This is a genomic window from Streptomyces sp. NPDC053673 (assembly GCF_055585225.1).
The window spans coordinates 1-56,881 of record NZ_JBVJKN010000020.1; the positions used below are offsets into that span (position 1 = coordinate 1).

Sequence of the window (56,881 nt, forward strand, 5' to 3'; positions counted from 1 at the left end):
GTAATGCACCCCTGACCGAGACCGGCCGTCTGCGTCTTGCCCGCTGCGTGGTCGAGGACGGCTGGACTCTGCGGCGGGCCGCCGAACGCTTCCAGGTCTCACCGACCACGGCCCAGCGGTGGGCGGACCGCTACCGCAAGCTCGGCGAGGCAGGCATGAGCGACCGCTCGTCCAGGCCGCATCACAGCCCGCGCCGGACCCCGACCCGCACCGAGCGCCGGATCATCAAGGTCCGTGTCCTGCGCCGCTGGGGACCTGCCCGCATCGCCTACCTGCTGCGATTGAACCCGTCCACAGTGCACCGGGTCCTGGCCCGCTACAAGCTGGCCCGCCTGGCTCACCTCGACCGCGCCACCGGACGGGTCATACGCCGCTACGAACGGTCCCAGCCAGGCGAGTTGGTACACGTGGACATCAAGAAGCTGGGCAACATCCCCGACGGCGGCGGCCACAAGACCCTGGGCCGCCAGGCGGGCCGAAAGACCCGTTCCGGTGTCGGCTACAGCTACCTGCACAACGCCGTCGACGACCACTCCCGCCTCGCCTACAGCGAGATCCTCACCGACGAGAAGAAGGAGACCGCCACCGCCTTCTGGACCCGGGCACAGGCGTACTTCGCCCAGGCCGGGGTCACCGTCCAACGAGTGCTGACCGACAACGGGTCCTGCTACCGCTCACGCGACTGGCGGGACGCCCTGGCGGCCGCCGGGATCGCCCACAAGCGAACCCGGCCCTACCGGCCCCAGACCAACGGCAAGGTCGAACGCTTCAACCGCACCCTGCTCGACGAGTGGGCCTACGCCCGCGCCTACCGCTCAGAACAAGAACGCCGCGACGCGTTCCCCGGCTGGCTGCACACCTACAATCACCACCGCGGACACACCGCGCTCAAGGGCCAACCACCCGCCAGCCGCGTCCCCAACCTCACAGGGCAATACAACTAGGCCCACCGTCAAGCATCACCTGGGACCAGAACGTCAGGCATCAGCTGGGATCCGACAGCCCATCGGCCACTGGCCGTCATGCATTAGCTGGGATCCGACACCGCTTCTGCGATAGGCGTTCGCCGCCGTTGCCGCTGAGGTTGAAAGGGTGGGGTGACGGAGTCACGGGGTCTCCAGTCCCAGTCTCGGTGTCGGCGATGAAGCCGTCGAGGACCTCGGGGCGGCGTTGGATGTCGCGTAGGCGGTTCCTCACGAGCGGGGTGAGGTATTCGATCGCGCGGGGTGCGAGGTTGGCCAGGGACTTCTTCAGGTGGGCCCACACGCCTTCGACGGGATTGAGGTCGGGCGCGTAGGGCGGGAGCTTGACGATGGTCAGCCAGTCGTTGTTGCGGTCGCAGAACTCACGCAGGGCCTTGGCGTGATGGGTGCTGGCGTTGTCCCACACCACGATCAGTGGGACACCGCCGAGTTGCCGACGGGCGGAGGTCAACAGGTCTGCGAACTCACGGGCCCGGAAACCCTTCTTCTCGCCAGTACGGCCCCGGTACGTCTGCGTCCGGTAGATCAGTCTGGTTGCACAGCCCGGTCTGACGCATAGCATCCCGGCCATCAGAACCCGGCCGGAGCCCTTGCCCGTGACCTTGGTCACCGGGGTGCGTCCGCGTCTCGACCACGTGCGGCCCTTGCCGGGTTTCAGGTCCTGCCCGGCCTCGTCCTCGAAGACGATCCACGCTCCCAGGAGCTGTGCTGTCCTCTTACCCGTGACCACTGCTCCGTCCGCCAGGCGGCGACGGCCTGCTCGTCTCGCTCGACGGCCCGGTGCGCGGGGACTTGCGGTGACCAGCCCAGCCGGTGCAGCAGGTAGGACACCCCGCGCGGGGTGTACCCATGGCCGAAGAGCCTGTGGATCAGCTCGGCCACTCGGGCCAGGGTCCACCGCTGATCCTCCGTCCAGCCGTGCGCCGCCGGTCCGGCCTCCAACTCGGCCTGAAGCCGCTCCGCCTGGGCATCGCCGAGCCGACACGGAAAACCGCCGGCCCCCTTGGACGTCAGGGCCGCTCTGCCGCCCTCACGCCAGGCCGCGTGCCAGGTGTACGCCGACTTCCGCGACACCCGTAACCTGCGGGCCACCTCCGGCGGCCGCAGCCCCTGCCCGAACATCTCCGCGGCCTCGAAGCGCACCGCTTCACGCTTCGCCCGCCCCGCGGCGGTCAAGCCGCCGCCATCCGCGTACCTCATGACGAGGATGTAGCACCGCCAACGCCCGCTGTCACCCCACCCTTTCAACCTCAGCGTCAAGCAGTGAGAAGGCCCCGCCGAAGAAACTCCGGCGGGGCCTTCTCAATTCACTCCCAATTCTCCAGGGAATGAGATCTCCTACTCCGGAGAGAATCCCCGAATCGCTGGATTATCCGCCAGCCCAGGAGCGAACCCGGTCAGGTGGGAATATGCCTCTCGCAGGAATTCAACGAATGTGCCCACGAGCTCTTCGCGATCGACGGAAACTCGCCATTCATGCTTCGACGACGTAATCACGACGAGATCCCCCTCCCGCCGAAGCCGAATGACTTCATCGTTTTCTGTGAAGCCGATCGCCGAATCCTCTCCTGAAGAAAGGCGATTCAACGCATGACGAAGAGACAAGGCCAGATCCACAAGGGTCAGGTAGCCCTGCCCAGAGATGACCTCAACCCCATCGACCACTAGCTCTGCACGTACCCCGAAGTACTTGTAACAGAGGTCCATCTCGCTGATGGCTGCCGGGCTGACCTGGCACGCCTTGTCCCAGGTGTCGCGCCAAGGCGACCCAGGACCCGGGGGCTCAAAAGAGAAGTGAATCACGGATTCCTCGACTTTTCGCTACTCATCTAGAACGGGAACGCCGTCACGACTTTACCGTCGTTAACGATGACGCGGATGCTTGTCAACTCTCCACCGCCATTTGCCGGACCAGCCCTGCCGACAGGAACACCGAAGTCCCATTCATATATCTGCCCGGCGCGGGGCCTACCGGTCTCAGGGTCCGGAGTGTTCGGCCTTGGTGTCCCTCGATTGATGGTCTCCGCTATTCGCCCGCGAACATGCTTGGCCTTGCCTGTGAGGATTCCAGCTTTATCGTCGACCTTCGCACCGCCAGGCCGGTGCCGATCCACAATGTGCTGCCAGTCTCCATTTTCCAGCGCTGCGGTTCCGCACAGGCCATTCGAGTTGTGCACAAGGACCGGTGTCGCCCCCGCCAGCACATAGTACGTGTGGAGGTCGGCAACTGTGAGGTTGTAGGTGTTCTGGTCAGCACTGTAGGTGCGGGCGGCGCTAAGAGAGACGGTGGCGCCGTCATCGGTGCGCAGGGTCATGCCTGGGCGGAGGTCCCCTGCGTCGAGCCAGGCGCCCTCAGATTCGGACCAGAAAGGATGGTGCTCCGTGGCCGTGATGGTCGCCGAGCCGTTTTCTGTGGCGATGGTCAGGACGACGTAGTTCTTGTCGTCCTTGGTGAGGATGGTGGCTGTCACCGTCTCGGCTTCGGTCCGACCGGTCTCGGGGTCGGTAGCCAGGACCTTGTCTCCGGGTTCGAGATCCTCGATGGGCTTGCTGGAGCCGTCAGCCAGGAGCACCTGCGTACCGGCCACAAAGCTGTTGGTCGGGCAGGATCCCGCCGACCGTTTGCCCGGTCGAGCGCCGTTGACTCCCTCGCTGAGACCGAATCCGAATACGGCTGCGGCCTTTCGGCTGAATGCTACGGCTTTCCCGTCGGGGCAGACGCCGGTCTCGTGACAGGCCATCATCTGCAGACCCGCGAGGGCAGCGGTGTAGCTCGGGTCGCCGACCCAGTCGTCGCTTGGCTGCGTGTAGAAAAAGTCCCGATCGGCGGCTTCGTTCCGGATGAAGTCGGCATATTTCTGGGCGCCCGGATAGGCACGGTCGATCGACAAGCCCGGGAAGATTTCGATGTACTTCTTATTGCGTGCTGGCGCCTGCTTGACCGTCTTCCACAGCGCCAGCCCCTTCTGGTACGCCTTGTAGGGACTGGTGCCCTGGCTTGTTTCGTAGTAGTAGACGGCGCTCGTGATGTCCTGCTGTGTGGCGTTCCCACTGCTGTTGTCCATCGCGTCCATGAGCCCAGTGGGGTCGCTGCTACTGACAGGACTTCCGCTGGCGTAGGTGTACCCGTTCATCTGGAGCGGGTCGGTGATGTCAATGAGCGGGTCGGCGCTGATGAAGCGGCCGGTCGTGGCGTCGTATTCGCGGGCGCCGATGTGAGTGAGGCCCGTCGCCGGGTCGTCGATGCCAGTGCCCAGGAAAGTCTGGCGGCCGGGCCAGTTGATGGGTTCCGTGCCACGCGGGTTGCCGTAGGGGTCAAACATGCGGCGCGTAATGGCCTGACCGGCGGTCTGCTCGATGGCACTGGTGGACGTGTTGTGGTGGTCGGCCAGCAGGACCGTGAGCTTGTGGTCCGTGGTCTTGCCCCCCGTGGAGCGCACCGTGGTCGGCGCGCCCGGGTGGCCGTAGTAGCGCTGGGCGTCCAGGGCCTGCCCGGAGCTGTTCACCGTGATCTCGGCCTCGCCGAGGAAGAGCGTGCGGGTCGTCCCGTTGTCCTCGATCAGGCGGTTGCCGGAAGCGTCGTACAAGTACTTGACGTTGGCCGTGCCGTTGTTGTCCGTGTCGACCGAGCTCAGTTTGTTGCGCCGGTCCCAGGTCAGGACCTGCGTGTCACCGTCGAGGACGCGCTCGGTGGTGTTACCCGAGGCGTCATTTACGTACGTCGACGAGGACTTGATCGTTGTGGTGTCCCCCGCCTCGTACATGGCCACCTTGGTGAGGGTGTGCGGCCGGACCTTTGGCGCCGGCTGCGGGCCGCCGGTCACCTCGGTGCCGTACGTGTAGGTGTGGACGTCGTCCAGGTTCACGTTCGTGCGGTCGTGAACGGTCATCCGCGTGCGGTTGCCGATCGCGTCGAACGCGTACGACTGCCAGTAGCCGCCCCCGTCGATGCTCGGGGAGACCTCCGCCCGGTTCGGGCCCGAACCCTGGGCTCCCGAAGTGGTTGGACAGCCGTCGGTACTCGCGGTCCAGGCGTGGACGAGGCGGCCCATCGGGTCGTATGCGAAGCACTGTCGGTCGATCCGGCTGGACGACTGGGTGTCGGTGATCGAGGTGATGTTGCCGACGGTGTCGTAGCCGTACGTCAGAGCGGAGATGCGGGTCGGGTTCTCCGTCTCACGGTCGGTGACCGACTGATGGACCCGTCCGGTGTTCTCGTTGTACAGATTGGTCGTCCACACCCGCCGGGGCGCCTCACCCGACAGGGTGCGCAGGACCTCACCGAAGGAGCTGTATCGGGTGTCCGCCGTGTACCAGGCGAGACCCGACGTCGTGACCGGTGAGCCCTCACCGTTGTAGCGGGTGATCACCTTCTCCGACGCAAGCCCGCCCGGCGTGGCCGGGAGCTGCACCGACTGGAGATTGCCTGTCGCGGTGTAGGTGTTGGTGTAGGCGTACGTTCCCGCGAGGCCCGTCGTGGCCGTGTGGGTCGGGATCGTGATCTTAGTACCGGTCGGGCGGTACTCGCTGTCGTAGCCGGTGACCTCGCTCGTGAACGCAGCACCGTCGTGGTAGCGGGTGGACGCGACCGGGTACCCCTTGGCGCCCGGCAGCGTGTCGTACGTCCACTCCGACACCAGCGGGCCGGACGCGGAGTCGTCGTGCAGCTCCTTCTTGCGGCCCAGAACGTCATAATTCGTGTACTGGTAGCGCTCGCTGGAGTCCTTCGACCAGATCTGCTGGTCCAAGTCGTTGTAACCGAAGAACGCCGACCCCATGTCCGGGTCCGTCGACGCCGTCAGCCGCCCGCGCGCGTCGTACGTGTACGTCCAGTGGTTGCCGCTGTCGTCCGTGACCTGGGCCAGCTTGCCGCGCGGGTCGTACACGTACGAGGTGTCGACCTTGGTCGTGAGATCGGTGGCGGTGAAGTGCTGGACCAGCGACATACGGCCCAGGGCGTCCGTCCACGTCTTGGCTGCGCGGCTGCCCGAGAGCGGTGTCACACCGTCGGCGGACATTCCCGTACGGCTCAGTGTCCAGTCACCGGCGTACTGCGTCGTGGTCGAGTGCTGCGGATCGCCCTCGTACAGCGTGGTTGCCCGCACGGGGCGCCCGAGTCCGTCGTACGTCGTCTGCGTGGAGTTCTTGACCTCGGTGAGCGACTCCGGGACGAAGATCTCGTCCGCGTTCGGCTCGTCCTTCGCGAAGTAGCCGTTGTGCGTCTGCCAGGCAGCCCCGTTGTCGTCGTAGAACGTGTCCGTGACGATCCGGCCTCCCCCGTGCGCCTCCGTCTGAGTCTGGCGCGGGCGCAGCAGACCGTCGTAGATCGCGATCGAGTCCTCGTACGTACCGTTGTCACGCAACGTACGCGTGATGACGGCTGGGGCCTTGCTGTCCGCGATCTGGTACTTGAAGAGCGCCGATGCCTGGTCCGTGCCCTGGGTCCGCGACGCCGACCAGACGCCCGTGACGCGGCCCAGTTCGTCGTAGCTGCTGGTCACCTTGCGGCCGTTGGGGTCGGTTACAGCGAGAACCGAGCCGCGTGCCGGGTCGACCGCGGACGTGGAGGTGTGACCTGCCGCATTGGTGACCGATACCTCGAAGGCGGGGCCGGTGGTGGGTGTGTAGGCCGTGGTAGTGAAGTTGCCCGCCACGTCAGTGACTTTGGTAACCCGGCCGATGACGTCGTACGTCGTGCGCTGCGATGTGATCCAGCCCGAGCCGTCGCCGTCGACCGTGTCGACCTGGTGCGGCAGTCCCTTGACCGGGGCTGTTCCGAAGGCGTTGAGAGCGTCGTATGAGGTACGGACGTCGGAAATGACCTTGTCACCCGACGCCGAAGCCGCCTGGTCGCAGTCGCCCACGGTCGTACGGACGCGCTGGGGCAGACCGATCAGATGGTCACCGACGTTGTGCACGTACGCCGTTGTGGTGCAGGTCTGGTCTCCGGTGAACCAAACTCCTGGTGCATGCGGGGTGAGGCTGTGGGTGTACGTGGTGAGTGGCAAGCCGTAGGTGGGGTCATACGTGGTGGCCGTACGCACTATTCGCTCGCCGCCGCCACTGACCGTCTTGGCCGCATCCGTACGGATCGTCCCAGTGTGGTACGCCTCCAACGCAGGGAGCCGCATGTCAGGCTCGCCTGCCGGCGGAGGCGGCAGCCCTTCGTCCCGGGACCGGACAGCGGTCTTCTTGCTGTACGGGAAGCTCAGCTCGCGTGAGGCGACACTGCCGCCGGCCTTCGTGTACGTGATCGTCTCGGCGGCGCGGCCTTGGTGGACCGGCAGGTCCACGCCCAGCTCCTCCGTGCCCGTCGAGTCCTTGATCGTGAGCTTCGGGCGACCGGCGTCGCCGGACATGCCCTGGAAGTACCGTGTGAGGGTCTGGGACTGCTCACTCGCGCCCGGGTTTGCGGCGTTGCCCTTCTTCACCACAACACCGGCATGTCCGCGCCACTGGCTGAATGTACGCAGCTCAGGCTTGGAGAACTCATCGGTGTCCAGAGCCCAGGCCGCGCCTTCATACGCGTACGAGGTAACGACGTCGGGCTGGCGAGCGACCCTGTCCTTCTCGATGACGCTGTTGACAACGTACTTGTTGAACCACTCGACCGGCGGCTTCTCCAGGTCGGGGTCCGGCGACCACCTCACCGGAAAGCAGAGCGACGTGTTGTCTTCCGGCTTGGGATGGGTGGCCCCGACGGTGCAATGGTCCGAGTAGTCGACGTAGATTTCGCCGCCCGTTTCCGTGCGGATGGTCTCCACGCGCAGCCGGTCGAAGTCCGGAGTCTCGTCCTCGGGACCGGTCGCGACGCGGTTCGGCATGTCGAGGACATTCGCGATGAACGAGACCGACGGCAGCGAGTCGCTGAACTGACTTCCGGCCGTGTCCCTGGCGGTACTGAAGCCAGTGCGGGTGATGGACTCCAGCCACAGCGGCGGGTGGGTGTCGGTGCGCTGCCTGGGGAACGACTGGTGCAAGTTCCAGCGGTCGACCATGGACATAGAGGTCGTACCAGGTGTCCGCTGGCCGTAGGTGGTGACTTCTGTCAGCCGCATGCGGCTCCAGAACGTCGGTGACGTGACATAGCAGTTCTTGGCGGTCTCCTTGCAGTGCAGCGTGGAGGGGGTGTCCCACCAGGGCTGCTTGTCCTCGTAGTTCGCAGACTCGAACTCGGTGTTGCTGCAAGTGGCGCTGCCTTCTCTGATGCAGCGTTCGTCGACCTTGAAGACCACCTTGCCGGCCGGTGTGGCGGTCAGGCTGCCGGCGCGCAGACCGTAGAGGATCTGCTTCGGGTAGCCACCGCGGACGTAGGAGACCGTCTGCTTGAACTTGCCGTTCTTCGCGTAGCGGTTGATCTCCTTGGCCCAGTCAATGATCATCGCGTTGCCGTGGACGTCCTCGACATAGTCGAGGTTCCAGCGCCAGGCCTGGTCGCAGGAGGAGTTCGCGTAGGCCGTGGCGTGGCACGGCTCGCCGGTGTGGTTTCCGAAGACCGGAACCGTGAAGGCGGAGTTGGTGGCTGTGGAACGGCCGGGGAGGTTGTTGCGGCCGAACCAGTAGCGCGTGCCGTCTCTTGTGGTGACGACCCAGTACTCACCGTCGTACTTGTCGTCCTGCTTCGGCTTGGCACTGCCGTCCTTGGCCAAGTACTCGACCTTGGCGCCGTCGTCGTTGGCAGGCACCCACTTGCCATCGGCGTCGTTGTGGACGAGTTCGGTGGTCGAACCGCCCAGCGACATCACGAGGTTGTCGCTGGCCCAGCACAGATCGGACTTCTTCTTGTCCGTGGAGTTGTCGTTGTTCGAGCTGTTCTTGCGCTCGTCGGAACAGGAGCGGTAGCGGCGCTCGACGAAGCCCGGGTTGTAGTCCCACCCGTCGCCGATCCACGACGCTTGGCCGTTGGCCACCGAAGTCTTGCCGTCGACCGACTGGGAGGAGTACGAGAAGTCGATCACACGGGTGACGGTCGGCCGGACCTTCTGGCGACCTCGGGAACGGGGCTGTGGGCCTTCACGGGTTACTCCGGTGCGAGCTTCAGCACCGCCATACAGCTGGCGGGCGACGACTGGTCGCAGCGGGATCTCGTCCAGGTGGACAACATCGCCGGCGACACCGCCCTCGATCTCGTCTACCGCACGGACACATCCGGCAAGCTCTACCTCCGCAAGGGAAAGAAGCACGCGAGCGGCATCGGTACCAATCTGTTCTCCTTCGCTGTCCAGACGGCGTCCGCCGACGGCATCGACTTCGCCTACGGCACCTCCGGATGGCACTCGGACGACATGAAGATCGTGATCGGCACGCCTGACGTGACCGGAGACTCCGTCCCTGATGTGTGGGCCCTGCGGTCCGACGGGAACGCCGTCATCTACCCGGGAAGCGCCACTACGGCACTCAGCTCCACGACCATGTTCAACATCATCAACAGCAGCGTCGGAACCAGCTGGACCGGGCACACCGCCATCGGGTGACCCACGAATACCGAAAGGCGGCCCCGCGCATCGCGCGTGGGCCGCCTTTTCGTGTGCCCAGGTACAAGCAGTGGGGCTCAGCTGAAGATGATCATCGAGCCCTGCCCCAGGCTCCGCGTCGCCGCCGCGTGCAGACCCAGCCAGACGTGGCGTTCGCGGGCGAAGGGGCTGTCGTCGTAGGGGATCGGGCCCGCCGGCTCCTCCAGGGAGGTGGGGCGGGACGGAGGGGCCGGGGCGGCAGGGGGGTTCGCGGGGTCGATGCCGATGGAGGGGGCCACGAGTTCGAGTTCGCGGAGGAGGCCCTGGGAGGAGCCCAAGGGGCCGCCGGCGGCGAGGAGTTCCTCGTTGGAGAGAGGGGCGGCGAAGTCGACCGGGACGTACGCGCCCGCGTGGTCGTAGTGCCACACCAGATGGGACTGCTGGGCCGTGGCCTCGAACATCTCCAGGAGCTGCTCGTAGTCGCCGCCCAGTTCGTCGACCGGCGTCACCGCGAGGCCGCAGAGCTGGAGCAGATACGCCCGGCGCAGGAAGTGCAGGGCGTCGTAGTCGAAGCCGGCGACGGGGGCGACATCGCCCGAGAGGCCCGGCATGTAGGCGAAGACGGGAACGGTGGGCAGACCGGCCTCGGTGAGGGCCTTGTCGTACGAGGCGATCTCCTCGGCGAAGGGATTGTCGGGGCTGTGGCACAGCACGTCGACGAGGGGGACCAGCCAGAGGTCACAGGCCAAAACGGGCTCGCTCTCCATCGGAGTCGTAGCAGGTTGTGCGACGGTCGGGACAGCGTAGTGCTACTGGCACAACGCGCACAGTCAGCCGGCATCGGCGCTCGTGCGGCGCCGCGGATCCCACGCCCACAGTCAGCCGGCACCGGCTTCGTGCAGGTCCCATACCCACACTCCGCCGATCCGCTCCCCCGGGCTGCCCAGTAGTTGCGCGACCGCGGTGTAGAGCGGCCCGTCGTTGTCCTGCGGGGGCAGCACGACCACGCCCGCCCGCCAGAACTCCAGGTCCGCACGGGCCTGCGCCTGCCAGTTGGGGCCGATGTGCGGAACGGGCGTGCCGTAGCGGATGGCACGGAGGAGGTTGGAGGTGTGGCGCGGGGAGGCACCGTAGATACCGATGCGGTCCGGGCCCCACGGCCCGTTGAAGTACCCGCCGGGCACCCGGAAGCCGAGGCCGGTCGACGACTGCCAGTGCAGCGCCTCCGCGTTGCCCGGGTCGGGGAGCGGAACCGGGACCAGCGTCTCGCCCGGGCCGAGGAGGTCGCGGTACATGCCGTCCGCGATGAACGCCGGGACCTCCGGGCGTTCCCGGACCGGGTAGGGCGTGGGCAGGACCGGCAGGAGCGCCGCGGCCAGCCCGGCGAGTCCCACGACGCGGTACGTGCGTACGGGCGTCGCGAGGAGGCGGTCCGCAGCGAGCGCCACCAGCATCCCCAGCACCGGCGCGCAGATCATCGCCACCCGTGACTCGATCACCGACTCGAAGAGCGGCTTGTCGGCGAGCCACTTCCACGGGCCGGTCAGCACGATGTCCGTGTACGGGATGCGGAAGCGCGAGCCCAACGACAGGAGTCCCGCCGCGATCGCCGTGAACGTCAGCGCCTTGACGACCGCCAGGCGCCACAGACGCACCACCACGGCCACCGCGAACGCCACCAACGGCCAGCCGTAGAACGCGTTCTGCTCCGTGCGGTTCATCGCGAGCTGGTCCGCCCGCGCCTCGTCCCCCAGCAGCGCCCTGCCCGAGAACTCCAGGAACGCGAGCGGGCTGTTGAACGTGTTGTCCCCGTGCAGCACGTCCTTGTAGCTCTGCGGGCCGAAGAACTGCCACCAGAGGGGGAAACACACCAGCGGGAGGGCGACGGCCGCCCCGATCGCCAGGCCGCGCAGCAGCGGCTGCCACGCCACCCGGGCGACGTCACGGCGCGCGAGCGCGTACGACAGCGCGAAGAACAGCATCCCCATCGCCGCGAGCAGCAGGGGCTCCTCGCCGAGGAAGATCTGGTACGCCGCGAAGAGGCCGAGCAGCATCCCGTCCCGGACGACCCGATGCCCCTCGCACAGCCGCAGCGCCCGGTCGATGATCACCGGAACCATGAAGAGGACCAGGAAGTTGGGGTGGGCGTTGCCGTGGGAGATCATCGGCGGCGCGAAGGCGCACAGCGCGGCACCGATCGCTGCCGCGCAGCGGCTTCGCACCGCACGGCCCCTGACGAGCCACCGCGCGATCAGCCAGTACCAGGCGGTCGCCGTCGCCGTCAGACCCAGGGTGAGGACGAGCGCCCAGGTGACGGTCGGGCCGAGGAGCAGAGTGACGGGCGTGAGCGGGACGGACAGCCCCAGCATCACCGTGTTGGCCATCAGGTTCACGCCGTCGGGATGCCCCTGGAGCGTGGTGAAGAGCGGATTGCGCAGATGGGCCACGTTGTCCGCCGTCACCGCGAAGAACCACTCCCACTGGTTCTGGTCCTGCATCGAGTCGGCGAGATAGCCGCGGCCGAGGTCCGACCACAGATCCTTGTAGAGCAGTACGGAGGCGAGGAGGAAGAGCAGCGGGACCACGAGGCCGGCCGGCCGCACCGTGCGCCCCTTGAGGCGTACGAGCTCCAGCAGCACCTTCGCGTAGTCCACGGGCCGCACCTTGGAGCCCGCTCGGTGGGCCCAGCGCACGGGGACCTCGGTGACCTGCCAGCCCGCCCGCCGGAAGAAGCTGAGGATCTCGACGTCGATGCCCCATCCGTCGAGCCGTGCGTCGGCGAAGGCCGCCCGCGCCTTGTCGCCGTCGAAGAGCTTGAACCCGCACTGGGTGTCGTGGATGCCGGGCACGGCGACCGCACGTATCAGCCGGTTGCCCATCCGGCCGAGCCACTCGCGCAGCGGACGCTGATGCACCTCGATACGGGAGTCCGGGTGGGCGCGCGAGCCGATCGCGGCGCCGCCGCCCTCCGCGGTGAGCTGCTTGTCGAGGCGGTCCAGCTCCTCGATGGGGGTGGCGAGGTCGGCGTCGGTGACGAGGACGCGGCGGCCGTACGAGGCGAGTACGCCGAGCCGCAGCGCGTGCCCCTTGCCGCGGTTCGCGCCGCCGCCTCCGCCTCCGCCGCCGCCGCCTCCGACGATCTGGATACGGGGCTCCTCGGCGGCCGCCTCGCGGGCGACGCGCGCCGTGCCGTCCGTCGAACCGTCGTCGACGACGATGAGCTCCCACGTGCCCCAGCGGCCGGGGTCGGAGGTCAGATGCTCCCGGATCGCGTCCAGCGTGGGCCGGAGCCGGGCCTCCTCGTTGAACGCCGGGACGACGACGGTCAGGTCGACCGCCGGGTCGGAGGTTGCGGCCGGAGCGGCGCTCGTGACGTTCGTCGAGGTCACGACGGTCGCCGCTCCAGGCGGTCCGCCCACTTCAGGGCGAGATCGTCGTGCGACATGATCACGGCGCGCGCCGCTTCGGGGTCGCCGAGGGTGATCGCCTCGACGAGCTCCTCGTGGCCGCTCCACAGCCATTCCCGCACATCGGCCTCGGCGCGCAGCAGGGGCACGGCGAACACCCAGGCCTGGACGCGCACCCGGTGCAGGAACTCGGCAATGTAGCGGTTGGTGACGAGGGCTCCGAGCTCCCGCCAGAAGCGCAGGTCGTAGCCGATGAGGATGTCCAGGTCACCGCTGCGAGCGGCCCGTGCGGCCTCCTCGGCCCGGCGGCGGACGGAGACGAGGGCCTCGCCGCGCGCCGGGTGCGCACGCGGGGGGCCGTCCTTGCGGAAGATGCCGTCCACGATGAGCGAACGGGCCTCGATCATGTCCCGGAAGTCCTCGACGGAGAAACGGTGCACCTGGAAGCCGCGGTGCTGGTTGGAGTCGAGGAGCCCCTGCCCGGCCAGGTCGACGAGCGCCTCGCGCACGGGCGTGGCGGACACGCCGTACTGCTCGGCGATCTGCTTGACGGTGAACTCCTGACCGGGCTGAAGACGCCCTGCCAGCACCTCGTCACGCAGCGCGTCGGCGATCTGCTGCCGCAGGGTGTTGCGGGTAACAGCTCCGCTCGCGGGCATCGTGTCGGTCCCCTCCGTCCGGTTGCGGACACCTTAAGCCAGGGGAGCCGTGAGCTTGTCGGGACGCCTTCCCGGACCGGGGCTCCGCCCCGGACCCCGCTCTTCAAACGCCGGAAGGGCTCGATTCGAGCCCGTCCGGCGTTTCTTGAGCCCGTCCGGCGTTCGGGGGCAACGGCCGAGGGCCGTACGGGGTCCGGGGGCGGAGCGCCCGGTTACACCGTGTGCTCGTCCGCCACGCTCAGCGCCGCGTCCAGCGCCGCCAAGCCCTCCTTCGCCTCCGCCTCGGTGACGTTGCAGGACGGGACGGCGTGGGTGCGGTTCATGTTGATGAAGGGCCACAGGCCGTTCTTCTTGCAGGCCGCGCCGAACGCCGCCATCGGCGCGTTCGCCTCGCCCGCCGCGTTGTACGGGACCAGCGGCTCGCGCGTCTCCTTGTTCCGTACGAGGTCGAGGGCCCAGAAGGCGCCCAGGCCGCGGACCTCGCCGACCGACGGGTGGCGCTCGGCCAGCTCGCGCAGGCCGGGACCGAGGACGGTCTCCCCGATGTGAGCCGCGTGCTCGACGACCTTCTCGTCCTCCATCACCTGGATCGTGGCGACGGCGGCCGCGCACGCCAGCGGGTGGCCGGAGTAGGTGAGCCCGCCGGGGTAGGGCCGCTTCTCGAAGGTCGCCGCGATCTCGGCGGAGATCGCGACGCCGCCCAGCGGCACGTAACCCGAGTTCACGCCCTTGGCGAAGGTCATCAGGTCGGGCACGACGTCGAAGTGCTCCGCCGCGAACCACTTGCCGGTGCGCCCGAAGCCCGCCATGACCTCGTCCAGGACGAACACGATCCCGTACCGGTCGCAGATCTCGCGGACGCCGGCGAGATAGCCGGGCGGCGGGGTCATGATGCCGGCGGTGCCGGGGACCGTTTCGAGGATGATCGCCGCGATGGTCTGCGGCCCCTCGAAGGCGATGGTGTCCTCCAGGTGCTGCAGCGCCCGCGCGCACTCCTCCGCCTCGGTGGTGGCGTAGAACGGCGAGCGGTACAGGAACGGCGCCCAGAAGTGGACGACACCGGCGGAGGCGGTGTCGGAGGCCCAGCGGCGCGGGTCACCGGTCAGGTTGATCGCGGTGGATGTGGCGCCGTGGTAGGAGCGGTAGGCGGAGAGCACCTTCGAACGGCCCGTGTGCAGCCGGGCCATGCGCACGGCGTTCTCGACCGCCTCGGCGCCGCCGTTGGTGAAGAAGATCTTGTCCAGGTCGCCGGGGGTGCGCTCGGCGATGAGGCGTGCGGCCTCGGAGCGTACGTCGATGGCGAAGGCAGGCGCGAAGGTCGCCAGCCGGCCCGCCTGCTCCTGGATCGCGGCGACGACCCTCGGGTGCTGGTAGCCGATGTTGGTGTAGACGAGACCGCTGGTGAAGTCGAGGTAGCGGTTGCCGTCGTAGTCCCAGAAGTACGAACCCTCCGCGCCGGCCACGGCGAGCGGGTCGATCAGGCCCTGGGCGGACCACGAGTGGAAAACGTGCGCGCGGTCGGCAGCCTTTACCGCGGCGCCGGTCTGGGGATCGGGTTCGACTTGAGGGGTCATGCGGCAAGGTTATGGACGCGCAGGTCGGGGCCGACATGGCCACCTTGTATGGCCTCGGCCACTTTCGTGGGCAAGGTGTCGCGGTGCGGGGGCGGCACCTCGCCATCGCGGTGCGGGGGCGACACCTCACCCACGACCGACATTGACAGCATCCTGTCGACATGACAGCCTTCTGTCATAAGCCGGATCCATGAGGCCAGGGAGGCCCGCCATGACCGCCAACGCCGATGCGACCGCCACCGCCACCGCCACCGCCACCGCCACCGCCACCGCCACCGCCACCGCCACCGCCAAGACCGTGCATCTCGCCGTCTACGACACCTTCGCCGACTGGGAAACGGGCCATGCCACCGCCTGGCTCGCACGCTCCGGCCGCACCGTCCGTACGGTCGGACCGGCCGCGGACAAGCCGGTCACCACCATCGCCGGCATGCGCATCCAGCCCGATCTCGCGCTCGACGACCTGAGCCCCGAGGACAGCGCACTGCTCATCCTCGCGGGCGCCGACCTGTGGGACACGGGCGACGATCTGGCGCCGTTCGCGCGCAAGGCGCGGGAATTCCTGGAGGCGGGCGTGCCCGTCGCCGCGATCTGCGGGGCCACGGCCGGGCTGGCGCGCGAGGGGCTGCTCGACGACAGGAAGCACACCAGCGCCGTGTCGTTCTATCTCGCGGCCACCGGCTACCGGGGCGGTGGGCACTACGTCGACGCGGACGCCGTCACCGACGGGGACCTGATCACGGCCGGGCCGACCGAGCCGGTCGCGTTCGCACGCGAGGTGCTCGGCAAGCTGGGCGCGTTCGAGGGCACGAAGCTGGACGCCTGGTACCGGCTGTTCCACGACTCGGACCCGGCCGCGTTCGAAGAGCTCAACGCATGAGCGGGGAGCAGCGCGAGCAGCACGGGGAGCACGGGCAGCACGGGCAGCACGGGCAGCAGAAGCAGCGCATGCAGCAGGACCTGCTCAGCTCCACCGCGCTCGGCGTCTTCCGGCTGAACGGCCAGTTCCTCTCCGTCGCCGAGGAACTGGCCCGTCCGGCCGGGCTGACCGCCGCCTGGTGGCAGGTCCTCGGTGCCGTGCTCCGCGATCCGCTGCCCGTCGCCGGGATCGCCCGCGCCATGGGCATCACCCGGCAGAGCGTGCAGCGGATCGCCGATCTGCTGGTCGGCAAGGGCCTCGCCGAGTACGTACCGAACCCGGCGCACCGCCGCGCCAAGCTGCTCCGGCCCACCGACACGGGGCGGGCCGCGATCGAGAAGATCGACCCCGGCCACGCGGACCTCGCCGCCCGCCTCGCGGCACAGCTCGGCGAGGACGGTTTCGCGGAGACGGTCCGGGTACTGGAGCGGCTCAGCGCCGCGATGGACGCGATCAGCTCTGCGGACCCCGGGACCACTGACTCCGAGAGCACTACGGCCTCGAACGGTACTGCGCCAGAGACCCGGTGACGTACGCCATCGCGTCCGTGAACTCCGGGGGAGGTAGTCGATGAGCCCCGCCGTGTCATGGCCGATGATCCACGGCGTGACGGTCGTGCAACCCCCGGGAACCGGCTGGACGGTCATGGCTGTCTCCTTGCGTACGGGATCGCAACACGACCGACCGTAGGCAGGAATCAGGTCGGATTCCGTCCTACAGGCAACACCCGCAGGCGCCGGCGCCGATCGCACTATCCTCAGGCGATCGGGCCACGCGCACGCGCGTATGTACGTCGGGGAGGGCCACTCGGCCATGGAGCAGCTGGCATCCGGAGATCCACGTCGTATCGGCGCCTACCGTCTGCTGGCCCGCCTGGGGGCCGGCGGCATGGGCCAGGTCTATCTCGCCCGCTCCGACCGGGGCCGTACGGTCGCGGTCAAGCTGGTCCGCCGTGAGCTGGCCGAGCAGGAGGAGTTCCGCAGCCGCTTCCGCCGCGAGGTGGCGGCGGCCCGGAAAGTGGGCGGGGCCTGGACCGCGCCGGTCCTGGACGCGGACACGGAGGCGGAGGTTCCGTGGGTCGCGACCGGCTATGTGGCCGGGCCGTCCCTGCACTCCGTGGTCTCCGGCGTCCCGGGCAGAAGCGTCCGGGGCGTCCCGGGCAGCAACGGCCACAGCCGCGGTCAGGGCCACGGCCCGCTGCCCGAGCACTCCGTACGCACCCTCGCCGCCGGACTCGCCCACGCCCTGCGGGACATCCACCGCGCGGGCATCGTCCACCGCGACCTCAAGCCCTCCAACATTCTGGTCACCATCGACGGGCCGCGCGTCATCGACTTCGGTATCGCCCGCGCCCTGGAGGCCTTGGAGACCGTCGCGGACGCCGGCGGGCTGACCCGCACGGGCGCGGTCGTCGGCTCGCCCGGATTCATGGCGCCCGAGCAGCTGCGCGGCGACAGCATCACCCCGGCCTGCGACGTCTTCTGCCTCGGCTCGGTGCTCGCGTACGCGGCGACCGGCCGGCTCCCGTTCGGCTCGGCGGACAGCGGGGCGCACGCGATGATGTTCCGGATCGCCCAGGAGGAGCCGGATCTGACCGGTGTCCCGGACAGGCTGGTGGAGTTGATCCGGGACTGCCTCCACAAGGATCCCGCCTCCCGACCCACCCTGGAGCAGATCCTCGCCCGCACCCAGGCCGGAACCGGCACGGACGGGCAGGACCCCACGCTCCCCTGGCTGCCCGGACCGCTCATCGCGCAACTGGGCAGCCACGCGGTGAAGTTGCTGGAGGTCGAGCATCCGGAAAGCTTCCCGGACGCGCCTGGCGCGGCTGCTGCGGCTGGTGCGGCTGATGAGCCGGACGCACCTGGTGAGTCCGGCGCGGCGGACGCTCCGAACGCGCCGGACGCGCCGCCGAGTTCACCCGGGTCGCCGGGGTCGCCGGGGTCGCCGGGCGTGCATGCCCTCCCCACGTTGACCGGCCCCCCGACCCCGCCACCGACGCCTCCCCCGGGCCCGGCTCCGGCACCGAATCCGGGACCGGCTCCCGGACCGACGCCCGCACCGGCGTGGACCCACCCGGCCCCGCATACGCCGCACGCCCCGTATCCCCCGTACACCCCCTTCGGCCCACCCGCCCCCGAACCTCCGCGCCGCAACACCCGCGGCACCGTGGCCCTCGTCGCCGTCGCCGTCGCCGTCGCGATCGCCGCGGGCACCTCCGTCTACGCGCTCATGAACGACAACAGCCACACGCAGACCCCGGCGGCGGGCCCGTCGGCGACCGGGCCCACCTCACCCGGAGCCTCCGAGCCCACCGCCCCGGACACCCCGGGCACCTCGGACACCTCGACCACCTCGACCACCGGCAGCAGCCCGGCCGCGGCGTCCTCCCCCGCCACCGGCTCCGGGACCGTGCCGCAGGAGTACGTCGGCACCTGGCAGGCCGACTTCACCACCGCCGACGGCAACACCAACACCCGCGTCATGACCATCACCACGGGCTCGACCGGCGACACAGTCATGACCCTCACCGGCCGGGGCGCCACCTACGACTGCGGCTGGTCCGCCGCGCTGCGTGCCCCCGGCCCGCCCCTCGAACTCGGCCCGACCCAGGTCACCTTCGGTGATCCTCAGAGCTGCGCCCCCGGCCAGTGGAGCCGCCTCGACATGCCGGACGACCGCACGATCGTCCGGGAACTGGTCGGCTCGGGCGGTGCCCCGCTCACGTACACGAAGGTGGACTGAGCCGCCTCCCGACCGTGCCAGGCGCAAGGGAACCCACACGGGCACCGCGACGTCCTCCCGAAAGCAAGAACGAAGATCATCGAGAGGAAGCCGCGCGTGCCGGTCACGCCGGCCGAGGAGATCATGCTGCTGTCGCTGGACGACGAGTCCGGTGTCGCGATGAACCGGACGGCAGCGAGCTGGGCCGTCGCAGCCGGCGTACTGACCTGAGCGGCGCTGGGCCGAGCCGAGTCCCACCGGGCCGAGCCGAGACCAGTCCCACCGGTCCGCGCACGACGCCCAGTGCCCGGCCCAGGCGTCAGTACCGTGACCAGGTCTCGGTACCGGGACCAGGCGTCACTGCCGGGACCAGGCCTCAGTACCCGGCCCAGGTGTCACTACCGGGACCAGGTCTCCGTACGGGTCCAGCGGAGCGTCAGGAAGCCGTCCCCGCCGAGCTCGGGCTCCACCTGCGTACCGAACGGGCGCCCCGCCCTGCTCAGCACCTCGCACAGCCAGCCCGCGTCCGCCGCCGAAGCATGGTGGAGCTTCATCTGCCGGGCCTGCATCGGCAGGATCCGGAGCTCCTCCAGCTCGCCCGTACCCGCGTCGAGCGACGGGAAGTACAGCAGCCGCAGATCGTCGCGGTACCGCTCGTAGCCCGAGATGCCCTCGTAGTCGTCGATGAGGTCGCCGCAGCCGTACAGGATGAGCTTTCCCCGGTACACCTGCATGGGCCGCGGGTGGTGCGAGGAGTGGCCGTGGACGAGGTCGACGCCGCCGTCGATGAGTCGGTGCGCGAAGGTGGCCTGGCTCTGAGACACCGCGTAGCCCCAGTTCGACCCCCAGTGGATCGAGACGACGGTCAGATCGCCCTCCTTCCGCACCGCCCTCAGTCGCCGCGCGAGGGCGTCAGCGCTGCGGGTGGACAGGTCGGGGACGAAATCGACGCCCGGCCGGTGCTCGCCCGCCGCCCAGCGTGACGGGATCCCCGCGGACGCCATCCCGCACGACAGCACGAGGACGCGCCCGCCGCTCTTCGTGGCGACCGCCACGGGCCGCCGTGCCTCGCCCGCGTCGCGCCCCGCCCCGGCCGGCCCGAGCCCGGCGCGCCGCAGCACTTCCACGGTCTCCTCCAGGCCGCGCCGCCCGAAGTCGAGCACATGGTTGTTCGCCAGCGCGCACACGTCCGGGTGCGCCGCGGCCAGGAAGGGCAGGTTGTCCGGGTTCATCCGGTACGTCACGGCCTTGGCGGGGGCGAAGTCGTCGCTCGTCGTGACGCTGCTCTCCAGGTCGATGACGCGCACGTCGGGCGCGATGTCCTCAAGCACGTCGAGCGCGGCGCCCCAGGGCCACCTGTAGTCCACGGGCTGCGGAATCGCCCCGTTCGTGGCCTCCGCGAGCGCCACGTAGTCCCGGGCGTCCCGGATGTACCCCTCCCGCAGGGCGGGGTCACCGGGGTGCGGAAGGATCTGGTCGACACCTCGGCCCGGCATGACGTCCCCGCAGAGGAACAGCGTCACGAGCGCCTGACCGCCCATGCGACTCATTTTCCCACCAGCGGCGCGGTTCCAGCCGGGGCGCCGCCGACCGGGACGCCGTCAGCCGGGACGCGCCCGTCGGCCGGGGAGCCGCCGCCCGGGGAGCCGCCGCCGGGCCGCCTCCGGCCCGGGGTCCCTGGCCGACGGCCCTCCTGCCCGGCAGGGCTGTCGGTCCCACCCGCTAATGTCCGCAAGGCACACAGCAGAGTCACAGCTTCACGCACGTGATCACGTGATACCGAGGGGTGGGACATGGGTCCGAAGAGACGTATACGCACGGCTGTCACGCTGGGGGCGGCGACCGTCGCGCTGACCGCCACGGCCGGGTGCGGAACGCAGACCGCCGGGGAGGCCGCGAAGGACGCCGCGAAGGCGGTGAGCCCGGCGGACACCATCGCCGCGGCACTCGCGCGCGTCACGGACCGGACCGAGAAGATCGGTTCGGCCGACGTCATCTTCAACACCACCATGCCGGGGCTCGGCAAGCCGGTCACCATGACGGGCACGTACACCTGGGGCAAGGGCGTCGCGTACGACGTCACGATGGACACGGCCGCGGTGCAGATGCAGGCCGTCCAGGACGACCCGAAGGTGCGGACCATGATGGTCGACGGCGCCTACTACTACAACGTGGACCCCCAGCCCAGCGGTCCGCTCCAGGGCAAGCACTGGATGCGTGTCGACGTCGCCGCGGTCCTCGGCGAGGAGGGGGCGCGCACGGTCGAGGACCAGGGCGACCCGACAGCGGGGCTGCGCTACATCGGCTTCTCGAAGAACACGGAAAGCCTCGGAGAGGAGACGATCCGGGGCAAGGAGACCAAGCACTACCGGGCGACCCTCGACAACGACGACATGCCCGCGAACCTGGAGTCCATGACCGGCCCCGCCGACACCATCACCGTCGAGATCTGGGTGGACGACAAGGACCTGCCGGTCAGGCTCGTCCAGGAGATGGGCAACATGAAGGTGACGGCGGACTTCCTCAAGTTCGGTTCCGCCAAGGCCGTGACCGCTCCCCCGGCCTCCGACACGGCCGACCTCAGCGACGAGTTCAAGAAGAACCAGGGCAAGCAGGCCTGACAACCGCGTCGCTCGGCGCCCCCGCCCTCGTCCACGACCACGTGTAAGCGGCGGGGGCGCCTTCGTGTCTCAGTCCAGCAGCTCGATGGCCGCCGTACGCAGGAGGACCGGGTGTACGAAGCGGTCCTCGGCGACGGGCGGGAAGCGCCAGGCGAGCGGCCAGGTCGGCCCGTCCAAGGCAGGGACCGGTACGTAACTGGCGGAGCCGCTCACCGAGTTGTATCGGGTCACCCCGCGCGGCCAGGGGCGCATCACCGTACTGGCGGCCGGGAGGAGGAAGTAGACGCCCCGGCAGCCGTTCGCCTCGGTCACGACGGGGCCCGGGTCGCCGCCCGTCATGCGGTCCATCAGATCGGCCAGCCGACGCCCGTCGTCGCCGTCGACGCGTACGGCGTCGAAATGCACGCCCGCCTTGCGGAGCTGGAATCCGGAGGCGGGAACCCAGTCGAGGTTCACCTCGCCAGTTTGCGTATTCACAACTCCACTTTGACCGCTTGCAGTTAGCGTTTTCCATGACCGGGCCGGAGGTGTCGCAGGTCGGTTGACCTGCGTAAACGCGCCTTGAGTCGGGTCGAATTCGGCGGGGACGAGTAGTGACCGGTTGAGACCGGTTGAGTCGAATGGTGATCGCAAATGGCGCGAGCGGAAAACAAGGGAACAGCGGGTCCGACGGCACGGCTGGTGGCGGATGTCGCGCGCAAGTTGCGCGTAAGGAAAGGGTGGACGCAGGAACAACTCGGCAAGGAGCTCGGCTTCTCAGGAGCGGCGGTGAGCGCTATGGAGACCTGCGCGCAGCCGGCGAGCGACGCGATGCTGGTGCAGCTGGAGCGGGTGCTCGGGGGCGGGCTGGAGATCTTCGAGCAGGCGCGGCTGTACATCCGGATGGAGAAGTATCCGCCGCAGTTCAAGGACTACGCGCTGCTGGAGCAGAAAGCGGTGGGGCTGCATCTGTACGCGACGATCGTTGTGCACGGGCTGTTCCAGACGGAGGAGTACGCGCGGGCGCTGATCGGCGGCGGGTATCCGCCGCTGCCGGAGCAGAGGGTGGAGGAGCTGGTTGAGGCGCGGATCGCGCGGCGGGCGCTGTTCGATCGGGAGCCGGTGGCACTGATCGAGGTGGTGCTGGAGGAGTCGGTGCTGCGGCGACCGATCGGCGATGAGGAGATCATGCGTGGCCAGATGAGGCACCTTGCGGAGTGGGCGCGGCGGCGTAACGTGACGCTTCAGGTGTTACCGCTGGACTGCGGTCTCAGCGGTGAGTACGCGGGCGCACGCGGCGGGATGGAGCTGGTGGAAACACCGGAGCACGACCGCCTGGTCTACCTGGAGATCCAGGGCGAGAGCCTGTTGATCAAGGACCCGGGAAAGGTGAGTACGTACACCCAGCGGTATGCGAGGATCCGGGCACAGGCCCTGGATCCACGTGAATCGCTGGGCCTCGTCGAGCGGTTGGCAGGAGAGCAGAGATGACCAGCACCCTGCGGTGGTTCAAGTCCAGCTACAGCAACGCCAGCGGCGGCGAGTGCATCGAAGTGGCCTTCGACTGGCGCAAGTCCAGCTACAGCGACGACAGCGGCGGCAGTTGCGTCGAGGTCGCCACCTGCCCCCACACCGTCCACATCCGCGACTCCAAGGTCACCGACGGCCCCACCTTCGCCGTCGCACCGACCGCGTGGACGACGTTCCTCGCCTGGGCGGAATGACCTCGCGGCGCGCGGGGCCCGGCCGTGAGCCGGGCCCCGAAGCCGTTGCCGCCTATGCCGGGTGGCCGTCGCCGTCGGTCCGGTCGGCCTGGCTGGAGAACTTGGACAGGAACACGTCGAACCGGCCGTCGCCCCTCCGCGTCAGCGTGGCCCCGTCCTGCCAGATGCCGTTCTCGTCCCACCACTGGCTGCCGTAGGGGTCGCCCTGGTTCTGGTGGATGTTGTGCATGCCCAGGCCGTTGTCGAACGGTTCACCGAAGACGAGGATCTCCCGACCGGGAACGAGGATGGGCTCAAGGGCCTGGGCGGCGTCAAGGTTGGAACCCGAGATCCACGGCCGTGGCAGGTTCAGCCAGTCAAGGATCGTCTGCAGCCACTCCGGTGGCCTGCGCACGAAGAGGCAGCCGCGGCGCACCAGGGCCGGATGACGAATGTAGTCGAGCGCGCCCGAGCCGGGCATACGGGCGAGGTCGTGGTATCCCGGTGCCAGTCCGGCCACCGGGCCGAGCACCGAGGCGTCCAGAGTGAAGACCTTCCACTGGACGCCGGTGGTGGACTGCTTGCTGTCCACGTCGACGGCACACCGATACCGCCCGGCGGGCGCATCGACCTCAAGATTGACGTGGAACCAGCGGCCCTGTGTGTCGGGCTCGTCCCGGAAGTGGCGATGCAGTGTTCCCGACAGCACGCCATAGTCGTCGAGCGGCATGGTGCCCAGTCAACCACCGGACCCGGCCGGACGGTCCGTTGTGTGGAGAGTGGCGGCGTGTGTGTCGAGGTCGCATCCGCCGCCTGGACGACGTTCCTCGCCTGGGCGGAATGAGCCGGCAGTGCGGGCCCGGCCGTGCGCCGGGCCCGCACCGCATCGAACGCGTCAGGCGCCCAGGGAGCCCGCGACCTGCCGGGTCGCCGCGTTGAGCCGGTTCCAGACGTTGATCGTCGCGATCGCCAGCAGCAGCGCGCTGAGCTGCGCCTCGTCGTAGTGCTTGGCCGCCTCGTTCCAGATCTCGTCCGGCACCGGGTCCGAGGAGTCGGCGATGCGGGTGACGGCCTCGGTGAGCGCCAGGGCCGCGCGCTCGGCGTCCGTGAAGTACGGGGCGTCGCGCCAGCCCGCCACGGTGTCGATGCGCTCGTCGCTCGTACCGGTCTTCCGCAGGTCGCGGGCGTGCATGTGGAGGCACACGCCACAGCCGTTGATCTGGCTCGCCCGCAGGTTGACCAGCTCCAGCAGCTCGTCCGAAAGGCCCGTCGACTTGGTCGACTTGCCCAGCGCCAGCAGCGCCTGCATGGCGGACGGGACGACGAAGGCGGGGTGCTTCATCCGTGCTTCCATGGTTCTCTCCTCGGAATCGAGTCACATCTGATCGGGTTTGGTTCGTCTACTGCACTGACGGATCGCAACGGGAGAATGTGACCGATGGACGACAACGAATTTCTGACGGACCTGACGGACCTGGCGGAGCGCTTCGAGACCCATCGGACCCACCTGCGGTCGGTCGCGTACCGGATGCTCGGCTCGCTGAGCGAGGCCGACGACGCCGTCCAGGAGGCCTGGCTGCGGCTCAGCCGCTCGGACACGGGCGACGTGAAGAACCTGGGCGGCTGGCTGACCACGGTCGTGGGCCGCGTCTGCCTGGACATGCTGCGGTCGCGTACGGCACGGCGCGAGGATCCGCTGGAGGTGTACGTACCGGACCCGATCATCAGCAGCATCAGCGGCACGGACCCGGAGCAGGAGGCCCTCGTCACGGACTCCGTCGGGCTCGCGATGCTCGTCGTACTCGACACGCTGTCGCCCGCCGAGCGGCTCGCCTTCGTCCTGCACGACATGTTCGCCGTGTCCTTCGACGAGATCGCCCCCATCGTCGGGCGCACCCCGACGGCGACCCGGCAGCTCGCGAGCCGGGCCCGGCGGCGGGTGGGCGCGGCGCCGGCGCCGGACCCCGATCTGGTGCGGCAGCGCGAGGTCGTGGACGCGTGGGTCGCCGCCACACAGGGTGGCGAATTCGACGCCCTGCTCTCGCTGCTCGACCCGGACGTCGTCCTGCGCGTGGACGGCGGCGTCCTGGCCGCGGGCGCGACGAAGCTGGTGCGCGGGGCGGAGTCGGTGGCCGGGCAGGCGCTCATGTACCAGCGCTTCGCGCCCTACGGACGTCTCGCCCTCATCAACGGGCTGCCGGGCCTCGTCTCGCTGCCCGAGGGCAAGCCGGTCGCCGTCCTGGCCTTCACCATCTCCGGCGGCAAGATCGTCCAGCTCGACATCCTGAACGACCCGGAGCGCCTGCGGAGTCTGGACCTGACGGTCCTGGGCGACCAGTAGGGAGCTCGGGCCGGGGAGAGAAACAGCCCGGCGGTCGGCCAGGTCCTGTCCTGGCCGACCGCCGCCGCCGCCACGGGAGTGGATCGCAGACATCGCGTCTGAGACATCGCATCTGAGCGTGGCTCAGGTCGTGCGCGCGTCGCATGTGACGGGCGATCACCTCAAGCGGCACCGCCCGGTGGGCGCATGGGGTAGGGACACGTAGCGCGCGAGCAGTTCTCCCCGCCGGGCGGGGGTGGTGCGGCCGACGCCGTACCACCCCCGCCCCGAGGGGGCAAGCGACGAAATGCGAGGGTTGGGGGTGACGAAATGGACGTCGGAATCACCGCGGTTCGACTGCCTGGGCGCACGCCAGACTCATGTAGGCAGCCTGTGCATTGAGCCGGGGAGCTCAGTCACTCTGTTGCGTAGCCCAGCCGGATCTTCTTACGGGGCCGTTGAGTCGATGACTGAGCGTGCCTTCATGGCCCTTCCGGACTCGAGCGAATCATGGCCAAGGAAGTCCCGCAGGGGGACTCGGTGCTCCACCGACCTTGGAATGACCCACTCGACCCAGAAAGCAGGGCATTCGTGCGTCCTGAACATGGACTTGGTCCACTTCCCCATCGCGCCAGACTGCTCACAGGCGCCGCCACGGCGTCACTGGCCCTGGTGATCCTCGGCCTCACCACCCCCGCCCTGGCCACCACCCCCATCCAACGGACGACAGCCGGGGCGAGCGGGGCCCCGGCGTCAGTGGACGACAGGTGTGACAGGTACCCCTACGGCGCCCCTGCGGCCGACGTGGTAGCAGGCATCGTCGGAAACCGGTGCAAAGTCAAGACCGGCCCCACCGGACCGACGGGCGACACCGGACCGACTGGCCCCACCGGCACTACTGGCCCCACGGGCGACACCGGACCCACTGGACCCACTGGACCCACCGGCCTCACGGGCGACACCGGACCCACCGGCCTCACGGGCGACACCGGACCGGCCGGACCAACGACCACCTACGTACGCCAAGGGGAATCGGTAACAGTACCCCCAGGGCAGTTCGGCAGCTCCAGTGTGCTCTGCGACCCCGGAGACGTCGCCACCGGCGGCGGGGTCGGCATCGACGGTCCATGGCCCAACAACCTCGCGAGTACTGCAGGCACTTTTGGGGACGTGGCGGTGGGCTGGGATGTGACAGTAAACAACACTGGTGAAGGCGACGTCACGATCTTTGCGCAGGTAGTGTGCGCTGACACCACCCCATAGCACGGCGGCCTCATTTAGACCCACGGCCTCATGGCGCGGCCGGTACCAACTGCACCCCAGCCCCCGGTACCTGCCGCGCCATCGCAGAGGTTCGGCAACGCCCCTTTGAGCCGTGGATCCCTTCACCCGCGGCTGAAACCGGGGCCCAGCCCTGCCTGCGCTGCTGCCTTGCCCCTCTGCTCGCGGCGCAACGCCCCTTCTGGGAATCCGACGAACTCGACACGGGACTCCCACAGAGTCAGAGCCACGAAGCCGCAGGTAGACGAATTTCGTCGGTAGCCCCGAAGAGGTCCCCGTCCGGCTCACAGCAGGGCCGTCAGGTTCTCCACGCTGCGGCTGCCCTCGCGACGTACGCCCAGGGGGATCAGGGCGGCGCGGGACGGCAGCCGCACGCCTCCGGTGAACGCCACCCGCGTGCCCGGGCCTTCGGGCGTCGCCGCCACGCCGATCAGCAGGAACCGGCTCTGCAGCCAGCACCAGCCCGGCCGCTGTACCCCGCGCAGCCGGGCGCGCATTCCGTACCTGCTGCGCGCCAGCGCCTCGACGCGTTCGCCCTGTCGGCGGACGACGCGCAGCCGCTCCATGTCGGTCACGACCTGTCCGAACCCGCCCTCCAGGTCGCCCAGCACGGACCAGACCCGCTCGAAGGGCGCGTCGACGTGCGCCTCGGTCACGTGGGCACCGCGGATGCCGGCGGCCAGGGCGTGCAGGCGGCGTACGGCGTCGAGGTCGGTGGTGGGCCAGAGCTCGTTCATGACGTCCACGCCTTCCGGAAGGTGTCGCGGGCCCGGTGCAGCCGCGACTTGATGGTGCCCGTGCGCACACCGAGCAGGGCGGCGGCGGTGCGCTCGTCCAGGCCCTCCACGTCACGCCAGCATCAGCACCGCGCGGTGCTCGGGGGAGAGCCGGTCCAGTACGTCCCTGATGTCGGCGGAGAGTTGGGGGTCGCCGCAGGCCGGGAGCGCGCTGAGATCGGCCGGTACGGTGCGGGCGGCGCGGTGCGCGGTGCGGACCGCCTCGCGCACGGCGATGGCACGGACCCAGCCGTGCAGGGCGGCCGGGTCCTTCAGGGTGCGCAGCGACTTGAAGACCGCCACCAGGGCCTCCTGCGCCGCGTCCGCCCCCTGGTCCAGGGCGATGGGCGCGCAGACGCGGCCCACGTACGGGGCGAGGAGGTCCAGGAGTTCGGCCATGGCGAGGGTGTCGCCGCGCTGGGCGGCTCGCACGAGCCGGACCGTTCGGTCAACGGATCGCTCATCGGGCACGGGCCTCATCCTTCCACCGCGCCACGCGCAGGGCGGCGACGGCCAGGACGGCGCACAGCGGGGTGTAGAGCACGAGGTTGAGCCAGTAGAAAGCGGTACCGGTCTCCTTGGCGAACAACCAGTAGCTCCCCGCGAGGGCGCGCAGCGAGAGGCCCGCGGCCACGGCCAGGGTGCCGAGACGGAGGACCAGGTGGCGGGGGCGGCGGGAGTGGGCGAGTACGAAGGCGGCGGCGGTGAGGAGGAGGACGACGAGAGGGAGCAGGACCGGCGGTGTGAACGGCACGTCCGTACCGAGAACCGCTTGGGACAGGCTCCCGTCATCGGCCGCGGGCCAGGTGGCGCCCGTCGTCCAGTACAGGTGGAGCAGGGCGTCCACGGTGAGCACCGAGGCGACGAGCGCGGCGGCGCGGGTGGGGGCGGGGGTGGTGGCGGGGGCGTCGGGCCGGTACGACATGTGGCCTCCTGCGGCGACTTCGGGAATCCGTCACCCTCCAGAGGACCCGTCCACGCGAAACGTTCCGTCGGGGTAGGCGAATTCTTCCGAGGTCGCGCGAGCCCACCCGGCCCGGCGCACCCGGCCCTGGCGCAGCCGCCCGGCGCAGCCGCGTCCGCCCGGGGACCCACGGGCCGGCAGCGGTGGGCGCATCGACCTCAAGATTGACGTGGAACCAACCGCCCTGCGTGTCGGGCTCGTCCCGGAAGTGGCGATGCAAAGTTCCCGACCGCACTCCGTAGTCGTCGAGCGGCATGCCGCCCAGACGTCGCCTGCTCACACACGAAGATGAGTACGCGTACTCAGTTGTCCGGTACCGGCCGCCGAGGCGGTGTCCCGGTTCGGTTCGGTAGCCTGCCCCCGGTGATCCCAGACGGTCTGGGCGCTCATCGCATGTGCACACGGGGGAGGGACCACAGGTGGCGTGGGACGAGTGGGAGGAGCTCAAGGCCTCCGCGGCCGAGCGGCACACCACGGCAATGCAGCTCAACCAGCTCCCGGCCGATCGCGGCGGGGATGCCCCGTCCGGCGGGGCGTCGGGCAAGGACGGGCTGAAGCACTCGGCTCAGCCCTGGAACCGCGCCGCGGGCACTGCCGGCGACCTCAGGACCAGCACCGGCAAGGCCAAGACCGACCTGACGACGGGGCATTCGGGAATGGCGGGCGGTCTGACGGGACTGGCCAGCCTCGCCTCGCTGACGAGCGTGCTGAGCTCCTGGGAGACCCGCTTGGGCGCGGTACGGGACGAGTGCGGAAGTCTGGAGCCCAAGCTGCGGCAGGTGAGCAAGGAGATCGTCGGGGTGGACCACGAGGTCGGGGCCAAGGCGAGAGCCGTGGTTCCCCAGGGTGGTGACGCCAAGTGACGTCGTCACTGACCTGGCAGCAGCTGCGGGATCTGAAGCTCGACGAGCTGGACGACGCCGCCGACAGTTGGGGCGCCGTGTCACGGCACGCGGACGCGGCCGAGGAGCGCGTCAACGGTGACATGAGCGGTGCCCTGTCGAAGACGCAGGAGAGCGAGTCCGCAGGGGCCGCGGTGAAGCGCCTCCAGCAGCTGAGCCGCAACTTCGACTACATCAAGACAGAGACCGGTCTGATACGCACCACGGTCAGCGGGCTGTCGGCCGAGCTCGCATCGCCGCAGCGCCGTCTGAAGGACGCGCTCGCCGACGCCGACGCCCAGTCGTACACGGTCCACGAGGACGGAAGCATCGGCTACCCGGCCGGCGGCAAGAACGAGTTGACGGGACAGGAGATCCCGGGCGGCAGGGCCGTGGGCAACAACGGCTTCATCACGCCCGGCAACAACGGTCTCCAGGGGTCCGGCAACAACGGTCTTCTCAACCCCGGTAGCGGCTACCAGGGGCCGGGCCTGATCAACCCGAACCCCCACCACGCCAAGGCCCAGGACATCGCCGACCGCATCGCACAGGCACTGCGCGACGCGCGGGAGACCGACGGTCGCTACCAGAGGACGCTCGACAAGCTCAAGGCCGCGCCGGGACTGACCGTCGACGCCAAGACCTGGGCCGACGCGGCAGCCGACATGGCGGCGGTGCGTGATGCCGCGGACGACCAGATCAAGCGCGAGATACCGCTCGACAAGTCGCCCGCCGACCGCAAGAAGTGGTGGGACGGCCTGAGCGACGCCCAGCGCGAGGAGTACCTCGCGAGCTATCCGGACGTCATCGGCAACCTCGACGGCATCCCGGCCGTGACGCGCGACGAGGCGAACCGGGAGAACCTGCAGCTCCTGATCGCGAAGTTCTCGGGTGAGGACGGTGACGTGGCCAAGGCCCGGCTGGGCGGTCTGCAGGAGATCCAGCACCAACTGGAACTGAACTCCACCGCCCGGCTCACCGACCGGAGGGAGCCGCCGATGTATCTGCTGGGCATCGCCGACCAGGGCACGGGGCGGGCAATCGTGGCCTACGGCAACCCGGACACCTCCCGGAACGTGTCGGCATACGTACCGGGGCTGGGCACGGCACTCGACGACAGCTTCGCCCGCAACGACGTCAAGCGGGCGCACGACACCGCAGTCCTGGCCCGCAAGCATGACCCGTCGAGCGCCTCCATCGTCTGGCTCGGATACGACCCGCCCCAGCTCGGCGGAGTGGATGCCGAAACCCTGCTCTCCAACACCGAGGTCATGTCCGCCGACCGGGCCGAGCGGGGAGCTCCCGCGTACAACTCGTTCATGAGCGGCCTGGGCGCCACCAACGAGCACGGCGACCCCCATCTGACCGCGATCGGGCACTCCTACGGCTCCCGCCTCGTCGGCGCGGCCACCCAGGAGGGGGGCGGGATTCCAGGCGCGGACGACATCGTTCTGCTCGGCAGCCCTGGCGTCGGCGTGGACAAGGCGGAGGACCTGGGCGTCGGCAAGGACCACGTGTTCGTGGGCGCGGCCGAGAACGACCCGGTGAGCCAGCTGCCGTCGAAGAAGGAAGCGATCGCAGGAGGCGTCTTCATGGGCGGCGGCCCGCTGTTGTCGTACCTGGCCGCGGACATCGCCGACCAAGGCGACGACGACATCTGGTTCGGCAAGGACCCCGCCAGCGAGGCCTTCGGCGCACACCGGTTCAAGGTCGACGACGGGCCACGGCCGCTCATCGACGGTGAGGGCCCGACGCCGGCGCATTCCAACTACTTCAACCCCGAAAAGGACCCCGAGTCCGCCGCCAACGTTGCCGCCGTCGTCGCGGGACGGCCCGACCTGGTCACATCGCAGGAGCACCGATGAAGCACCGCATGCTCGCAGTGGCACTTACCGTCGCCGTCGTGTCCGGCTGCGGCCTGATCGGCGACGGGGACACGGAACCTAAGGGGAAGGCACCGAAGAACATGAACATGCATGAGGCCGGTGACCGGGCCGAGCAGATGCTTGATGGCATCTTCGGGGCCATCAAGCCGAGTGTCGAAACGCAGCGCGGCCCGTCGAGCGACTCCATCTGCACCGACTTCAAGAACGACAGCACCGGGACCGGGAGCATCACCCGTCGGCGCTTCGTCATGACGATCATCTCGGACGAGCGCCGCGGCAGCTTCCTAGGGGTCGTCGAGCGCCAGTGGAAGAAGGACGGGTACGAGATCACGTCGGTCCGCAAGCACAAAGAGAGCCCGGCGATCTTCGCAACCACGCCGGAGGGTTTCCGGGTCGTCCTGGAGTTCGGCTACAAGGGTCAGGCCAGCATCGACGTCACCTCGCCCTGCGTGACCGAGTCCAAGGTCACCGAGCCCCCCGGGGAGCCGATCGACCCCAGCTCGCCCGCGGCGAAGGGACTCCCCTACATCCGCTCCGACTTCTGGTCTGCCGAGACCCCGGCGCCGTCTCCGTCCGGGGGCTGAGTCCCGGGGAGGCCTGGCTGCGGCTCAGCCGCTCGGACACGCAGCCAGGCCCGGCGGAATCAGGGCCCGGTCGACCCGCGCGCCGCTGGGGCAGGCGGCGCGGGGCCCGGGCGCGATCCGGGCCCCGCGCCGTGTGTGGGCCGGCTCAGTCGACGATCCGGATCGCCCGGACGCCGGTGCCCTCGTACCGCGAGGGCGACCGGGTCAGGATCGGGCGGCCCCGTGGCCATTCGACAGACGGCTGTGCGAGGTGCAGCGCGTGGGCGCCGCTCCAGTCGTCACCCTGGGCACGGAGACGCTTGCCCACAGCGGCCGCCCCGGCGAAGTCCAGCTCTGCGATGTCCACGGAGGGAAGCGAGCCGACATGCTCGGCCACGCCCGCGCGGTCGCTCTCGGCGACCGCCAGGCACACTGCGGGAATGTAGATCCGTAGCGTCGGATCGTTCTCCGCTTCCACTACGAGGGTGGAGGTCATACGGTTCCCCGCGCCGAGCGCGAGGGCGGCGGTGTCGTCGAGGACGACGGCGCGTGGCGGCGGGTAGTCGCCCCTCTTCTTCACTGCACCTCCCCGATGCGCCCGGACACGATGTCGGACCACAGCTTCTTGCCGGCCTTGGCGTCCTCTTCGGTGTACGGCCTGCCGAGGAAGTGCTCTTCGACGTATGCCTTGGTCTCCTCGCGGCGCTGCGCCAGCTCCTCCTTCGTGGGCGTGGCCCCGGCCAGCTGCGCCACCAGATCGCGCATGGTGATGCCGCGATCCCGGGCGAGCTCCTGGAGGCGGTCGCGGACGGCGGGGTCGACCTTGATCGTGGTGTCAGCCATGACGAAAGTATACCGACGGTATACCACCTCAGGGCGTTCGAGCACGACAGTCATCGGCGCTCCGTTTCTCTTCAAGGGGTCTGGGCGCGCGCCTCGGTGGCGATGACTGTACGGCCTGACAATGTGATCTCAGCACATGCCAAGGGCATTGGCCAGAGCCGAAGTTGGGGCACCAGCTCTGCCATCTCCCCTCCCCGACCTGCGAGTTCACGCGAAACGGGGGCGGCGCACGCTGTACGACCACCCCCGTTCCCGTTCGCCTCGTTCACCCCTCAGGGTGACGCCTGGCCTCGGGCTTGCAACGGCACGGCCGCATCCGGGGGACGCCGAGAGAACGGCCTTCCGCCGGCGTCTCCTTGAGCGACCTTGAAGTGCCGATGCGACTTGACGTTGCCCCTGGGGGAAAGGTTTAGGTTGATCGCAACATGATGATCAGTGAAGTCGCTCGACGCGCGGGTGTGACGACGAAGGCGGTTCGCTATTACGAGTCGTTGGGGCTGATCACTCCCGCTCGGCTCGCCAACGGCTACCGCGACTACTCCGAACGCGAAGCCCGGATGGTGCGCGAAGCCCGGGAGCTGAACCAGTTGGGGATTCCGGTCGAGCGGACACGTCCGTTCCTCGAATGCCTGGCCGACGGCCGGGAGCACGCGGACGACTGCCCGTCCTCACTGGCCGGCTACCGCGAAGCCATTGACGACCTGACCCTGCGGATCGAGGCACTCACCGCCCGTCGAGCGGTGCTGGTCCGGCATCTGCACGATGCCGCCTATCGCAACAGCCGCGCCGACCGGCCCGGTGCTGAAGGGAACACAGTGAGCCACCTGCCCCAGCTCCCCGCGGATCTGCCTGTCCCCGAAGACGACGGCGCGGCCGCTCATCTCCCAGGCCGGCAGGTGCCGGACATCGAGCTGCCCAGCACCGCGGACGACACCGTCGCACTGCATGCCCTGGGCGGGGGCCGGTCGATCGTCTACTGCTACCCGCTCACCGGCCGCCCCGACACAGACCTGCCCGAAGGCTGGGACAACATCCCCGGAGCGCGAGGGTGCACCGCCGAGGCATGCGACTTCCGCAATCACCATGACGACCTCACCGCCGTCGGCGTAGCCCACGTGTTCGGCCTGTCCAGCCAGGACACCGCCTACCAGAAGGAGGTGGTCGACCGGCTGCGGCTCCCCTTCTCGATACTCTCCGACACCGGCTTCCGGCTTGCCGCCATGCTGGGCCTGCCCACCTTCGAATTCGGCGGGGTGCTCCTCTACAAGCGCATCACCCTTGTCATCCGTGACGGCGTGATCGAGCACGCCTTCTATCCGGTCTTTCCGCCGAACGAGCACGCCCGACAGGTACTCGAGTGGCTGCAGGACAACCCCGCGTAACCAGGCCATGTCGGAGACCGGCGGCGGGGCCGGCAGGCCAACGCTTCCGGGCCCCCGGGAGGCACAAGAGCACTGAGTGGAGTACTCGACTGCGGCGAGGCACGCTGTATCCATGAGGTCGCTCTTCCGCTCACCTCCTCGACCAGGAGCGGGCGGTCACAGCCGGGTCCTCTTCACGCTGGCGAAGTGCGTGCCGTTCGCGATCGCGCTGGCCATTCTGGTCATCGAGTTCACGCCCGCGCACTTCATCTATACGGGCCCCCTTCTCACCGCGATGCCTGCGCTGGCCGCGGTGACGATGGGCCCCAAGGGCACCGCCGCGGCGGCGGCTCTCGCATTGGCGGTCAGCGTGGCCACCGCCACGTACAACCAGGCCTGGGGCACCCTGCAGGTCTACACGAACTTCCTGGCTCTGGCCCTGGTGTCCGTGGCCGGATTCATCATGAGCAGCGCCGTGCAGGCGCGCAGGCAGAGCGAGCTCGACCAGGTTCGCCGGATCGCCGTGGCAGCACAGGAGGTCGTACTGCGGCCCGTACCCCTGCGGCTGGGTCCGGTGCGGACGGCGAGCATGTGCCTCGCAGCCGGAACGGAAGCACAGGTCGGCGGTGATCTGTACGAGGCCGTGGAGACGCGGTACGGCGTCCGGCTGATCGTGGGGGACGTCCGGGGCAAGGGGCTGTCCGCCATGCGCGCGGTCGGGGTGGCGCTCGGCGCGTTTCGCGAGGCCGCGCACTACGAGGACGACCTGGTGGAGGTCATGAACCACTGCGCGGCCGCGTTGCGACGGGAGCTCGACGTCCCGGGTACGTACCCCCCGGAAGTCCTGATGGAGGGATTCACCACCGCGCTCATCGCCCAGGTGACGGACGAACCCGTGGTGCAGCTCTTCAACCGTGGCCATCCGCCTCCACTGGTCCTGCACCGGGGCAGGACCCAGGCCCTGATGCCCGCCTCGCCACTGCCGCCGCTCGGCCTGGAAGGCCTCGTCGGCGGCCCTCCCGCCAAGGCCGAGAGCTATCCGTTCGTACCCGGCGACCGTCTGCTGCTGTACACCGACGGCGTGATCGAAGCCCGCAACCGCGACGACGAGTTCTTCGCCCTGCCCGAGACCATGGAGGGGATACGCGCAAGCACCACCCCGTCGGAGTTCCTGGACGAGCTGCACCAGGCATTGATCCGCCACGCCGAGGGGCACTTGGCGGACGATGTGGCGATGATCCTCGTTGACCGGTGATGGCCGCGCCTATCAGTAATCGGGGCCCGGGCGCCGGCCCGGGCCCCGACTCCATGCCGACGCGGAGCGGCTGCGGGGGCCGGCCCTGACGGTCCTCGACGACTGAAGTCCGTCCTCGCACGTCATCAATTAGTCCGGCTTACTGACAATCGGCGTGTTTCCGGCCCAGCGTGACGGTCGATCGGATTCGTGCGGACCAAGCTCGCCCTTGGGTCCGGACAAGGACTTGCAAACCGATCGATCCGAGGAGAAATACATGAGATCCGACAACAGGACCAGGGTCCCGCTGGGACCGCTTCCCCGTCGGGACAAGTGGATGACCAGCGGCACGATCGCCTCGCTCGCGCTGGTCCTGACCGCCGGGCTGGTGAGCCCTTTCGCTGCCACGGCCGCAGCTCAGGGCATGGGTGAACGGGTGAGCGCGTCGAGCCGCGCGAGCGGCGGAGACGACAGGTGCGTGGACTGGCCGCTCCACGACAGCCTGATGACCGTTGTGAACTCGTCCGGCGGCGACAAGGACAAGTGCAAGAAGGGAGCGACAGGCCCGACGGGTCCCACAGGGCCGACCGGGCCCACAGGCGACACCGGCCCCACTGGCGACACGGGCCCGACCGGCGACACCGGCCCCACCGGTGACCCAGGCCCGACGGGCGACACCGGGCCCACAGGCGACACCGGGCCCACAGGCGACACGGGCCCGACGGGCGACACGGGAGCTACAGGCTCCATCGACGTCACTCGAGTAGAGGGACCATTCGTCGCTGTGCCTGCGGGGGGTTCCAATTCCAGCACGGCCGTTTGTCCGCTCGGCCAGACAGCGATCTCCGGCGGTTGGGCCTCCTCCTTCGGGGTCATCCCGGGCGGCTCCGACCAGTCCACGACCAATACCCCTGGAGACAGCTGGACCATCGTCGGCGACAACCCGACCGGCGCCGCCGGAAATATCGCCGCAGCCGCGTTCTGCTCGCCCTGATGACGTAGGGACACGCACCGCGCGCGCAGCTCACTCGCTGAGCGGGGGTGGTCCGGCCGACGCCGTACCACCCCCGTCCCCGTCCGTCGGGAATCAGCGTGGATCAGCTGGGATCGCGGGGATCAGCAGTACAGGTTGCCGCCCGGCGCCACTCCAAGGATCTGCGTGAACCGCTGGTAGTTGTTCACGCGGCTCTGGACCTGCGCCGGGTTCTTGCCGTCGCACTCCAGCGAACCGTTGATCGAGCGGATGGTCTGGCCGAAGCCGGCCTGGTTGACCATCGCGTTGTGGCCCGTCATCGTGCCGGGGCCGTTCTGCGTGTTCCAGTACCAGAGGCCGGTCTTCCAGGAGACGGCCGCGTCCTGCTCCACGCGCCAGGGGTTGCCCAGCAGGTCGATGCCGAGTGCGTCGCCCGCGGCCTTGTAGTTGAAGTTCCAGCTGAGCTGTATCGGGCCGCGGCCGTAGTACGCGGCCTGGCCGGCCGGACAGCCGTAGGGCTGGCTCCGGTCGCAGTAGTGCGGGTAGTTCGCGGTGTTCTGCTCGACGATGTGGACCAGGCCGCCCGTCTCATGCGCGACGTTCGCGAGGAAGGCCGCGGCCTCCTGCTTCTTCACCGTGTCACTGCCGGTGTTGGCGAAGGCGGGGTACGCGCTCATGGCCGCGGTCAGGCCACGGTACGTGTAGAACGAATTCCGGTTCGGGAACATCTGGTTGAACTGCGCCTCGCTGACGACGAAGCCCGAGGGGTCCGGGTCCGGATTGCCGCCACCGCCGCCGCAGGAGCCCTGGTCGGCCCAGACGCCCCATTCGCCGGTGGTGCCGGGCGTCTCGCCCTGGGTCCACCACTTGGCCTGCCAGTTGCGGCCGTTGTGGGAGGCGACCATGCCGCCGGTGTAGACGGAGGACGAGTTCCAGGCGGTGGCGCAGTCCGCCGCCGCGGCGGTGGAGGCGGGCAGGAACACCGCGAGTCCGAGGATCGCAACGATGGCGGCGAGCAAAGCCGTTATGCGTCGAGACAACGTTATCAGCCTTCCGTGTGGGGGGTGTTGGGGTGGTAACGCCGTGCTGGAAGTGCCGCGGGGGTGCGACAGCACTGAACCGGGAATGGTCTGGACCTGTCAAGGGTCTAGACCATGATTGTCGAAAGGCGAAGGCCGGCACCCAGACCGGGTTGACGCCGACAGCGTCTGAACGGGCGACGAACATCGGCCGACGGAACGGTCCATCCGGCCACACTCACTTCGCACGCACGTACGGTGACTCTCCGTGGAGTGGGTGAGCGCAGAGAACGTCGTGGCTGTCGGTACTGCCGTGCTCGGTGTCCTGGCCTCCGTCGCCGTGCTCTGGTACGAGCGCCGCGTGCCGACCAGGAAACGGATCGGTTACCGCATCCAGCTGGACACCCCGATCGGCAGCAATGCGCGCAACGGCCGTCCCAACGTCCGGTCCAACATCCGGCTCGGGCTGTTCAACGAGACGCCGGACATGTCCGACGGGACGCTCGTCCTCCTGCGCATCGAGAACGACGGCTCCCAGAGCATCGGCGACTCCGATTACACCGGCCGTGAACTGCACGGCCTCACAGTGGATTTCACCGACCGCTTCGTCCGCGGCCTCGCAGTGACCCAGCCGTCCGGCGCGGAGCATCTCGCCGAGCACTTCACCCCCGCCGCCGGACTGCGGTTCGTCGGCAACACCATCTACATCCCCCGCGTCCCGCTCAACCGCGGCGAGCACTACAAGCTGCTGGTGCTGCTCTCCGGCGGCCCGGTCGGCTGCGAGGTGAGGATCACCGGCGGCATCCGGGACGGCGAGGTGATGCCCAACCGCGCCGTCCTGCCCGACGACAAGCCCCCGCTCTTCAGCAGAGCGGCCCGTAACGTCACCGTGCTGCTGACCCTCTGCGTCGTCGCGCTCGCCACGATCATCGTTGTACGGGACGACACCCGGCCGCCGATCGGCTGCGCCAAGGGCGAGCTGACCATCACCGGGTCGACCGCCTTCGCTCCCGTCGTACGGGAGTTGGCGAAGAAGTACCAGAAGGACTGCGAGGGCTCGAAGATCACCGTGGACGCCCACGGCAGCGCGGCCGGGATACGGGACCTCGCCGACAAGGGTGAGCGGACGGAGAAGGGCTCCCCGGCTGTGATCGCCCTGTCCGACGGGCCCAAGCCGGGCGGCTTCCCGCAGCTGCGCGAGAACCGGGTCGCCGTCTCCGCCTTCGCGCTCGTCGTCAACGAGAAGGTGCCGGTGCGGAACCTGCCCCTCGACGACATCCGCAGGATCTACCGCGGCGAGATCACCAACTGGAAGCAACTCGACGGCAGGACGAACCTGCGCATCCTGCTGGTCAGCCGCGACGCCAACTCCGGGACCCGCGAGGTCTTCCAGCGCCGCGTCCTCAGCCGCAACGAGCCCGCCAACTCCTCCCGCGACTGCGTGCACACCGACGACCCGGAGTCGAAGGTCGTCCGCTGCGAACTCGACAGCACGGAACAGGTCCTGACCACCGTGGCCAAGCTCCCGGGCGCCATCGGCTACAGCGAACTGCGCGGCGGCACGGGCCTGAAGGGCGCCCACCGCGTCGACATCGACGGCGAGCCCCCGTCGGTCGAGACGATCGGCACGAGCGCGTACCCGTACCGGGAGATCGAGTACGCGTACACCTACGGCCAGCCGCCGGCCGACTCGCTGGCCTCCAGCTTCCTCGGCTACATGAGGCTGGGCAGCGGGCAGGACGTCATCAGCACGCACGGGCATCTGCCGTGTGCGACGCCGAAGGGGCTGCGGGTGTGCGGGGAGGACTGACGCGGGCGGTCGCGGTGGGTCAGCCGCAGGACAGGCGGTGTTCGAGGTGCGGGAAGAGTGTGCCCCTCGGCCGGCCGCCGGCCCCGAACGCGGGCAGCGCGCCCGCCGGTGGTGCGAGAGCGGCACTGGAAGCGAGTGTGAAGGTGGAAAGCAGAAGCGGCCTGCGGGAACGCTGTCCCACAGGCCGCCTCGTATGTCCCCTGTACCCCGTGCGCGCTACAGGAAGGAGTTGATCTCGATCGTCTCGGTACGGCCCGGGCCGACACCGATCGCCGAGATCGGCGCGCCGGACATCTCCTCCAGCGCCTTCACATAGCCCTGCGCGTTCTTCGGCAGGTCGGCGAAGGTCTTGGCCTTGGTGATGTCCTCGGACCAGCCCGGCAGGTACTCGTACACCGGCTTCGCGTGGTGGAAGTCGGTCTGCGAGTACGGCAGCTCCTCGACGCGCTTGCCGTCGATCTCGTACGCGACACAGACCGGGATCTGCTCCCAGCCGGTCAGCACGTCCAGCTTGGTGAGGAAGAAGTCGGTCAGGCCGTTGACGCGGGTCGCGTAGCGGGCGATGACCGCGTCGAACCAGCCGCAGCGGCGGTCGCGGCCGGTGGTGACTCCGCGCTCCCCGCCGATGCGGCGCAGCGCCTCGCCGTCGTCGTCGAAGAGCTCCGTCGGGAACGGGCCGGCGCCGACGCGGGTCGTGTACGCCTTGAGGATGCCGATGACACGGCTGATCTTCGTCGGGCCCACGCCCGCGCCCGTGCAGGCGCCGCCCGCGGTCGGGTTCGAGGAGGTGACGAAGGGGTACGTGCCGTGGTCGACGTCGAGGAGCGTGCCCTGGCCGCCCTCGAAGAGGACGACCTTGCCGTCGTCGATGGCGTTGTTCAGGATCAGCGTGGTGTCGGCGACGTACGGCTTGATCTGCTCCGCGTACTGGAGCATCTCCTCGACGATCCGGTCCGCCTCGATCGCGCGGCGGTTGAAGACCTTGGCGAGGAGCTGGTTCTTGTTCTCCAGCGCCGCCTCGACCTTCTGGGCCAGGATCGACTCGTCGTAGAGGTCCTGGACGCGGATGCCGACGCGGTTGATCTTGTCGGCGTACGTCGGGCCGATTCCGCGGCCGGTCGTGCCGATCTTGCGCTTACCGAGGAACCGTTCCGTCACCTTGTCGAGGGTGACGTTGTACGGGGTGATCAGATGGGCATTACCGCTGATCAGGAGCTTGGACGTATCGACGCCGCGCTCGTTCAGCCCGCTCAGCTCGGAGAGCAGGACCGCCGGGTCGACGACGACTCCGTTGCCGATGACCGGGGTGCACCCCGGCGAGAGGATTCCGGAAGGGAGGAGGTGGAGCGCATACTTCTGGTCGCCGACGACAACCGTGTGGCCGGCATTGTTACCGCCCTGGTAACGCACCACGTAATCAACAGACCCACCGAGGAGGTCGGTGGCCTTTCCCTTGCCTTCGTCACCCCACTGAGCACCGAGCAGCACAAGTGCGGGCACAGGCGTACACCCCTTCCGGGCGGGGCATGTCCAAGGTCAGGGGGCCTGAGCCGCCAACCCGGTGTGCCCCGGAATAGACGAAGCCCCTGGCGCAATAGCGCAAGGGGCTCTTGCACAAAGATGCTACCCGAGGAAGGACCGAGGTGTCGGCTCACGACCAGCTCCTGGTGGTCATCGACCCGGTCGCCCGCCGTATCGACGGCGAGTCCGTTCGGATCGTGAAGGATGTGTTGTGTGCCGGGTCGGCGGCGAAAATCTGCCTGCCCGACGGGCCCGAGGAATTTTCCCGGGCCATGGCCAGAAGGGGTTCGCGGCGGCTTGTCGTGGTCGGTGACGACCGTGCGCTGCTGCGTGCGGTCGCTCTGCTGCACCGGGCCCGCGAGCTCGCGGACGAGGCGCTGTCGCTCGTCCCGGTCGGCATCGGCACGTCCGTGGAGCTCGCGCGCACGCTCGGCGTGCCGACCGGTGCGGTGGCGGCCGCACGGACGGTTCTCGACGGGGCGGCGCACCATCTGGATCTGCTCGTCGACGACAGCGACGGGGTGGTGCTGGGGGACCTGCGCATCCCGGCCTCGTCGGCGGCCGCGGTACCGGCGGCGCCCGCGGGCTCGGTGTGGCACACCTGCCGCTCCCTGGTCCGTACGCTCGTCCGCCAGGTGCCGCCCGCCCCGTCCGCCGTGCGCGCGCACCGGCTGCGGGTGGAGGCGGACGGGGTGGTGCTGAGCGACCTGGACGATCCGGTGGAGGACGTACGGGTACGCGCGGCCGAGGGGGCCGCGGAGGTGACCGTCCACCGCCACGCGGCGGCCGAGCCGCTGCGCACGCTGGCGAAGGTCGTCACGGTCTCGGGCACGGACTTCCGCTACCGCGCGGACGCGCTGATCACGGGCCCGGTCAGGCACCGGACGTGGACGCTGCGGCCGAAGGCGTGGTCGCTGACGCTGCCGGGGTAGTTCGGGCTAGCCGGGGCACCCGGGGTAGTTCGGGGCGTACGGCCTTCGGCCGTGTCCACAGTCACGCCTCCCGGATCCATACGGTCCGGCGCGGCTTCGAGCGGGCCGTGGCCGGCGACCGGACGGGCCGGAATCGCCGGCCTCGCCGGAGCCGTCAGGACGCGCCGAAGGTCCGCTCGCGGTGCTCGCGCCAGCGCTCCATCATCCCGGCCAGCTCGTCCTGGATGAAGTCGAAGAACGCGACGGTCTCCGCCATCCGGCGCCCGGCCGGGGTGTCGGGGCCGAGGCTGACGACGCCCTCGCGCAGTGCGTCCGACCAGCGCTTCAGGACCGCGTCACGGCTGGTCATCGCCTCGTACCACTGGTTGCTGTGTACGCGGTAGCGCTCGCGCCGCGAGCCGGGCTCGCGCTCCCGCGAGACCATGTGCTGCTGCGCCAGATAGCGCACCGCGCCGGAGACCGCGGCGGGGCTGACCTGGAGTCGTTCGCCGAGCTCGGCCGCGGTCAGGGTGCCGGAGTCGGAGGCGAGCAGGGCGGCGAAGACACGAGCCGGCATCCGGGTCATGCCTGCCTCGACGAGCTGCGCGGCGAAGCGTTCGACGAAGTCGGAGACCGCCGCCGCGTCCCGCCCACCCCGCTCGTCCCGCTCGTCCTGCCCGTACTCGGTCTGTCCGGTCACCACCGAATCCTCTCCGCTGCTCACGACCCTGTCCCGAGTTTATACGCTTCCTTAACTTCACAACTTTGTGAATCTAGCGTACGTTCAGAATCATGACGAAGGCAATCACGGTCGCCGGACTGCACAAGTCGTTCGGGCGTACCCACGCACTGGACGGCCTCGACCTCACGGTCGAGACCGGTGAGGTCCACGGCTTCCTCGGCCCCAACGGCGCCGGGAAGTCCACCGCCATCCGGGTCCTGCTGGGACTGCTGCGCGCCGACTCCGGCGCCGCCCAGCTGCTCGGCAAGGACCCTTGGAAGGACGCGGTCGAGCTGCACCGGCAGATCGCGTACGTCCCCGGCGACGTGACCCTCTGGCGCAATCTCTCCGGCGGCGAGGTCATCGACCTCTACGGCAGGCTCCGCGGGGGACTGGACAAGCAGCGGCGGAACCGGCTGATCGAGCGCTTCGAGCTGGACCCCACCAAGAAGGGACGTACGTACTCCAAGGGCAACCGGCAGAAGGTCGCCCTGGTCGCCGCCTTCGCGTCCGACGCCCAACTGCTCATCCTCGACGAGCCGACGAGCGGACTCGACCCGCTGATGGAGGAAGTCTTCCAGCAGTGCGTCGCCGAGGAGCGCGACCGCGGCCGGACCGTCCTGCTCTCCAGCCATGTGCTGAGCGAGGTCGAGGCGCTGTGCGACCGGGTCAGCATCATCCGCAAGGGCGTCACCGTGGAGACCGGCTCGCTCGCCGATCTGCGCCATCTCACCCGTACGAGCGTGAGCGCCGAGCTCGTGGGCGCACCCAACGGGCTCGCCCGTCTGCCCGGCGTGCACGACCTGGCCATTCAGACAATTGAGAGGGGTCAGGGCAAGCGCGTCCGGCTCCAGGTCGACACGGACAAGCTGGACGCAGTCCTGAAGACACTGTCCGAGTCGGGCGTGCGGTCGCTGACCAGCACCCCGCCGACCCTGGAGGAGCTGTTCCTCCGCCACTACCAGGACGACGTACGCGCGGTGGACGCGGTGGACGCGGAAGAGGCGATGTCACGATGACCGCCGTCGCACGGACCGCGGCGTTCGCCCGGCGGGCCGGCGGCTCACGACCGCTGGCCGGCACGGGGGCGCTCCTGCGGCTCGCGCTGCGCCGCGACCGGATCATGCTGCCCGTCTGGGTGCTCGTGACCGGCGGCGTGATCGCCGGCGCCCCGAGCTCCCTCAAGACCCTCTACGCCACCGCCGCCGACCGGGCCGATGTCGTCAGCACCATGGCCGGCAACGGCTCGCTGCGCGCCGTGTACGGTCCGGCCTTCAGCGACTCGGTCGGCGGCATCGTCGCCTGGCGCTACGTCACCTTCGGCGCACTGCTGGCCGGCATCATGAGCCTGATCATCGTGATCCGGCACACCCGCGAGGAGGAGGAGACGGGGCGTCAGGAGCTCCTGTCCTCGGCGGTGGTGGGGCGACGCGCCCCCCTGACCGCGGCGCTGCTCACCGCGCTCATCGCCAACGCGGCGCTGGCACTGGTCATCGCGGCCGGTCTGCGGGGCGAGGGAGGAGCCGGCGCGCTGGCGCTCGGGCTCGCCGTCGGTGGCGCCGGCATGCTCTTCGCCACCATGGCAGGGATCGTCGCGCAGCTCACCGAGAGCGCGCGGCTGGCCAAGGGCCTGACCGCCGCCGTGCTCGGATTCGCCTTCGTGCTGCGGGCCGCGGGCGACGCCGGGACCAACGACGGCTCGTCCGTGCTGACCTGGCTGTCGCCGGTCGGCTGGGCCGAGAACCTGCGCTCCTTCGCCGACGAACGCTGGTGGATCCTGCTGTTGTTCGCCGGGGCGGTCGTGGTGCAGGGCGCCGTGGCGTTCAGCCTGGCCGGGCGGCGTGACATCGGCATGAGCTTCCTGCCGACCCGCCCGGGTCCCGCCGCCGGGCGCATCGCCACGGCCGGCGGCCTCGCCTGGCGGCTGCAGCGCGGCAGCGTGCTCGGCTGGGGCAGCGGCCTGCTGGCCACCGGCGTCATGTTCGGCGCGATCACCGAAGGCGCGACCGAACTGGTCGGCGGCTCCGAGCGGACCCGCGAGATCGTCGAGCGGATGGGCGGGCAGTCGGGACTCACCAACGCCTTCCTCGCGGGCATGGTCGGCATGCTCGGCATGGTGACCGCGCTGTACATCGTGCAGTCGGTGCTGCGGCTGCACGGCGAGGAGACCGGGCAGCGCGCCGAGCCGCTGCTGGCCGCCGCGGTGGGACGCGTGCGGTGGGCGGCGGGCCATCTGCTCATCGCCTTCGGCGGGGCGGCGCTGATGATGCTGCTCGCCGGTGCGGGTCTGGCCATCGGCTACGGGCAGGACCTCGGCCCGGTCCTGGGCGCCTGTCTGGTGCAGCTCCCGGCGATCTGGACGCTGGGGGGTGTCGCGGTGCTGCTGCACGGCGCCTTCCCGAAGGCGGTGGTGGCCGCGTGGGCGGCGGCGGGCCTCTCTCTGGGGCTCGGGTGGATCGGCCCGGCGCTGGACCTGCCGCAGGCGGTGCTGAACCTGTCGCCGTTCGAGCACCTGCCGTCGCTGCCGGGTCCCGAGATGCGCTGGGCCCCGGTGCTGGTGCTGACGGCGCTGGCCGCCGCCCTGGTGACGGCGGGCCTGGCGGGCCTGCGACGCCGCGACCTGACGACCTGACCACGGCACGCCCCCCCCGGCGGGGCCCGGCGGGCCTGCGACGCCGCGACCTGACCGCGACGCGCCCGCGACGGGGTCTGGGGGCACGCTCCCCAGACCCCGTACGGCCTTCGGCAGGCGCGGGGGGGCGGGGCGGCGCCCCGGTCACAGCTCCACGCGCAGCTCCCGCACCCCCCGGATCACATACCCCGGCCTCCACTCCGGCTCCGCCGCCAACCGCATCGTCGGTGCCTCGCGCAGCAGCTCCCCGAAAGACGCCGCCAGTTCGATGCGGGCGAGCGGAGCACCCAGGCAGTAGTGGATGCCGGCGCCGAAGGTGATGTGCGGGTTGTCGGGGCGGGACAGGTCCAGCTCGTCGGGGCGCTCGAAGCGGGCCGGGTCGCGGTTGGCGGAGCCGAAGAGGAGGGCCAGTTCCGAGCCGCGCGGGACGACGGTGCCGCCGATCTCGATGTCGTCGAGTACCCAGCGCTCGAACATCTGCAGCGGGGTGTCGTACCGCATCAGTTCTTCCACAGCTGTGGACAGCATCGTGTGGTCGGCACGGAGGGCGGCGAGCTGCCCGGGGTGGCGCAGCAGCATCCACCAGCCGTTCGCGGTGGTGTTGACGGTCGCCTCATGGCCGGCGTTCAGCAGCAGCACGCACGTGGAGATCATCTCCTGCTCGCTGAGCCTGTCGCCCTCCTCGTACGCGGCAATCAGCGCGGAGATCAGGTCCTCGCCCGGGGCCTTGCGCCGCTCGGCGATCAACTTCCTCAGATACGCGGAGAATTCGAGCGACGCGCGGACGGCCCGCGCCGCGCTCTCCTCCGACGGGTTCAGCTCGTACATCCCGCAGATGTCCGCCGACCAGGGCCGCAGCAGCCCCCGGTCCGCCTCCGGAATCCCCAGCATCTCCGCGATGACGGCCACCGGCAGTGGCTCGGCGACGTCCGCGAGGAGATCGCCACCGCCCGCCTTCACCAGCTCGCCCACCAGCCCGGCCGCGAGCCGCCGCACGGTCGGCGCGAGCGCCTCGACCGTACGCGGCGTGAAGGCCTTCGTCACCAGCCGCCGGATTCGGGTGTGGGCCGGCGCCTCGAGATCGAGCAGGCCGTTGTCGTTGAGCGTGTGGAACGGCTCGTGCGCGGCCGGCGGGGGCGTCCGCCCGAACTCCTCGTGCGTGAAGCGGTGCAGATAGGTACGGCCCAGACGGCGGTCCCGCAGCAGCGCCGACACGTCGGCGTGGTGCGGCACCAGCCACTGCCGCGTCGGCTCGAACCAGTGCACCCGCCCCCGGGCACGCAGCTCCGCGTACGCGGGGTAGGGGTCGGCGACGAAGGCGGGCGACCAGGGCTGGAAGAGTTCGGCCATGTGCGGACGCTAGCCCGGCTACCCCGGCGTGACCAGCCTCGCCTCGTACGCGAACACCGCCGCCTGCGTACGGTCCCGCAGCCCCAGCTTCACCAGGATGCGGCTGACGTGCGTCTTGATCGTGGACTCGGCGACGACGAGGTGGGAGGCGATCTCCGCGTTCGACAGGCCCTGCGCGATGAGGACCAGGACCTCCGTCTCGCGCTCGGTCAGATCGCCGATCTGCGCCAGCGCCGGGGGCCGCGGGGCCGTGGAGATACGGGAGAACTCGGTGATCAGGCGGCGTGTGACCGTCGGCGCGAGAAGCGCCTCGCCCGCCGCCACCACGCGTACCCCGTCCGCGAGCTGCCGCGCCGACGCGTCCTTGAGCAGGAAGCCGGAGGCCCCGGCGCGCAGCGCCTGGTACACGTACTCGTCGAGATCGAAGGTCGTCAGGACCAGCACCTTCGCGTCGGCGTCGGCCGCGACGATCTCGCGGGTCGCCTCGATGCCGTTGAGCTCGGGCATCCGGATGTCCATCAGGACGACGTCCGGATGCAGGGCGGTGACCTGCGCGATCGCCTCCCGGCCGTTGACCGCCTCGCCGACGACCTCGATGTCGGGCATGGCGTTCAGCAGGACGGAGAAGCCCTCGCGGACCATCATCTGGTCGTCGACGATCAGAACCCGGATGGTCATGCGGTCTCCTCCTTCGTGACGGGGAGGAACGCGGCGACCTCGTAGCCGCCGTCCTCCGTCGGCTCCGCGGTCATCTCGCCGTTCAGCATGGTCACACGCTCGCGCATGCCGGTGATGCCGTGACCCGCACCCATCGAGAGGTGCGGGCGAAGCCCTCGTTGAGGGGTGGCGGCCGGGTGACGGGCGGGATTGACCAGGCCCCGCGCCGGGCCGTTGACGATCCGCAGGCCCAGGCCGCCGAGGACGTACGAGACCTCGACCTTCGCGGGCGCGCCGGGTGCGTGGCGCAGCGCGTTGCTCAGCGCCTCCTGGATGATCCGGTACGCCGACAGCTCGACGCCCTGCGGAAGTTGGCGCACCGCGCCCGTGATCGCGAGTTCGACGTCGAGGCCGGTGTCGCGGACGTTGCCGATCAGCCCGTCGAGGTCGGCGAGCGTCGGCTGCGGCGCGTCGGGCGCCTCGTAGTCCTCCGCGCGTACGACACCGAGGACACGGCGCAGTTCGGTGAGCGCGGCCACCGCGTTCTCGCGGATCGTGGCGAAGGCCTGCTCCAGCTCCGGCGGCGGGTTCTCCACCCGGTACGGCGCGGCCTCCGCCTGGATCGCGACGACCGACATGTGGTGGGCGACCACGTCGTGCAGCTCGCGGGCGATGGTGGTGCGCTCCTCCAGCAGCGTGCGGCGGTCGCGCTCGACGGCGGTGACGCTCTGCTGGACAGCGACCTCCTGTCGTGCCTCGCGGCGGACCTGGAACAGGGCGACGACCAGCAGGATGACGGCCGAGAGGACCAGCAGGGGAGCGGTGGTGCCGCCGTACTGCTCGCTCAGAGCGCCCTCGGTGACGACTCCGTACGCCCCCGTCAGCAGCCACATCCAGAAGGCGGTGCGCGGCCGGGTGCGCGCCGCTACGAAGACGAGGACGGCGAGATGCGCGGCGAACGTGACGCCCGACCAGGGGTAGTCGTCCCACGGGTTGGCGAAGACCGAGAAGACGAACGTGGCGGCGAGCGAGACCCAGAACGCCAGCACCGGGCGGACCAGCGTCATCAGCACTGTGGCCGCGGGGCCCGCGGCGATGACGAGCGCGCCGAGGCCGAACATACCCGCCGTGGCCGTACCCCCGAGCAGGACCAGCAGGGCGACGGCCACGATGAGAGCGTGCGGGGTCCAGCCCACGTACTGGCGTATCCGCTCGGGCAGCAGGCGGGTCACCGGTCCGTCGGCCGCCATCGGCGCCATCGGACGGTAGGCGAAAGCGTCGTGGAAGAGGTCCTGCCGCAGACCACCGAGCGCGCCCATGGCCAGGCGGAACTCGGGGCTGCGACTCTCGGCGTCGGTGCGCGGTGAGCGCGGTATGCGCTGCGTGCTCTGCGAATCGGTCACGGCAGCCAAGGTACGGGCGGGGACGGACGCGGTCGTCACCTGTGATGCGGATTCTTCCACGTCCGTCCCAGGTACTACACGGATCCGCCCTGGTCAGGCCCCGAACGCGGCCGCGTGCTCCGCCGCCCAGCGGGCGAAGGTACGGGCCGGGCGGCCGGTGACCTTCTCCACGGTGCCGGCGACGGTGCGGCCCACCTCCGGGGTGTTCCCGTACGCCTCCAGCAGGAAGCCGATCACGTCCTCGGGTCGGCCCGCCGCACGCCACTGCTCGACGGCCTGCTCGGGGGTCAGCTCGACAAGCGCGATGTCCTTGCCCCGGGCTGCCGCGAGGATCGACACCTTGTCGCCCACGGTGAGCAGCTCGGGGCCGGTGATCACGTACTCCTGGCCTCCGTGGCCCTCCTCGGTGAGCGCCACCGCGGCGACGGCCCCGATGTCGCCTTCGTGGACCATGGCGCTGAGCCGGCCGGTGAACGGCTCGCGGACCTCGCCCGAGGCCAGGACGCCGTCCGCCCACTCCAGGGCGTTGCCCATGAACTCGACCGGCATGAGCACCGTCCAGTCCAGGCCCTCGTCGGCGCGTACCGCGTCCTCCAGCGGGGAGGGTCCGCCGCCGTGCAGCACGGTGACCCGGCGGACGCCGGCCGCGTGGGCCTGCCGGAGGATCTGCGGCCCGGTCTCCAGCGGGGCGAAGTACGCCCCGCCGAAGGTGATCAGATGCAGGCCGGTGACCCCTTCCAGGGCGGGGACCAGGGTCGCGGGGTCGGTGAGGTCGCCCTGGAAGACCTCCACGCCGTCGGGGAACGCGGCCTTGGTGGCGTCCCGGGTGAGGGCGCGGACCGCGTGGCCGCGGTCGAGCAGTTCGGCGACGACCTGGCGGCCGACGGTTCCGGTGGCTCCGGTGACAAGGACCTTCTGGGTGTTCGTCATGGGGACGACGGTAGAGAGCCTTGCGGTCAGCTTCTGTCCGCAAGGCTCTGATGCGTTCCCGGACGGGGCCAGGTCGTGTCTTCAAAGTCCCGTCTGCCCGGCGACGCCTGGCACGCACGCCCCCGTAGCCCTTCGGGCACGGGAGGTGCCCCCACGCTGCGTTGTCGTCAGTCGCCGATGCTCCGCATGGACTCCTTCCTCCGCCTTGCGATCTCCCCCGTAGCCCTTCGGGCACGGGAGGTGCCCCCAGCACCAGACGCCGCCGGGCCCGCCCTTCGGGCGGACGACGCTGCTTTGAAGACACTCCCTGGGGCGGAGCCCCGGGTGTCTCACCAGGCGAGCTGGGCGATCTCCTCCGCCACCACCGCGCACGCGTCCGCCGCCGGATCGATCAGCGGGAAGTGGCCGACGTCCTCCAGCAGCGTGAGCCCGACCGTCTCGCCCGCCTTCGCCGCCGCGTCGACGTACGCCTCGGCGACGGCCTGGGGGACGACGGTGTCCTCCCGGCCCTGGACGACGGTCGTCGCGATACCGGTCGGCAGCAGCAGCGCCGGGTCCGCGTGCCCTGCCCGCTCCTCGTATCCCTGCTCACCGCCGAGGAGCTGGTACACCGCACCGTCGCACACGGACAGCTCGGCCGCCCGGCCGAGATCCGCGATCGGGGCGAGCGCGACGACACCGCGCAGCAGCCGTGGTGCCGGCAGCCGCCACGGCGCGTCGGCGGGCAGGACATGCCGGGCGGCCGCCCAGAGCGCGAGATGTCCGCCCGCCGAGTGGCCGGTGACGACCATCCGGCTCGGATCGGCCTGTGGCAGCGCCGTACGGGTCAGCTCGGGCAGCGCGTCGAGCGCGGCGGCGACGTCGTCGAAGGTCTCCGGCCAGCGGCCCGCGACCGCACCACCGCCCTCGCCGGCCGCGTCGCCACCGTCCCGCTGCTGGGGCAGCGAGCTGCCCCTGCGGTACTCCACATTGGCCACGGCGAAACCGCGCCGTGCCAGGAAGTCCGCGAACGGGGTGATGTGCTGCCGGTCGTACGGCGCCCGCCACGCCCCGCCGTGCAGCACCACCACGAGCGGCGCCCGGTCCCGGCCGTCGCGCGGCGCGTAGAAGTCGACGACCTGGTCGGGGTGTTCGCCGTACGAGGCCGAGGCGTCAGGGGCAACGGCCGGATGCGACAGGGCCGAGGCTTCCTCGGCGGCGTCGCGGGCGGCGGCGGAGTCCGGCATGCTGCTCCAACCTTTCGGTGAGGGGGCCGAATTGGCCTGACCAGCGGGGACGGTACCAGGCCCGGTCCGGCCCGATCGGCTGGACAGGGCCTGGGGCCTGTCCGGTGGATCAGGCTGCCCGCAAGATCCACCGGACAGGCTCCTGGGGCGTGCTGCGAAAGTCCCGCCCGGCCCCCTGCGATCAGCCGCGCGGCGAGGCAGGAACCTCCGCGAGCACCTCCGCGAGGATGCGTGCCGCGCGCTCGGTGTCCGCGAATCCGACATACAGCGGAGTGAACCCGAACCGCAGCACGTCGGGGCGGCGCAGATCGCCGACCACTCCCCGCGCGATCAGGGCCTCCATGACGGCGGGCGCGTCCGGGCAGGACAGCGCCACCTGACTGCCCCGTTCGGCGTGCGCCGCCGGCGTGAGCGGGCTGACCCTCCCGTCCGGTACGTACGCCTGCACGCACTCCAGGAAGAAGTCGGTGAGGGCGAGCGACTTGGCCCGTACCTTCTCCACCGCGACCCCGTCCCACACGTCCAGGGCCGCCTCCAGTGCCAGCATCGACAGGATGTCGGGCGTACCGACCCGGCCCCGCAGAGCCCCGTCCGCCGCCGCGAACCCAGGAGTCATGGCGAACGGATCCGCGTGCGAGTTCCAGCCGGGCAGCGGCGAGTCGAACCGGCCCTGGTGGCGCTCGGCGACGTACAGATACGCCGGTGAACCCGGGCCTCCGTTCAGGTACTTGTACGTACAGCCGACCGCGAGGTCCACGCCATGCGCGTCGAGCCCGACGGGCAGCGCGCCCGCGCTGTGGCACAGGTCCCAGACGGCCAGGGCGCCCGCCTCGTGCACGGCCGCGGTGAGCGCCGGCAGATCGTGCAGCCGGCCGGTGCGGTAGTCGACGTGGTTGACCAGCGCGACGGCCGTGCGGGGGCCGAGCGCGGCGGGCAGCTCCGCCGGGGTGACGGGCACGAGACGGCGGCCGGTCAGCCGGGCCGCGGACTCGGCGATGTACCCGTCCGTCGGAAAGGTCGTCGCGTCGACGACGATCTCTTCCCTGTCGTCCGGGGCCATCCGGACCGCCGCGACCAGCGCCTTGAAGACGTTGACGCTGGTCGAGTCGCCGACCACGATCTGGCCGGGTGCCGCGCCGACGAGCGGCGCGATCCGGTCGCCGATCCGCTCGGGCGCGGTCCACCAGCCGCTCTCGCCCCAGGAGCGTATGCGCAGCTCGCCCCACTCCCGGGTGATGACGTCGGCCAGCCGGTCCGGGACGTGGCGCGGCAGCGCGCCGAGCGAGTTCCCGTCCAGGTACACCGTGCCCTCGTCGAGCGCGAACAGCTCGCGCGGCTTGGCGAGTTCGTCCGCGGCGTCCAGCGCCGCCGCCTTCTCCGCGAGGTCCGTCGACACGTCAGACATGGCTCCTCGCAGTCCACAGCTCGGGGAACACGTTCTTGGCGGCCCGCTTCTCCAGCCAGGCGACGCCCGCCGAGCCGCCGGTGCCCGCCTTGGCGCCCATGGCCCGCCGGGTGGCGACGAGATGGTCGTTGCGCCAGCGCCACACCAGTTCGCCGACGTCGGTCAACGCCTCGCCGAGCCGTACCAGTTCGCTGTCCTGGTCGTCGGTGGCGTACACGGCGGCCCAGACCGCCTCGACCTCGCGCGACGGCTCGTAGCGCTGCGAGGGATCACGGTCGAGGACCGCGTCCGGCACGGGCAGCCCACGGCGGGCGAGCAGCCGGAGCACCTCGTCGTAGAGGCTCGGCTCCTGCAGGGCCTTCTCCAGCTCGGCGTGGACACGCGGGGCGGCGCGGTGCGGGACCAGCATCGACGCGGACTTCTCGCCCAGCAGGAACTCCATACGCCGGTACATGGCGGACTGGAAGCCGGAGCCCTCGCCGAGCGCGCTGCGGTACGCGTTGAACTGCATGGGGGTGAGCTGCGCGAGCGGCCGCCACGAGGCGTTCAGCGCGTCCAGCTCTCGCACGGAACGCTTCAGGGCGTCCATCGCGACGGGCAGGTCGTCGCGGCGCAGAGCCTGGGAGGCGGTCTCCCACTCATGCACGATGACGGTGAACCACAGCTCCATCACCTGGGTGGTGACCAGGAAGACCATTTCTCCGGGATCGTCGGAGAGGGGGTGCTGGAGATGGGTGAGGACGTCCGCCTGGACATAGTCCTCGTACGGGGTGGTGCCCGCGAAGTCGAGATTCGGGGTGACCGAACCGGCTCCGGAGGCATCGGGATACTGCGACATCGCTGTCTCCTGATACGGGTGTCCGGGTAGCGGTCCGCCCCTTTCCGTTGGTGGTCTCGGAGCTCCGGTCCCCTGCGGGCATCATAATCCGCAGTTCAGAGGATGGCAGGGCCTGTGATGTAGCTTCCGTCACTGTCGTACGGCCAGGCATTGGACACGCAGCCCTTCAGGCCCTTGATCTGCTGCATCATCACCGGGGCCGGCTCGCCCGTGCCCGGGCAGCCCATGTGGTCCCGGATGCCGATCTCGTGACCGACCTCGTGGTTGATGATCAGATGCCGGTACTCGGAGGGCGGCCCGGCGAACGTCGGCGACCCGAGCACCCAGCGCCGCAGATTGACCACGACGCCGTCGGTGGTTTCGCAGTTCAGCTGGCCGCCGGTGTTCAGCCCCTCGGCGAGACAGAGCTCGTCGGCGGTGTCCGGGGTGGCGATACGGATGACGAAATCGGCCTCGGCACCGGCGGAGACCAGCTGGAAGGAGCCTCGGCCGTGCGCCGCCCAGGAGCGGGGGTGGGCGAGGATCTGCTCGATCTCGGCTGCGGCGTCGGCCGGCGAGACGCTCGCGCCGGGGACCACGTCGATACCGTTCTCGACCTCGACCCGGTAGCGGCGCAGCGGGCCCGAGCCGACCGGGCTGCCGGAGGACCGGGCGGTGGTGAACGTACCGGCGCCCGACACGGGCACGGCGGCGGGGGACGTCGGCTTCCGCGGCGGTGGGGTGGAGGGCTTGGCCGGGGCGTCGGGGGCCGCCCCGGCGCTGCTGCTGCCGCCGGTGGCTCCGGACGGGCTGCCGGGGCGGGCTGTGGGCGCGGGCGGGCCCGCGGGGGGCGTCGGCCGGGGAGCGGGCGTCAGGTCCGGGGCGGCGGGCAGCAGGGCCTCGGACAGCGGAACCGCCGCGGTCCTCTCCCAGTGGGCGACGGCCGCACCCGCGCCGAGGGACACGGCGACCAGCGCGGCGCCGAGCAGGAGTAAGCGGGGTCGTTTCCGGCCCGCTGAACGCTTGCCCACGTATTCCCCCCGAGCTTTTCGATGGCCTGTTCGACGGTCCGTGCGAGATCTTATGGCACGCACATGACGCCAACGGGCGGGCACCGGAAAGGGTGCCCGCCCGTCGCAGAAGGGAAATCCGTCACTTCAGCATGTCCGCCGCCGTCTGGGACGAGTCCCGCAGGAACGTCGTGCAGCGCTCGTACTCGGCCTGCTCACCGATCGCCTGCGCGGCGCGGGCAAGAGCGTGCAGGGCGCGCAGGAAGCCGCGGTTCGGCTCGTGCTCCCACGGCACCGGACCGTGCCCCTTCCAGCCGCTGCGGCGCAGCGCGTCGAGGCCACGGTGGTAGCCCGTCCGGGCATATGCGTACGACTCGACGACGCGGCCGGCCTCGAACGCGTCGTCGGCGAGCTGGGCCCAGGCCAGCGAGGAGGTCGGGTACTTCGCGGCGACATCGGCGGGTGCCGTGCCGGTCGCGAGCAGCTCCCGCGGCTCCGGGTCGTCCGGCAGGTGGGTGGGGGGCGGTCCCCCCAGCAGGTTCTCGTGGATGGTCATGGGTTCAAGTGTCACAGGTCGGTGTGGAATCAGAGGAGTCGGTGCGGGTTGTCGGGACGGCGGGCATCATCCTCACGACCGTGAACGGGGAGCGGGGGACGGGGGCGTTTCTGTGCGACGGGGCCGGGTTCTCGCGCTCATGGGTGCGGTGGCGCTGACGGTGCTCACCGGTTGCGGGGAGCGACACGGGCCGGACCGGGGCGCGCCGGTGCCGCCTTCGCCGCCCGCAGTGGCGAGTTCATCCCCTCCCTCCTCACCCTCGCCCCCGGCTTCGCCGTCGGTGACCGGTTCCGCGGCGCCGTCTTCGTCCCCGTCGGCGTCCCGGCCGTCGTCACCCGGCGCGTCCGGGGCCGCGCCGGGCCCGTCCGCGCCGAACGGCTCCGGATCGGGTTCAGGCACCGGTGGTTCGGGAAGTGGCGGGACCGGCTCGGGCGGCACCGGGCCTGGCGGCTCGGGCGAGGAGCCCGGCCGTCCCACGGCCCCGGCGCCGCCGTCCCAGGAGGCCCCGGCGGGCGGCTCGGACGGTTTCCCGTACGACGGCGACCTCTGCGCCACCGACCACGGCCCGTATCTCCAGGTCGGCGGCCGCGGCCAGGGCAATGCGATCGACCTCAGCGTGCGCGAGGGCCACTTCGAGTGCCGTGACGGCGACGGGCCGGAGGACGCCGTGTGGGTGCCGACCGGGACGTACCACGCCATGGGCGTCGAGGACGCCGCGCACATCACGGTCACGGCCCCGTTCGTCCCGCCCGGCACCCGCAGGGCGATGACGGTCGGCGAGCTCTTCCGGCGCTACGACCAGCTCTCCGCGGAGCAGCGCAAACGGCTGGTCTTCCACTACCAGACGGCGGGCGACGACCTCATCTGGATCTTCAACCAGATCGACCGCCCGTAGCCGACTCGTCCGACGCGTCCTGCTCGCCCTCCGGCTGCGCCGGTTCCAGCGGCGGAGCCCCTACCCCGCAGTGGACCTTGCACTCGGGGTGCCGGCAGGTCGGGGACGGCCGCCGTACGGTCGCCCACGCGATCGCCGCGCCCAGCACCAGCAGACCCGCGCATATCGGCATCGCCCGCCGGAAGGTCGCCGCGAACTCCTCCGGGATCCGGTACGCCTCCGGCCCCGTCCCGGCGAGCAGCGGCAGCGCGGCCACCGCGAGCAGTCCCGCCGCGCGGGCCGCGGCGTTGTTGATGCCACTGGCGATGCCGGCCTGCGCGGTGTCCACGGACGCCAGGACGGTCGCGGTCAGCGGCGCCACCAGGGTCACCATGCCGAGGCCGAGCACCAGCACCGCGGGTAGCACGTCGGCGACGTACGAGGCGTCGGCACCGACGCGCAGCATCAGCAGCATCCCGGCCGCGCACAGCAGCGGGCCGACGGTGAGCGGGATGCGCGGGCCGATCCGCTCCCCGAGCTCGCCCGAGCGCGCGGAGAGCAGCAGCATCAGCACCGTGGTGGGGAGCAGGGCGGTGCCCGCCGCGAGGGCCGAGTAGCCGGAGACGACCTGGAGTTGCAGCGCCGCGAGGAAGAAGAACCCGCTGAACGCGGCGTACACGCACACGGTCACCACGTTGACGGCCGTGAACTGCCGGGACGCGAAGATCGACGGCGGCACCATCGGGTCGCGGCGGCGGCGCTCGACGACCACGAAGGCGGCACCGACGACGACGCCGGCGAGCCCGGTCCACAGCGACACGTCGATCAGCCCATACGTCACGAGCCCCAGGCTCACCGCGCCGAGCACCGCGCCGAGCACGTCGAAGCGGCCGTGCGCATGTGGATCACGCGATTCGGGAACGTGCCGCAGCGCCACGGGTACGCAGAGCGCGGCCAACGGCACGTTCAGCAGAAACACCCAGCGCCAGCCGGGGCCGTCGACCAGCCATCCGCCGACGAACGGCCCGATCGCCGCGCCGATGCCCCCGAATCCGGACCACAGGCCCACGGCCCGCGCCCGGTCGTCCGGATGGAAGCTCGCCTGGATCAGCGCCAGCGACCCCGGCGTGAGCAGCGCCCCGCCGACGCCTTGCAGGGCACGCGCGATGATCAGCGTGATCGCGTCGGGCGCCAGCCCGCACGCCAGCGAGGCCAGCGCGAACCACACGACGCCGATGACGAACACCCGCCGCCGCCCGTACCGGTCCCCGAGCGCCCCACCGAGCAGAATCAGCCCGGCGAGCGTCAGCGTGTACGCGTTGACGGTCCACTGCAGCGCGGCCAGGTCGGCGCCGAGGTCGTCGCCGATGTGAGGCAGGGCCACGTTGACTACGGTCGAGTCGAGCATGGCCATGCTGGACCCGAGGACGGTCGTCAGGACCACCCACCGCCCCGTGGCCGACGCGAGCCTGATGTCCATAGGGGGATCATCGTCTCCCCCAGGCCCCGTGGCGACCCGGCCGCCCACCTCAGTCCCGTCCGCAGCCCACATCAAGCCCGTCCGCGGCCGCGGACGGCTCCCGGGACAAGCACGCGCTACGGCCCACATCAAGCCCGTCCGGGGGTTCCCCCACGCCGCAGGGCGTAGGGGGAGATTGAGGACGGACACCCCGGCCCACCCGTCGGTACCGGGTACGTATGAAGCCCACCCGTCGGTACCGGGTACACCGGGTACACAAGAAGCCCCCCGCGGCGCCGGACCGCTTCGGGGCCCGGCGCCACCGTGCGCAGAGGCGCCCCGTCAGGTCAGTCTGGACAGCGCACGGATCAGCGCGTCCGCGCCCGCCTCCGCCTTGGACCGGGGGCAGCCCAGGTTCAGGCGGACGAAGCCCTCCGCTCCGTACACCGCGCCCGGCATGATCGCGACCTTCTCCC

At 70.1% G+C, this 56,881-nt stretch carries 50 protein-coding genes and 1 pseudogene (1 of these 51 cut by a window edge); 20 read left to right on the forward strand and 31 right to left on the reverse strand.

From position 1 onward, the window contains the following. A partial coding sequence (locus tag ACZ6ZQ_RS25415) for an IS481 family transposase (RefSeq protein ID WP_469770813.1) occupies positions 1 to 944 on the forward strand: 944 nt, incomplete at its 5' end. A gap of 187 nt (positions 945 to 1,131) precedes the next feature. Here the strand turns inward: ACZ6ZQ_RS25415 and ACZ6ZQ_RS25420 are convergent. From ACZ6ZQ_RS25420 to ACZ6ZQ_RS25430, 3 genes and pseudogenes are all read right to left on the reverse strand, one after another. Then, positions 1,132 to 2,183, reverse strand: a pseudogene (locus ACZ6ZQ_RS25420) (IS630 family transposase); the annotation flags it as partial. Between the two features lie 138 nt (positions 2,184 to 2,321). Beyond that, positions 2,322 to 2,786, reverse strand: a complete 465-nt coding sequence (locus tag ACZ6ZQ_RS25425) for a hypothetical protein (protein ID WP_469770814.1) — start codon at positions 2,784 to 2,786, stop codon at positions 2,322 to 2,324. Positions 2,787 to 2,812: 26 nt separating this feature from the next. Further along, positions 2,813 to 8,941, reverse strand: coding sequence for a polymorphic toxin-type HINT domain-containing protein (locus ACZ6ZQ_RS25430; protein ID WP_469770815.1), 6,129 nt, complete (start codon positions 8,939 to 8,941; stop codon positions 2,813 to 2,815). 135 nt (positions 8,942 to 9,076) lie between these two features. Between ACZ6ZQ_RS25430 and ACZ6ZQ_RS25435 the strand changes: the two genes are divergently transcribed. Next, complete coding sequence (locus ACZ6ZQ_RS25435) at positions 9,077 to 9,457, forward strand: hypothetical protein (protein WP_469770816.1); 381 nt, start codon at positions 9,077 to 9,079, stop codon at positions 9,455 to 9,457. 77 nt (positions 9,458 to 9,534) lie between these two features. On the opposite strand, the gene ACZ6ZQ_RS25440 is transcribed toward ACZ6ZQ_RS25435, so the two are convergent. The 4 genes from ACZ6ZQ_RS25440 to ACZ6ZQ_RS25455 all read right to left on the reverse strand — a co-directional run bounded on the left by ACZ6ZQ_RS25440 (position 9,535) and on the right by ACZ6ZQ_RS25455 (position 15,076). After that, on the reverse strand, positions 9,535 to 10,185 hold the full coding sequence (locus ACZ6ZQ_RS25440; protein WP_469770929.1) for a hypothetical protein: 651 nt from the start codon (positions 10,183 to 10,185) through the stop codon (positions 9,535 to 9,537). A 129-nt stretch (positions 10,186 to 10,314) separates the two neighbouring features. Next, positions 10,315 to 12,825 carry a glycosyltransferase gene (locus ACZ6ZQ_RS25445; RefSeq protein WP_469770817.1) on the reverse strand — a complete coding sequence of 837 codons (2,511 nt, stop codon included), beginning with the start codon at positions 12,823 to 12,825 and terminating at the stop codon, positions 10,315 to 10,317. After that, a complete protein-coding gene (locus ACZ6ZQ_RS25450) occupies positions 12,822 to 13,502 on the reverse strand; it encodes a GntR family transcriptional regulator (protein WP_469770818.1) in 681 nt (226 codons plus the stop codon). The genes ACZ6ZQ_RS25445 and ACZ6ZQ_RS25450 overlap by 4 nt, the downstream gene beginning before the upstream one ends. 212 nt (positions 13,503 to 13,714) lie before the next feature. Further along, positions 13,715 to 15,076 (reverse strand): aminotransferase class III-fold pyridoxal phosphate-dependent enzyme, encoded by a 1,362-nt coding sequence (locus ACZ6ZQ_RS25455; RefSeq protein WP_469770819.1) that lies wholly within the window; start codon positions 15,074 to 15,076, stop codon positions 13,715 to 13,717. Positions 15,077 to 15,287: 211 nt separating this feature from the next. Here ACZ6ZQ_RS25455 and ACZ6ZQ_RS25460 point away from each other — a divergent pair, with 211 nt between their 5' ends. The 3 genes from ACZ6ZQ_RS25460 (at position 15,288) to ACZ6ZQ_RS25470 (ending at position 18,740) form a co-directional block, all read left to right on the forward strand. Beyond that, the gene (locus ACZ6ZQ_RS25460) at positions 15,288 to 15,956 is read left to right on the forward strand and encodes a DJ-1/PfpI family protein (protein WP_469770820.1); all 669 of its coding nucleotides are present in this window, start codon (positions 15,288 to 15,290) and stop codon (positions 15,954 to 15,956) included. A 68-nt stretch (positions 15,957 to 16,024) separates the two neighbouring features. Continuing rightward, complete coding sequence (locus ACZ6ZQ_RS25465) at positions 16,025 to 16,525, forward strand: MarR family winged helix-turn-helix transcriptional regulator (RefSeq protein WP_469770930.1); 501 nt, start codon at positions 16,025 to 16,027, stop codon at positions 16,523 to 16,525. Positions 16,526 to 16,808: 283 nt separating this feature from the next. Further along, on the forward strand, positions 16,809 to 18,740 hold the full coding sequence (locus tag ACZ6ZQ_RS25470) for a serine/threonine-protein kinase (protein ID WP_469770821.1): 1,932 nt from the start codon (positions 16,809 to 16,811) through the stop codon (positions 18,738 to 18,740). Positions 18,741 to 19,117: 377 nt separating this feature from the next. Here the strand turns inward: ACZ6ZQ_RS25470 and ACZ6ZQ_RS25475 are convergent, their stop codons facing one another. Then, positions 19,118 to 20,260, reverse strand: a complete 1,143-nt coding sequence (locus ACZ6ZQ_RS25475; protein WP_469770822.1) for a CapA family protein — start codon at positions 20,258 to 20,260, stop codon at positions 19,118 to 19,120. 252 nt (positions 20,261 to 20,512) lie between these two features. On the opposite strand from ACZ6ZQ_RS25475, the gene ACZ6ZQ_RS25480 reads away from it, so the two are divergent. After that, positions 20,513 to 21,340, forward strand: coding sequence for an SCO4651 family lipoprotein (locus ACZ6ZQ_RS25480; RefSeq protein WP_469770823.1), 828 nt, complete (start codon positions 20,513 to 20,515; stop codon positions 21,338 to 21,340). 69 nt (positions 21,341 to 21,409) lie between these two features. Here ACZ6ZQ_RS25480 and ACZ6ZQ_RS25485 read toward each other — a convergent pair whose 3' ends face one another. Next, positions 21,410 to 21,817: a hypothetical protein gene (locus ACZ6ZQ_RS25485; protein ID WP_469770824.1), complete on the reverse strand. Its 408-nt coding sequence runs from the start codon at positions 21,815 to 21,817 to the stop codon at positions 21,410 to 21,412. 156 nt (positions 21,818 to 21,973) lie between these two features. Between ACZ6ZQ_RS25485 and ACZ6ZQ_RS25490 the strand changes: the two genes are divergently transcribed. Then, entirely contained in the window at positions 21,974 to 22,810 is an 837-nt protein-coding gene (locus tag ACZ6ZQ_RS25490) for a helix-turn-helix domain-containing protein (RefSeq protein ID WP_469770825.1), read from the forward strand. Next, entirely contained in the window at positions 22,807 to 23,043 is a 237-nt protein-coding gene (locus ACZ6ZQ_RS25495) for a DUF397 domain-containing protein (protein ID WP_469770826.1), read from the forward strand. Before ACZ6ZQ_RS25490 ends, ACZ6ZQ_RS25495 begins: the two co-directional genes overlap by 4 nt. A gap of 52 nt (positions 23,044 to 23,095) precedes the next feature. Here ACZ6ZQ_RS25495 and ACZ6ZQ_RS25500 read toward each other — a convergent pair whose 3' ends face one another. After that, on the reverse strand, positions 23,096 to 23,752 hold the full coding sequence (locus ACZ6ZQ_RS25500; protein ID WP_469770827.1) for a DUF2278 family protein: 657 nt from the start codon (positions 23,750 to 23,752) through the stop codon (positions 23,096 to 23,098). 165 nt (positions 23,753 to 23,917) lie between these two features. After that, positions 23,918 to 24,376, reverse strand: coding sequence for a carboxymuconolactone decarboxylase family protein (locus ACZ6ZQ_RS25505; protein ID WP_469770828.1), 459 nt, complete (start codon positions 24,374 to 24,376; stop codon positions 23,918 to 23,920). Positions 24,377 to 24,460: 84 nt separating this feature from the next. Here ACZ6ZQ_RS25505 and sigJ point away from each other — a divergent pair, with 84 nt between their 5' ends. Then, positions 24,461 to 25,363 (forward strand): RNA polymerase sigma factor SigJ, encoded by a 903-nt coding sequence (gene sigJ, locus ACZ6ZQ_RS25510; RefSeq protein WP_469770829.1) that lies wholly within the window; start codon positions 24,461 to 24,463, stop codon positions 25,361 to 25,363. Positions 25,364 to 26,907: 1,544 nt separating this feature from the next. Here the strand turns inward: sigJ and ACZ6ZQ_RS25515 are convergent. Genes ACZ6ZQ_RS25515 through ACZ6ZQ_RS25530 form a run of 4 tightly spaced genes read right to left on the reverse strand, consistent with a single transcriptional unit; the run spans position 26,908 to position 28,324 of the window. Then, positions 26,908 to 27,360, reverse strand: coding sequence for a hypothetical protein (locus tag ACZ6ZQ_RS25515; RefSeq protein ID WP_469770830.1), 453 nt, complete (start codon positions 27,358 to 27,360; stop codon positions 26,908 to 26,910). Then, complete coding sequence (locus ACZ6ZQ_RS25520) at positions 27,357 to 27,470, reverse strand: sigma factor-like helix-turn-helix DNA-binding protein (RefSeq protein ID WP_469770831.1); 114 nt, start codon at positions 27,468 to 27,470, stop codon at positions 27,357 to 27,359. Before ACZ6ZQ_RS25520 ends, ACZ6ZQ_RS25515 begins: the two co-directional genes overlap by 4 nt. A gap of 1 nt (position 27,471) precedes the next feature. Then, complete coding sequence (locus tag ACZ6ZQ_RS25525) at positions 27,472 to 27,870, reverse strand: RNA polymerase sigma factor (protein WP_469770832.1); 399 nt, start codon at positions 27,868 to 27,870, stop codon at positions 27,472 to 27,474. After that, positions 27,860 to 28,324, reverse strand: a complete 465-nt coding sequence (locus tag ACZ6ZQ_RS25530) for a DUF3995 domain-containing protein (protein WP_469770833.1) — start codon at positions 28,322 to 28,324, stop codon at positions 27,860 to 27,862. Before ACZ6ZQ_RS25530 ends, ACZ6ZQ_RS25525 begins: the two co-directional genes overlap by 11 nt. 458 nt (positions 28,325 to 28,782) lie before the next feature. Between ACZ6ZQ_RS25530 and ACZ6ZQ_RS25535 the strand changes: the two genes are divergently transcribed. Genes ACZ6ZQ_RS25535 through ACZ6ZQ_RS25545 form a run of 3 tightly spaced genes read left to right on the forward strand, consistent with a single transcriptional unit; the run spans position 28,783 to position 31,714 of the window. Next, on the forward strand, positions 28,783 to 29,226 hold the full coding sequence (locus ACZ6ZQ_RS25535) for an amino acid ABC transporter permease (RefSeq protein WP_469770834.1): 444 nt from the start codon (positions 28,783 to 28,785) through the stop codon (positions 29,224 to 29,226). Next, complete coding sequence (locus ACZ6ZQ_RS25540; RefSeq protein ID WP_469770835.1) at positions 29,223 to 31,109, forward strand: alpha/beta hydrolase; 1,887 nt, start codon at positions 29,223 to 29,225, stop codon at positions 31,107 to 31,109. The genes ACZ6ZQ_RS25535 and ACZ6ZQ_RS25540 overlap by 4 nt, the downstream gene beginning before the upstream one ends. Continuing rightward, the gene (locus ACZ6ZQ_RS25545; protein WP_469770836.1) at positions 31,106 to 31,714 is read left to right on the forward strand and encodes a hypothetical protein; all 609 of its coding nucleotides are present in this window, start codon (positions 31,106 to 31,108) and stop codon (positions 31,712 to 31,714) included. The genes ACZ6ZQ_RS25540 and ACZ6ZQ_RS25545 overlap by 4 nt, the downstream gene beginning before the upstream one ends. A gap of 145 nt (positions 31,715 to 31,859) precedes the next feature. Here the strand turns inward: ACZ6ZQ_RS25545 and ACZ6ZQ_RS25550 are convergent, their stop codons facing one another. Further along, positions 31,860 to 32,273, reverse strand: a complete 414-nt coding sequence (locus ACZ6ZQ_RS25550; RefSeq protein WP_469770837.1) for a PIN domain-containing protein — start codon at positions 32,271 to 32,273, stop codon at positions 31,860 to 31,862. Beyond that, positions 32,270 to 32,536: a hypothetical protein gene (locus tag ACZ6ZQ_RS25555; RefSeq protein ID WP_469770838.1), complete on the reverse strand. Its 267-nt coding sequence runs from the start codon at positions 32,534 to 32,536 to the stop codon at positions 32,270 to 32,272. The genes ACZ6ZQ_RS25550 and ACZ6ZQ_RS25555 overlap by 4 nt, the downstream gene beginning before the upstream one ends. Before the next feature lie 425 nt (positions 32,537 to 32,961). Between ACZ6ZQ_RS25555 and ACZ6ZQ_RS25560 the strand changes: the two genes are divergently transcribed. The 3 genes from ACZ6ZQ_RS25560 (at position 32,962) to ACZ6ZQ_RS25570 (ending at position 36,125) form a co-directional block, all read left to right on the forward strand. Beyond that, positions 32,962 to 33,918, forward strand: a complete 957-nt coding sequence (locus tag ACZ6ZQ_RS25560) for a MerR family DNA-binding transcriptional regulator (protein WP_469770839.1) — start codon at positions 32,962 to 32,964, stop codon at positions 33,916 to 33,918. Between the two features lie 112 nt (positions 33,919 to 34,030). After that, complete coding sequence (locus tag ACZ6ZQ_RS25565; RefSeq protein WP_469770840.1) at positions 34,031 to 35,152, forward strand: PP2C family protein-serine/threonine phosphatase; 1,122 nt, start codon at positions 34,031 to 34,033, stop codon at positions 35,150 to 35,152. Between the two features lie 256 nt (positions 35,153 to 35,408). Beyond that, the gene (locus ACZ6ZQ_RS25570; RefSeq protein WP_469770841.1) at positions 35,409 to 36,125 is read left to right on the forward strand and encodes a hypothetical protein; all 717 of its coding nucleotides are present in this window, start codon (positions 35,409 to 35,411) and stop codon (positions 36,123 to 36,125) included. Between the two features lie 122 nt (positions 36,126 to 36,247). Here the strand turns inward: ACZ6ZQ_RS25570 and ACZ6ZQ_RS25575 are convergent, their stop codons facing one another. After that, positions 36,248 to 37,144 (reverse strand): glycoside hydrolase family 19 protein, encoded by an 897-nt coding sequence (locus tag ACZ6ZQ_RS25575; protein ID WP_469770842.1) that lies wholly within the window; start codon positions 37,142 to 37,144, stop codon positions 36,248 to 36,250. A gap of 247 nt (positions 37,145 to 37,391) precedes the next feature. On the opposite strand from ACZ6ZQ_RS25575, the gene ACZ6ZQ_RS25580 reads away from it, so the two are divergent. Further along, positions 37,392 to 38,933, forward strand: coding sequence for a substrate-binding domain-containing protein (locus ACZ6ZQ_RS25580; protein WP_469770843.1), 1,542 nt, complete (start codon positions 37,392 to 37,394; stop codon positions 38,931 to 38,933). A 216-nt stretch (positions 38,934 to 39,149) separates the two neighbouring features. On the opposite strand, the gene ACZ6ZQ_RS25585 is transcribed toward ACZ6ZQ_RS25580, so the two are convergent. Then, positions 39,150 to 40,433, reverse strand: coding sequence for an adenylosuccinate synthase (locus tag ACZ6ZQ_RS25585; RefSeq protein ID WP_469770844.1), 1,284 nt, complete (start codon positions 40,431 to 40,433; stop codon positions 39,150 to 39,152). 143 nt (positions 40,434 to 40,576) lie between these two features. Here ACZ6ZQ_RS25585 and ACZ6ZQ_RS25590 point away from each other — a divergent pair, with 143 nt between their 5' ends. Next, entirely contained in the window at positions 40,577 to 41,386 is an 810-nt protein-coding gene (locus ACZ6ZQ_RS25590; protein ID WP_469770845.1) for a diacylglycerol kinase catalytic domain-containing protein, read from the forward strand. Positions 41,387 to 41,540: 154 nt separating this feature from the next. On the opposite strand, the gene ACZ6ZQ_RS25595 is transcribed toward ACZ6ZQ_RS25590, so the two are convergent. After that, a complete protein-coding gene (locus ACZ6ZQ_RS25595) occupies positions 41,541 to 41,951 on the reverse strand; it encodes a GbsR/MarR family transcriptional regulator (RefSeq protein WP_469770931.1) in 411 nt (136 codons plus the stop codon). A gap of 206 nt (positions 41,952 to 42,157) precedes the next feature. On the opposite strand from ACZ6ZQ_RS25595, the gene ACZ6ZQ_RS25600 reads away from it, so the two are divergent. Both ACZ6ZQ_RS25600 and ACZ6ZQ_RS25605 read left to right on the forward strand, forming a co-directional pair. After that, positions 42,158 to 43,105 carry an ABC transporter ATP-binding protein gene (locus ACZ6ZQ_RS25600; protein ID WP_469770846.1) on the forward strand — a complete coding sequence of 316 codons (948 nt, stop codon included), beginning with the start codon at positions 42,158 to 42,160 and terminating at the stop codon, positions 43,103 to 43,105. After that, complete coding sequence (locus tag ACZ6ZQ_RS25605; RefSeq protein WP_469770847.1) at positions 43,102 to 44,718, forward strand: ABC transporter permease; 1,617 nt, start codon at positions 43,102 to 43,104, stop codon at positions 44,716 to 44,718. The genes ACZ6ZQ_RS25600 and ACZ6ZQ_RS25605 overlap by 4 nt, the downstream gene beginning before the upstream one ends. 144 nt (positions 44,719 to 44,862) lie before the next feature. Here the strand turns inward: ACZ6ZQ_RS25605 and ACZ6ZQ_RS25610 are convergent, their stop codons facing one another. The 9 genes from ACZ6ZQ_RS25610 to ACZ6ZQ_RS25650 all read right to left on the reverse strand — a co-directional run bounded on the left by ACZ6ZQ_RS25610 (position 44,863) and on the right by ACZ6ZQ_RS25650 (position 54,072). Next, positions 44,863 to 46,068, reverse strand: a complete 1,206-nt coding sequence (locus ACZ6ZQ_RS25610; RefSeq protein ID WP_469770848.1) for a cytochrome P450 — start codon at positions 46,066 to 46,068, stop codon at positions 44,863 to 44,865. Positions 46,069 to 46,086: 18 nt separating this feature from the next. After that, a complete protein-coding gene (locus tag ACZ6ZQ_RS25615) occupies positions 46,087 to 46,746 on the reverse strand; it encodes a response regulator (RefSeq protein WP_469770849.1) in 660 nt (219 codons plus the stop codon). Then, positions 46,743 to 48,137: a sensor histidine kinase gene (locus ACZ6ZQ_RS25620; protein ID WP_469770932.1), complete on the reverse strand. Its 1,395-nt coding sequence runs from the start codon at positions 48,135 to 48,137 to the stop codon at positions 46,743 to 46,745. The genes ACZ6ZQ_RS25615 and ACZ6ZQ_RS25620 overlap by 4 nt, the downstream gene beginning before the upstream one ends. Positions 48,138 to 48,221: 84 nt before the next feature. After that, positions 48,222 to 49,058 (reverse strand): NmrA family NAD(P)-binding protein, encoded by an 837-nt coding sequence (locus ACZ6ZQ_RS25625; RefSeq protein WP_469770850.1) that lies wholly within the window; start codon positions 49,056 to 49,058, stop codon positions 48,222 to 48,224. Positions 49,059 to 49,387: 329 nt separating this feature from the next. After that, on the reverse strand, positions 49,388 to 50,284 hold the full coding sequence (locus ACZ6ZQ_RS25630; protein ID WP_469770851.1) for an alpha/beta hydrolase family protein: 897 nt from the start codon (positions 50,282 to 50,284) through the stop codon (positions 49,388 to 49,390). A gap of 181 nt (positions 50,285 to 50,465) precedes the next feature. Further along, complete coding sequence (gene kynU / locus ACZ6ZQ_RS25635) at positions 50,466 to 51,689, reverse strand: kynureninase (RefSeq protein WP_469770852.1); 1,224 nt, start codon at positions 51,687 to 51,689, stop codon at positions 50,466 to 50,468. Then, positions 51,682 to 52,527, reverse strand: a complete 846-nt coding sequence (locus ACZ6ZQ_RS25640) for a tryptophan 2,3-dioxygenase family protein (RefSeq protein WP_469770853.1) — start codon at positions 52,525 to 52,527, stop codon at positions 51,682 to 51,684. Before ACZ6ZQ_RS25640 ends, kynU begins: the two co-directional genes overlap by 8 nt. 95 nt (positions 52,528 to 52,622) lie before the next feature. Then, on the reverse strand, positions 52,623 to 53,537 hold the full coding sequence (locus tag ACZ6ZQ_RS25645) for a DUF3152 domain-containing protein (RefSeq protein WP_469770854.1): 915 nt from the start codon (positions 53,535 to 53,537) through the stop codon (positions 52,623 to 52,625). Between the two features lie 121 nt (positions 53,538 to 53,658). Beyond that, positions 53,659 to 54,072 carry a DUF3151 domain-containing protein gene (locus tag ACZ6ZQ_RS25650; protein WP_469770855.1) on the reverse strand — a complete coding sequence of 138 codons (414 nt, stop codon included), beginning with the start codon at positions 54,070 to 54,072 and terminating at the stop codon, positions 53,659 to 53,661. A 280-nt stretch (positions 54,073 to 54,352) separates the two neighbouring features. On the opposite strand from ACZ6ZQ_RS25650, the gene ACZ6ZQ_RS25655 reads away from it, so the two are divergent. Next, a complete protein-coding gene (locus ACZ6ZQ_RS25655) occupies positions 54,353 to 54,967 on the forward strand; it encodes a hypothetical protein (RefSeq protein WP_469770856.1) in 615 nt (204 codons plus the stop codon). Here the strand turns inward: ACZ6ZQ_RS25655 and ACZ6ZQ_RS25660 are convergent. Next, positions 54,945 to 56,426: an MFS transporter gene (locus ACZ6ZQ_RS25660; RefSeq protein ID WP_469770857.1), complete on the reverse strand. Its 1,482-nt coding sequence runs from the start codon at positions 56,424 to 56,426 to the stop codon at positions 54,945 to 54,947. The two genes, ACZ6ZQ_RS25655 and ACZ6ZQ_RS25660, sit on opposite strands and share 23 nt — an antisense overlap. Positions 56,427 to 56,747: 321 nt before the next feature. Beyond that, positions 56,748 to 56,881: the final stretch of a MalY/PatB family protein gene (locus ACZ6ZQ_RS25665; protein WP_469770858.1), read on the reverse strand. 1,057 nt of this gene lie beyond the right edge of the window; only the last 134 of its 1,191 coding nucleotides appear in the window; its start codon lies off the right edge, out of view; the stop codon is at positions 56,748 to 56,750.

Coding starts and splice junctions, on each gene's coding strand:
- ACZ6ZQ_RS25450 (WP_469770818.1), bottom strand. CDS start 13,502: ATGCCCGCGAGCGGAGCTGTTACCCGCAACACCCTGCGGCAGCAGATC.
- ACZ6ZQ_RS25455 (WP_469770819.1), bottom strand. CDS start 15,076: ATGACCCCTCAAGTCGAACCCGATCCCCAGACCGGCGCCGCGGTAAAG.
- ACZ6ZQ_RS25460 (WP_469770820.1), top strand. CDS start 15,288: ATGACCGCCAACGCCGATGCGACCGCCACCGCCACCGCCACCGCCACC.
- ACZ6ZQ_RS25465 (WP_469770930.1), top strand. CDS start 16,025: ATGCAGCAGGACCTGCTCAGCTCCACCGCGCTCGGCGTCTTCCGGCTG.
- ACZ6ZQ_RS25470 (WP_469770821.1), top strand. CDS start 16,809: ATGGAGCAGCTGGCATCCGGAGATCCACGTCGTATCGGCGCCTACCGT.
- ACZ6ZQ_RS25475 (WP_469770822.1), bottom strand. CDS start 20,260: ATGGGCGGTCAGGCGCTCGTGACGCTGTTCCTCTGCGGGGACGTCATG.
- ACZ6ZQ_RS25480 (WP_469770823.1), top strand. CDS start 20,513: ATGGGTCCGAAGAGACGTATACGCACGGCTGTCACGCTGGGGGCGGCG.
- ACZ6ZQ_RS25490 (WP_469770825.1), top strand. CDS start 21,974: ATGGCGCGAGCGGAAAACAAGGGAACAGCGGGTCCGACGGCACGGCTG.
- ACZ6ZQ_RS25495 (WP_469770826.1), top strand. CDS start 22,807: ATGACCAGCACCCTGCGGTGGTTCAAGTCCAGCTACAGCAACGCCAGC.
- ACZ6ZQ_RS25500 (WP_469770827.1), bottom strand. CDS start 23,752: ATGCCGCTCGACGACTATGGCGTGCTGTCGGGAACACTGCATCGCCAC.
- ACZ6ZQ_RS25505 (WP_469770828.1), bottom strand. CDS start 24,376: ATGGAAGCACGGATGAAGCACCCCGCCTTCGTCGTCCCGTCCGCCATG.
- sigJ (WP_469770829.1), top strand. CDS start 24,461: ATGGACGACAACGAATTTCTGACGGACCTGACGGACCTGGCGGAGCGC.
- ACZ6ZQ_RS25515 (WP_469770830.1), bottom strand. CDS start 27,360: ATGAACGAGCTCTGGCCCACCACCGACCTCGACGCCGTACGCCGCCTG.
- ACZ6ZQ_RS25530 (WP_469770833.1), bottom strand. CDS start 28,324: ATGTCGTACCGGCCCGACGCCCCCGCCACCACCCCCGCCCCCACCCGC.
- ACZ6ZQ_RS25545 (WP_469770836.1), top strand. CDS start 31,106: ATGAAGCACCGCATGCTCGCAGTGGCACTTACCGTCGCCGTCGTGTCC.
- ACZ6ZQ_RS25555 (WP_469770838.1), bottom strand. CDS start 32,536: ATGGCTGACACCACGATCAAGGTCGACCCCGCCGTCCGCGACCGCCTC.
- ACZ6ZQ_RS25560 (WP_469770839.1), top strand. CDS start 32,962: ATGATGATCAGTGAAGTCGCTCGACGCGCGGGTGTGACGACGAAGGCG.
- ACZ6ZQ_RS25565 (WP_469770840.1), top strand. CDS start 34,031: ATGAGGTCGCTCTTCCGCTCACCTCCTCGACCAGGAGCGGGCGGTCAC.
- ACZ6ZQ_RS25570 (WP_469770841.1), top strand. CDS start 35,409: ATGAGATCCGACAACAGGACCAGGGTCCCGCTGGGACCGCTTCCCCGT.
- ACZ6ZQ_RS25595 (WP_469770931.1), bottom strand. CDS start 41,951: ATGACCCGGATGCCGGCTCGTGTCTTCGCCGCCCTGCTCGCCTCCGAC.
- ACZ6ZQ_RS25600 (WP_469770846.1), top strand. CDS start 42,158: ATGACGAAGGCAATCACGGTCGCCGGACTGCACAAGTCGTTCGGGCGT.
- ACZ6ZQ_RS25605 (WP_469770847.1), top strand. CDS start 43,102: ATGACCGCCGTCGCACGGACCGCGGCGTTCGCCCGGCGGGCCGGCGGC.
- ACZ6ZQ_RS25610 (WP_469770848.1), bottom strand. CDS start 46,068: ATGGCCGAACTCTTCCAGCCCTGGTCGCCCGCCTTCGTCGCCGACCCC.
- ACZ6ZQ_RS25615 (WP_469770849.1), bottom strand. CDS start 46,746: ATGACCATCCGGGTTCTGATCGTCGACGACCAGATGATGGTCCGCGAG.
- ACZ6ZQ_RS25625 (WP_469770850.1), bottom strand. CDS start 49,058: ATGACGAACACCCAGAAGGTCCTTGTCACCGGAGCCACCGGAACCGTC.
- ACZ6ZQ_RS25630 (WP_469770851.1), bottom strand. CDS start 50,284: ATGCCGGACTCCGCCGCCGCCCGCGACGCCGCCGAGGAAGCCTCGGCC.
- kynU (WP_469770852.1), bottom strand. CDS start 51,689: ATGTCTGACGTGTCGACGGACCTCGCGGAGAAGGCGGCGGCGCTGGAC.
- ACZ6ZQ_RS25640 (WP_469770853.1), bottom strand. CDS start 52,527: ATGTCGCAGTATCCCGATGCCTCCGGAGCCGGTTCGGTCACCCCGAAT.
- ACZ6ZQ_RS25650 (WP_469770855.1), bottom strand. CDS start 54,072: ATGACCATCCACGAGAACCTGCTGGGGGGACCGCCCCCCACCCACCTG.
- ACZ6ZQ_RS25660 (WP_469770857.1), bottom strand. CDS start 56,426: ATGGACATCAGGCTCGCGTCGGCCACGGGGCGGTGGGTGGTCCTGACG.